The sequence below is a fragment of the Thermotalea metallivorans genome, from assembly GCF_001562415.1.
GTDB classification, from domain to species: Bacteria; Bacillota; Clostridia; order Peptostreptococcales; family Thermotaleaceae; genus Thermotalea; species Thermotalea metallivorans.
This window is the reverse complement of sequence record NZ_LOEE01000030.1, coordinates 1-57671: the sequence shown is the minus strand read 5'-3', so window position 1 is coordinate 57671 and position 57671 is coordinate 1. Positions and strand designations below refer to the sequence as shown.

At 39.8% G+C, this 57671-nt stretch carries 53 protein-coding genes, 1 other RNA gene and 1 pseudogene (1 of these 55 running past the window's edge); 4 read left to right on the top strand and 51 right to left on the bottom strand.

Annotation, left to right across the window (positions count from 1 at the left end):
• From AN619_RS06800 to AN619_RS06770, 7 genes are all read right to left on the bottom strand, one after another.
• A protein-coding gene (locus tag AN619_RS06800) for an ABC transporter ATP-binding protein (RefSeq protein WP_068555970.1) crosses the window boundary here: on the bottom strand, window positions 1-694 show its 5' portion. The gene continues 80 nt to the left of window position 1, outside the view; 694 of the gene's 774 nt are visible here — the first part of the coding sequence; its start codon is at window positions 692-694; its stop codon lies off the left edge, out of view.
• A gap of 3 nt (window positions 695-697) precedes the next feature.
• Window positions 698-1585, bottom strand: a complete 888-nt coding sequence (locus tag AN619_RS06795) for a branched-chain amino acid ABC transporter permease (RefSeq protein ID WP_068555969.1) — start codon at window positions 1583-1585, stop codon at window positions 698-700.
• A 15-nt stretch (window positions 1586-1600) separates the two neighbouring features.
• Entirely contained in the window at window positions 1601-2479 is an 879-nt protein-coding gene (locus AN619_RS06790; RefSeq protein ID WP_068555968.1) for a branched-chain amino acid ABC transporter permease, read from the bottom strand.
• Between the two features lie 63 nt (window positions 2480-2542).
• Window positions 2543-3724 carry an ABC transporter substrate-binding protein gene (locus tag AN619_RS06785; RefSeq protein WP_068555967.1) on the bottom strand — a complete coding sequence of 394 codons (1182 nt, stop codon included), beginning with the start codon at window positions 3722-3724 and terminating at the stop codon, window positions 2543-2545.
• Between the two features lie 299 nt (window positions 3725-4023).
• Window positions 4024-5610 (bottom strand): DEAD/DEAH box helicase, encoded by a 1587-nt coding sequence (locus AN619_RS06780; RefSeq protein ID WP_068555966.1) that lies wholly within the window; start codon window positions 5608-5610, stop codon window positions 4024-4026.
• Window positions 5611-5913: 303 nt separating this feature from the next.
• A complete protein-coding gene (locus AN619_RS06775; protein ID WP_068555965.1) occupies window positions 5914-7470 on the bottom strand; it encodes an ABC-F family ATP-binding cassette domain-containing protein in 1557 nt (518 codons plus the stop codon).
• A gap of 152 nt (window positions 7471-7622) precedes the next feature.
• Complete coding sequence (locus tag AN619_RS06770) at window positions 7623-8915, bottom strand: hypothetical protein (protein ID WP_068555964.1); 1293 nt, start codon at window positions 8913-8915, stop codon at window positions 7623-7625.
• Between the two features lie 241 nt (window positions 8916-9156).
• On the opposite strand from AN619_RS06770, the gene AN619_RS06765 reads away from it, so the two are divergent.
• A complete protein-coding gene (locus tag AN619_RS06765) occupies window positions 9157-10095 on the top strand; it encodes a hypothetical protein (protein WP_068555963.1) in 939 nt (312 codons plus the stop codon).
• Window positions 10096-10292: 197 nt separating this feature from the next.
• Here AN619_RS06765 and rnpB read toward each other — a convergent pair.
• The 5 genes from rnpB to AN619_RS06740 all read right to left on the bottom strand — a co-directional run bounded on the left by rnpB (window position 10293) and on the right by AN619_RS06740 (window position 13540).
• An RNA gene (gene rnpB, locus AN619_RS06760) (RNase P RNA component class A) lies at window positions 10293-10637 on the bottom strand.
• A 94-nt stretch (window positions 10638-10731) separates the two neighbouring features.
• Window positions 10732-11439 carry a zinc ribbon domain-containing protein gene (locus AN619_RS06755; protein WP_068555962.1) on the bottom strand — a complete coding sequence of 236 codons (708 nt, stop codon included), beginning with the start codon at window positions 11437-11439 and terminating at the stop codon, window positions 10732-10734.
• Window positions 11440-11551: 112 nt separating this feature from the next.
• Window positions 11552-12670 (bottom strand): Nif3-like dinuclear metal center hexameric protein, encoded by a 1119-nt coding sequence (locus AN619_RS06750; protein ID WP_068555961.1) that lies wholly within the window; start codon window positions 12668-12670, stop codon window positions 11552-11554.
• A complete protein-coding gene (locus AN619_RS06745; protein WP_157064940.1) occupies window positions 12643-13350 on the bottom strand; it encodes a tRNA (adenine(22)-N(1))-methyltransferase in 708 nt (235 codons plus the stop codon). The genes AN619_RS06750 and AN619_RS06745 overlap by 28 nt, the downstream gene beginning before the upstream one ends.
• A gap of 28 nt (window positions 13351-13378) precedes the next feature.
• Window positions 13379-13540 (bottom strand): hypothetical protein, encoded by a 162-nt coding sequence (locus AN619_RS06740; RefSeq protein ID WP_157064939.1) that lies wholly within the window; start codon window positions 13538-13540, stop codon window positions 13379-13381.
• A gap of 151 nt (window positions 13541-13691) precedes the next feature.
• Between AN619_RS06740 and AN619_RS06735 the strand changes: the two genes are divergently transcribed.
• Complete coding sequence (locus AN619_RS06735) at window positions 13692-13895, top strand: hypothetical protein (protein WP_068555959.1); 204 nt, start codon at window positions 13692-13694, stop codon at window positions 13893-13895.
• Between the two features lie 141 nt (window positions 13896-14036).
• Here the strand turns inward: AN619_RS06735 and rpoD are convergent, their stop codons facing one another.
• The 3 genes from rpoD to AN619_RS06720 all read right to left on the bottom strand — a co-directional run bounded on the left by rpoD (window position 14037) and on the right by AN619_RS06720 (window position 18280).
• Entirely contained in the window at window positions 14037-15128 is a 1092-nt protein-coding gene (rpoD, locus tag AN619_RS06730; RefSeq protein WP_068555958.1) for an RNA polymerase sigma factor RpoD, read from the bottom strand.
• Window positions 15129-15153: 25 nt separating this feature from the next.
• The gene (dnaG, locus tag AN619_RS06725) at window positions 15154-17004 is read right to left on the bottom strand and encodes a DNA primase (RefSeq protein WP_068555957.1); all 1851 of its coding nucleotides are present in this window, start codon (window positions 17002-17004) and stop codon (window positions 15154-15156) included.
• A 271-nt stretch (window positions 17005-17275) separates the two neighbouring features.
• Complete coding sequence (locus AN619_RS06720; protein ID WP_068555956.1) at window positions 17276-18280, bottom strand: deoxyguanosinetriphosphate triphosphohydrolase; 1005 nt, start codon at window positions 18278-18280, stop codon at window positions 17276-17278.
• A gap of 188 nt (window positions 18281-18468) precedes the next feature.
• Between AN619_RS06720 and AN619_RS06715 the strand changes: the two genes are divergently transcribed.
• On the top strand, window positions 18469-19518 hold the full coding sequence (locus AN619_RS06715; protein ID WP_068555955.1) for a CotS family spore coat protein: 1050 nt from the start codon (window positions 18469-18471) through the stop codon (window positions 19516-19518).
• A 173-nt stretch (window positions 19519-19691) separates the two neighbouring features.
• Here the strand turns inward: AN619_RS06715 and ppdK are convergent, their stop codons facing one another.
• The 35 genes from ppdK to AN619_RS06545 form a co-directional block, all read right to left on the bottom strand.
• Window positions 19692-22316, bottom strand: coding sequence for a pyruvate, phosphate dikinase (gene ppdK, locus AN619_RS06710; RefSeq protein ID WP_068555954.1), 2625 nt, complete (start codon window positions 22314-22316; stop codon window positions 19692-19694).
• A gap of 27 nt (window positions 22317-22343) precedes the next feature.
• The gene (locus AN619_RS06705; RefSeq protein WP_068555953.1) at window positions 22344-23168 is read right to left on the bottom strand and encodes a pyruvate, water dikinase regulatory protein; all 825 of its coding nucleotides are present in this window, start codon (window positions 23166-23168) and stop codon (window positions 22344-22346) included.
• Window positions 23169-23186: 18 nt separating this feature from the next.
• A complete protein-coding gene (locus AN619_RS06700) occupies window positions 23187-23828 on the bottom strand; it encodes a helix-turn-helix transcriptional regulator (protein WP_068555952.1) in 642 nt (213 codons plus the stop codon).
• 226 nt (window positions 23829-24054) lie between these two features.
• A complete protein-coding gene (locus AN619_RS06695) occupies window positions 24055-25446 on the bottom strand; it encodes a glycine--tRNA ligase (RefSeq protein ID WP_068555951.1) in 1392 nt (463 codons plus the stop codon).
• Between the two features lie 289 nt (window positions 25447-25735).
• Window positions 25736-26233 carry a DUF4342 domain-containing protein gene (locus tag AN619_RS06690; RefSeq protein ID WP_068555950.1) on the bottom strand — a complete coding sequence of 166 codons (498 nt, stop codon included), beginning with the start codon at window positions 26231-26233 and terminating at the stop codon, window positions 25736-25738.
• A 15-nt stretch (window positions 26234-26248) separates the two neighbouring features.
• Complete coding sequence (gene recO, locus AN619_RS06685; protein WP_068555949.1) at window positions 26249-27007, bottom strand: DNA repair protein RecO; 759 nt, start codon at window positions 27005-27007, stop codon at window positions 26249-26251.
• Window positions 27008-27011: 4 nt separating this feature from the next.
• The gene (locus AN619_RS16680) at window positions 27012-27152 is read right to left on the bottom strand and encodes a YqzL family protein (protein WP_157064938.1); all 141 of its coding nucleotides are present in this window, start codon (window positions 27150-27152) and stop codon (window positions 27012-27014) included.
• 101 nt (window positions 27153-27253) lie between these two features.
• Complete coding sequence (era, locus tag AN619_RS06680; protein ID WP_068555948.1) at window positions 27254-28141, bottom strand: GTPase Era; 888 nt, start codon at window positions 28139-28141, stop codon at window positions 27254-27256.
• A 19-nt stretch (window positions 28142-28160) separates the two neighbouring features.
• A complete protein-coding gene (locus AN619_RS06675) occupies window positions 28161-28559 on the bottom strand; it encodes a cytidine deaminase (RefSeq protein ID WP_068555947.1) in 399 nt (132 codons plus the stop codon).
• An 18-nt stretch (window positions 28560-28577) separates the two neighbouring features.
• Window positions 28578-29648, bottom strand: coding sequence for a DUF3048 domain-containing protein (locus tag AN619_RS06670; RefSeq protein WP_068555946.1), 1071 nt, complete (start codon window positions 29646-29648; stop codon window positions 28578-28580).
• A 30-nt stretch (window positions 29649-29678) separates the two neighbouring features.
• Complete coding sequence (locus AN619_RS06665) at window positions 29679-30953, bottom strand: hemolysin family protein (protein ID WP_157064937.1); 1275 nt, start codon at window positions 30951-30953, stop codon at window positions 29679-29681.
• A 63-nt stretch (window positions 30954-31016) separates the two neighbouring features.
• Window positions 31017-31715 (bottom strand): diacylglycerol kinase, encoded by a 699-nt coding sequence (locus AN619_RS06660; RefSeq protein ID WP_068555945.1) that lies wholly within the window; start codon window positions 31713-31715, stop codon window positions 31017-31019.
• A gap of 12 nt (window positions 31716-31727) precedes the next feature.
• Complete coding sequence (gene ybeY, locus AN619_RS06655; RefSeq protein ID WP_068555944.1) at window positions 31728-32183, bottom strand: rRNA maturation RNase YbeY; 456 nt, start codon at window positions 32181-32183, stop codon at window positions 31728-31730.
• On the bottom strand, window positions 32184-34280 hold the full coding sequence (locus tag AN619_RS06650; RefSeq protein WP_083525016.1) for an HD family phosphohydrolase: 2097 nt from the start codon (window positions 34278-34280) through the stop codon (window positions 32184-32186).
• A 41-nt stretch (window positions 34281-34321) separates the two neighbouring features.
• A complete protein-coding gene (locus AN619_RS06645; RefSeq protein ID WP_068556070.1) occupies window positions 34322-35314 on the bottom strand; it encodes a PhoH family protein in 993 nt (330 codons plus the stop codon).
• Between the two features lie 35 nt (window positions 35315-35349).
• Window positions 35350-36537, bottom strand: coding sequence for a sporulation protein YqfD (yqfD, locus tag AN619_RS06640; protein ID WP_068555943.1), 1188 nt, complete (start codon window positions 36535-36537; stop codon window positions 35350-35352).
• Window positions 36538-36552: 15 nt separating this feature from the next.
• A complete protein-coding gene (yqfC, locus tag AN619_RS06635; protein WP_068555942.1) occupies window positions 36553-36831 on the bottom strand; it encodes a sporulation protein YqfC in 279 nt (92 codons plus the stop codon).
• 135 nt (window positions 36832-36966) lie between these two features.
• Window positions 36967-37455, bottom strand: coding sequence for a hypothetical protein (locus AN619_RS06630; RefSeq protein WP_068555941.1), 489 nt, complete (start codon window positions 37453-37455; stop codon window positions 36967-36969).
• Between the two features lie 40 nt (window positions 37456-37495).
• Window positions 37496-38491 (bottom strand): flotillin-like protein FloA, encoded by a 996-nt coding sequence (floA, locus tag AN619_RS06625; protein ID WP_068555940.1) that lies wholly within the window; start codon window positions 38489-38491, stop codon window positions 37496-37498.
• A gap of 13 nt (window positions 38492-38504) precedes the next feature.
• Window positions 38505-39824: an NfeD family protein gene (locus AN619_RS06620; RefSeq protein WP_068555939.1), complete on the bottom strand. Its 1320-nt coding sequence runs from the start codon at window positions 39822-39824 to the stop codon at window positions 38505-38507.
• Between the two features lie 297 nt (window positions 39825-40121).
• Window positions 40122-41219 (bottom strand): endonuclease/exonuclease/phosphatase family protein, encoded by a 1098-nt coding sequence (locus AN619_RS06615; RefSeq protein ID WP_068555938.1) that lies wholly within the window; start codon window positions 41217-41219, stop codon window positions 40122-40124.
• A gap of 122 nt (window positions 41220-41341) precedes the next feature.
• Complete coding sequence (locus AN619_RS06610) at window positions 41342-41785, bottom strand: GatB/YqeY domain-containing protein (RefSeq protein ID WP_068555937.1); 444 nt, start codon at window positions 41783-41785, stop codon at window positions 41342-41344.
• A 15-nt stretch (window positions 41786-41800) separates the two neighbouring features.
• Window positions 41801-41983, bottom strand: coding sequence for a 30S ribosomal protein S21 (gene rpsU / locus AN619_RS06605; protein WP_068555936.1), 183 nt, complete (start codon window positions 41981-41983; stop codon window positions 41801-41803).
• A 130-nt stretch (window positions 41984-42113) separates the two neighbouring features.
• Entirely contained in the window at window positions 42114-42458 is a 345-nt protein-coding gene (locus AN619_RS06600; RefSeq protein ID WP_068555935.1) for a histidine triad nucleotide-binding protein, read from the bottom strand.
• Between the two features lie 95 nt (window positions 42459-42553).
• Entirely contained in the window at window positions 42554-43864 is a 1311-nt protein-coding gene (gene mtaB, locus AN619_RS06595; RefSeq protein WP_068555934.1) for a tRNA (N(6)-L-threonylcarbamoyladenosine(37)-C(2))-methylthiotransferase MtaB, read from the bottom strand.
• Window positions 43865-44623 (bottom strand): 16S rRNA (uracil(1498)-N(3))-methyltransferase, encoded by a 759-nt coding sequence (locus tag AN619_RS06590; protein WP_068555933.1) that lies wholly within the window; start codon window positions 44621-44623, stop codon window positions 43865-43867.
• Window positions 44616-45572, bottom strand: a complete 957-nt coding sequence (prmA, locus tag AN619_RS06585; protein ID WP_068555932.1) for a 50S ribosomal protein L11 methyltransferase — start codon at window positions 45570-45572, stop codon at window positions 44616-44618. The genes AN619_RS06590 and prmA overlap by 8 nt, the downstream gene beginning before the upstream one ends.
• Before the next feature lie 119 nt (window positions 45573-45691).
• On the bottom strand, window positions 45692-46825 hold the full coding sequence (dnaJ, locus tag AN619_RS06580; RefSeq protein WP_068555931.1) for a molecular chaperone DnaJ: 1134 nt from the start codon (window positions 46823-46825) through the stop codon (window positions 45692-45694).
• Between the two features lie 57 nt (window positions 46826-46882).
• Window positions 46883-48724, bottom strand: coding sequence for a molecular chaperone DnaK (dnaK, locus tag AN619_RS06575; protein WP_068555930.1), 1842 nt, complete (start codon window positions 48722-48724; stop codon window positions 46883-46885).
• Window positions 48725-48772: 48 nt separating this feature from the next.
• Window positions 48773-49354, bottom strand: coding sequence for a nucleotide exchange factor GrpE (gene grpE / locus AN619_RS06570; protein WP_068555929.1), 582 nt, complete (start codon window positions 49352-49354; stop codon window positions 48773-48775).
• A gap of 32 nt (window positions 49355-49386) precedes the next feature.
• Entirely contained in the window at window positions 49387-50943 is a 1557-nt protein-coding gene (locus AN619_RS06565) for a TCP-1/cpn60 chaperonin family protein (RefSeq protein WP_198153252.1), read from the bottom strand.
• A 108-nt stretch (window positions 50944-51051) separates the two neighbouring features.
• The gene (hrcA, locus tag AN619_RS06560) at window positions 51052-52083 is read right to left on the bottom strand and encodes a heat-inducible transcriptional repressor HrcA (protein WP_068555928.1); all 1032 of its coding nucleotides are present in this window, start codon (window positions 52081-52083) and stop codon (window positions 51052-51054) included.
• Between the two features lie 127 nt (window positions 52084-52210).
• Entirely contained in the window at window positions 52211-53350 is a 1140-nt protein-coding gene (gene hemW, locus AN619_RS06555; RefSeq protein ID WP_157064935.1) for a radical SAM family heme chaperone HemW, read from the bottom strand.
• Window positions 53351-53388: 38 nt separating this feature from the next.
• A complete protein-coding gene (gene lepA / locus AN619_RS06550) occupies window positions 53389-55200 on the bottom strand; it encodes a translation elongation factor 4 (protein ID WP_068555926.1) in 1812 nt (603 codons plus the stop codon).
• A 167-nt stretch (window positions 55201-55367) separates the two neighbouring features.
• The gene (locus AN619_RS06545) at window positions 55368-55712 is read right to left on the bottom strand and encodes a hypothetical protein (RefSeq protein ID WP_068555925.1); all 345 of its coding nucleotides are present in this window, start codon (window positions 55710-55712) and stop codon (window positions 55368-55370) included.
• Between the two features lie 983 nt (window positions 55713-56695).
• On the opposite strand from AN619_RS06545, the gene AN619_RS06540 reads away from it, so the two are divergent.
• Window positions 56696-57451, top strand: coding sequence for a hypothetical protein (locus AN619_RS06540; RefSeq protein WP_068555924.1), 756 nt, complete (start codon window positions 56696-56698; stop codon window positions 57449-57451).
• Here AN619_RS06540 and AN619_RS16125 read toward each other — a convergent pair.
• A pseudogene (locus AN619_RS16125) lies at window positions 57428-57671 on the bottom strand (hypothetical protein); the annotation flags it as partial. The gene AN619_RS06540 and the pseudogene AN619_RS16125 overlap by 24 nt on opposite strands.

Genomic DNA, 57671 nt, shown 5'->3' with positions numbered 1-57671 from the left:
CAAGTTTTTGTCCAAAGTTTAATACCATAATTTTATCGCAGACACCCATAATCAAATCCATATGATGCTCAATGACTATCATCGTCACTTTGAACTGCTTTCTGATTTCATGAATCAACGTCATTAGTTTTAAGGTTTCATCAGGGTTCATTCCTGCCGCGGGCTCATCCAAAAGAAGCAGCTTGGGATTGGAAGCCAAAGCTCTGGCGATCTCCAATCGTCTTTGCCAGCCGTAAGGCAAATTGGCCGCAATGATATCTTTTCTATCTTCAAGTCCCATAATCTCCATTAATGTCTGGGTCTTTTCGTGCATGATTCTTTCCTGTTTTTTATACTTCCCATTTCGGAGGATTGCATCAAAGATGCCATAGTTACCGTTTTCATGGCAGGCAGTAAGAATATTCTCATAGATGGTTAGTTTTTTAAACAATCTTATATTTTGGAAGGTTCTCGTTATACCCAATTGGGCAATCTGATAAGGTTGAAGACCATTGATTCTTTTTCCTTCAAAAAGAATCTCTCCCTCTGTTACATGATAAATACCTGTAATTAAATTGAAAATTGTTGTTTTTCCTGCGCCATTGGGACCAATCAATCCAAAAATGCTGTCTTTTGCAACCTGAAAATCCACATTTCCTACGGCCGTTAAACCACCGAATTGCTTTGTCACATTGTTAAACTCCAGAATATTCATCTCTTATCTCCCTCCTAATCCCCGCTGTTTCTTTCTGTAAAACATGGAAGAGATAATTTTTTTAACGGCATGGAAAGAAAATTCATGTCCTCCCATTAACCCTTGGGGTCTGGATATCATAATAAAAATTACAGCAATTCCATAAACAACCAGCCTCCATTGGGCAAATGTCCTCAGCATTTCAGGCAGAGAAGTTAGTACCAGCGCTCCCAGTACGCTTCCCGATATACTGCCTAAGCCCCCGAAGATGACAATAATGGTTAGTTCCGTTGACTTAACAATTTGAAACATTTTTGGCTGCAAAAATCCTAAATAGTGTCCCAGCATTCCGCCGGCAACCCCGGCATATATGGCACTGATCATCAATGAAATCATTTTATATCGAAATACATTGATGCCGATAATCTGGGAAGCCATTTCTTCTTCTCGAATAGCAATCATATTTCTCCCATGCTTTGATCGAATCAAATTCACAAGAATAATAATACCAATGATATCAATAATCACAACATTGAGCAAAGTAGTTTTCAGTGGAATTCCAGGCCAACCCCTGGCACCGCCAAGATATTGAACATTGTCTAAAATCAATCGTATCGCCTCTCCCAATCCCAAGGTGGCGATACAAAAGTAATCACCTTTTAAATTTAACGTAAGTTTTCCAATCAGTAAACTTACCAGGGCAGCAATAAGTCCTCCGATCATTAAAGATGGAATAAAAGGCAAATGCAACTTCACCGACATAATTGCCGTTGTATAAGCCCCAATGGCCATAAAACCCGCATGTCCAAAGGAAAATAGACCTGTAAACCCTGTTAATAATGACAATCCAAGTACGGCCAATAGATTGATGCCAGCTAGAATCAAAATCCCTTGAATATAAAACCAATCCATGGACGCGTCACCTCCTTATGCCTTGTCCTCGGTAAATTTGCCCATCAAGCCCATAGGACGAACAATAAGAACCACAATGAGCAACGCAAAGGCAATCAAATCTCTAAATTGGGAAGATAAATATCCTGAAGTTAGTGTTTCAATAATTCCAAGCAATACCGAGCCGATCACTGCACCGGGCAAACTTCCTAATCCACCAAAAACCGCAGCAATAAAAGATTTTATCGTGATAAAACCGATCTGAGGATATACCGTATACTTCATTCCAAACAACATACCGGCAATTCCTCCCAGCAATCCTCCCAGTCCAAAAACAATCATGATGACGTGATCCGTGTTTACACCCATCAAAGCACTGGCGCGGACACTGTAAGCAGTACCACGAATCGCCATTCCTATTTTTGTCTTCTCAATAACAAATATAAGAATAGCTAAGCTGATAGCAGATATAACAAACATAATCAAATCAAGCCTACCGACGGATAAACTTCCGACTGTAATGGGTTGTGTCGAAAAAACTTTCGGGTAGGTCTTAAAAGTAGGACCTATGGTAGCAATAACAATATTTTCAAGAAAAATCGATGCCCCCATGGCAGAGATAATAAAATACAAAAATGGTGCTTTTCTCTTTCTCAATGGTGAGTATGCTACTCTTTCTATGATCAGCGCCAACAGGCCGGCACCCGCACCGGCTAATGCAAAAGCCACATAAAAAGGCATTTTATATGCTGCAAGCAAGAAAAAACCAATATATGCTCCTATCATGATAACACCGCCGTGGGCAAAATTACTAAAATTCATAATACTGTAAACTAGGGAATATCCCACGGCCATTAATGCATATACACTTCCAATGGAAAGTCCGTTTATAATCTGCTGCATAAAACCAGCCATCTATTTACCTCCCCTTGTTTGTCAATGAATAATAGAGAGGGGTATACCCCCTCTGCTACAGCATTATTTTGCTGAATATTTTTGTTGGAATACATACTCCCCGTTTACCATCTTAATAATCGCGGCATCTTTTCCTTCCGGATTATGAGTTTCCTTGCTAATATTGATTTGACCAGTAATTCCCTTCACACTTGCAGTTTCCAAAGCGTCCCTTATGGCTACAGGATCAAGGCTGTTAGCCTTGTTCACAGCAGCCTCCAATAATTTTACGGCATCATAAGCCAAGTAGCCGTTTAACTCCACCGACTTATTGTATTTCGCTTTATATGCAGCTTTAAAATCTTGTACTTCTGGATCATTAAAATCCAAGTGATTTACAATATAACTTCCCTCGATGGCGTCTTTTGCCATTTCAATCAGAACATCAGAGGGCCATCCGTCTCCGCCCATGAAAACAGCATTGATGCCCAATTCCCTTGCCTGGTTTGCACTTAAGGCAACCTCTTTGAAGAAGTAAGGCATAAATATTACTTCAGGATTGGATTCCTTAATCTTGCTCAACTGTGGTCTGAAATCGACATCGCCAGATTTGAAAGCTTCCTTCGCAACAATCTGACCACCTTTTTCAATAAAATATTTTTCAAAGAATTCTGTTAAACCTTGAGAATAATCATCGGCCACGTCATACAAAATCGCAGCTTTTTTGAATCCTAAAACATCCGCTGCATATCCTGCCGCTACAGCACCTTGATATGGGTCGATAAAGCAAACTCTAAAGTTAAAAGGCTTCACTTTTCCATCAACGACTGTAACTTTCGGATTCGTTGCTACCGTTGCGATATCAGGAACTTTCATTTCTTCCAATACAGATGAGATAGCTATTGCCTGCCCACTGGCATTCGGCCCTATAATTGCAATCACTTTATCCTGTGATGTCAATCTTTTTACGGCATTGACTGCTTCGGTGGCATCCCCGCGGGTATCATAGCCGATCACTTCTACTTTTTTCCCTAAAAGCCCGCCTTTTGCATTTATTTCCTCAAACATCATTTTCACGGTATTGAGTTCACATTGTCCCCAAACTGCTTGATCCCCGGTAAGTGAACCAATCCAGCCTACCTTCACAACCTCCGGTTCCCCAGCTTTCTGTCCCGTATCCGGCGTCCCTTTGGGTGTACAACCTGCAGCAATCAAAGATACAATCATTACAACAGAAAACATGAAATACATAATTCTTTTCTTCATTCTGTTCCCTCCTTTAAAAATTTATCCCATCCACATCCAGAAGCAAGAAAATTCTCTCCTCCCCTCTCTTTCAAAATAGATTTCGTGATTTCTATAATATTAATTTTTTGTAACATTTTATTATCTAATATTATAAATGTTTTTGGACAAATATGATATGCTATGAAAGGATTGTTACATAAAAATTTATTTTTATATTGCCCTAGGTTTCCAAATGCATATCATACTTCCCATAGGAAAATCTATTCCTCCCCCATCATAAAAATTCCATAAAAAAAAGCAGAGATTTTTCTCTCTGCTTATCTACCGTTTGCCGGTTCCGCGTTTACTTTTTTCCCTTTGATGCGAATCTTATTCATTTTCTTGATAACTCTCGCGGCTTCTTCTTTTGGAATTTCTACAAAAGTATATTTATCAAACATATCAATGGCGCCCACAGAACTGCCAGGCAAACCTATTTCATTTGTAATAGCGCCCAGTATATCTCCTATTCTTACCCTGTCCCGTTTGCCGATATTCATAAAAACTCTGACCATTCCTGCTTCGCTAGCCCCTGTATCCTCAAAAGGATCAACAGCATCCTCTGCTAAATTGATTTTTTCCCTTTCCATTAGCAGTTTTGCCAAGGCAGCGGCAATATCAATGGAGCTGTATTCTTCCGTCAAACGCTCCACCATGCTGATATAATGGGTCAAATGCCCCTCTTGTATCGTTTTGATAATTCTATCAGCAAAAATTTCTCTTTGTCTTTCTGCAATATCATTTAAAGTAGGTACTTTTTTTCGTTTAATCTTTGCTTTAATAAACCGTTCAATGCTCTTTAGCAAGTTAATTTGTCTTCCGGTAACGAAGGTATAGGAAACGCCTGCCTTCCCAGCTCGCCCGGTTCTTCCAATACGATGCACATAGTATTCAATATCTTCCGGTATATCATAATTGATCACCAGAGATACATTATCCACATCAATTCCCCTAGCAGCCACATCGGTGGCAACCAGCAGTTCAATCGTACCTTCCCGAAACTTCTTCATGACGCGATCTCTTTGACTTTGTTTCAAATCGCCATGGATGCCCTCTGCAAAATATCCTCTGCTTTGCAGGCTCTCGACTAGTTCATCGACTCCTTTTTTGGTCCTGCAGAAAATCACCGATAACCCTGGCTTTTCCATATCCAGAATCCTGCATAATACCTCTAATTTGTCCTTTTCCCTTACCTCGTAATAGTATTGTTCAATGAGAGGCACGGTAAGTTCTTCATGAACCACTTTGATCTTTTTAGGTTTTTTCTGATAGTTCTTCGCCAGTTCTTCGATTTCTTTAGGCATGGTAGCAGAAAACAATACAGTCTGTCGATCTTCCGGCACTTCTTTTAATATGCTTTCCATGTCTTCCAGAAATCCCATATCCAGCATTTGATCAGCTTCATCCAATACGACGATGCGAATATCCTGTAATTTTATGGTTCTTCTACGGATATGGTCAAGGATTCTTCCTGGTGTTCCTACAACAATCTGTACCCCTGCCTTCAAAGCTTTAATTTGCCGCTCTATCGGTTGTCCGCCATAAATGGCCAATGTTTTGATGCCATGCATATATTTGGAAAACTTGCGGATTTCATCAGCCACTTGCATCGCCAACTCCCTCGTGGGTGTCATGATCAGCGCCTGAGGATTTCTTACATCAGGAGCTATACTTTGCAAAATGGGCATCCCAAAGGCAGCCGTTTTACCAGTACCTGTCTGTGCTTGCCCCACAAGATCCTTCCCCTTCAACATATCAGGAATTGCAGCTTTTTGAATGGGTGTAGGCTCTTCAAATCCCAAATCATCTATCGCCTTCAATATTTCGTTTTTTAGACCTAATTGGTCAAATGTAAAAATTTCCATTTTTTCTCATCTCTCCTAATTCATCATTTCTAGACCATTTTTTCCTCTGCATTGTCTATGCTATTTTTCCCCAGTATTAATATTCTCTTCCCCACAAATTTTTATCCGCCTCCGTACAAGCAATTATATCACAGTCCTATCGGATGGGTATATATGTATTTTCCTATTGGACAAAGATAAAAATCCACCTGTTCCTAAAAAAGAAGTTTCTTCAGCCTTCCGGCATCACCCCGTAACACCATAAGATCCATGAGAAAGCCTCGAGCTTGCGCCCGAGGTTCCTATCCATAGGGTTTCCGCAAATTATACAATTTTGTTACTCCAATCCTCCACACTCCATACATCCGTAACCCAATCCTGATAAAATTCAGGTTCATGACAAACCAGAAGAATAGTTCCCTTAAATTCTTTCAAAGCTTTTTTTAATTCTTCTTTGGCATCAACATCTAAGTGATTGGTGGGCTCATCAAGGATCAGTACATTGCATTCTCTTTGCATCAGCTTGCTTAGGCGGACTTTGGCCTGCTCGCCGCCGCTGAGCACCTTCATCTTGCTTAAGATTCGATCATTTCCTAAACCTGCCAAAGCAAGAGCTTGCCTCACCTCAAATTGGGTATAGGACGGAAACTCATGCCATAGCTCCTCAAGGGCCGTATTCTCGTTATCACTATTCAATTCTTGTTCAAAATACCCGGGAATGACATAATCACCATGTTCAATTTTCCCTTCATAACAGGGTATCAGCCCCAGCAAAGTTTTCAATAACGTAGATTTTCCCAAGCCGTTGCAACCGATGACCGCTACTTTTTGTCCCCTTTCCAGGCATATATTTAGAGGCTTTGTCAATGGTTTATCATATCCGATCACCAAATCTTGCGTTGTAAAAATGAATCTTCCGGGTGTCCTAGCTTCCTTAAAGAAAAAGGTGGGTTTAGCTTTTTCCCTTGGTTTTTCAATCAATTCCATCTTATCTAACCGTTTCTGTCTGCTGTTGGCCATTCCCCTTGTAGCTACTCTAGCCTTATTCCGTGCAATAAAATCTTCCAATTTTGCGATCTCCTGCTGTTGTCGATGATAGGCATTCAACTGCTGCTCCTTCTTAATTTCATAAAGCCGCACAAAATCATTATAATTCCCCACATAGCGAGTCAATTCTCTGTTTTCTACATGATAGATTATATTGACTACCTTATTTAAAAACTCTATATCATGGGAAATCAATATAAAACTGTTTTCATACTCCTGCAAAAACTTTGTCAGCCATTCAATATGCTCCGCATCTAGATAGTTTGTTGGTTCATCCAAAAGCAAAATCGTGGGTTTTTCCAAAAGCAACTTGGCGAGCAACACCTTTGTCCGTTGCCCTCCACTTAAGTCCTGTACTTCTCTGTCGAGCCCTATGGCCCCCAATCCCAAGCCATTGGCTACTTCTTCTATCTGGGCATCAATCATATAAAAGCCACTGGATTCTAAAATATCTTGGATATTCCCCATTTCCTCCAGTAGTTTTTCCAGTTCCTGCCCACTGACATCAGCCATCCGGTCACCAATCTTCAGCATTTTTTCTTCCAGTGCATATAAGTTTTCAAAAGCATCCCGTAGAACGTCTCTGATAGTCTTTCCGGAGGTTAAGGTCGTATGCTGATCCAAATATCCCACTTTGACGCCATTCGACCAAATCACCTTGCCCTCATCAGGTACAAGCTTCCCAGTAATAATATTGAGAAAGGTAGACTTCCCTTCTCCATTGGCCCCTATAAAACCTACATGTTCACCTTTTAAAAGCCGGAAGGATACATCCTCAAATATTGCCCGATCTCCAAAACCGTGACTTATATTTTGAACTGTCAAAACACTCATCTTTTTTCCCCTTTGCTCCTCATAGATATGCACACCATTATATTTTATAATAATTCCGTGGAAAATTCAAAACAATTTATTATAACCAATCACTTTTTACACAAAAAAGCAGATTGTAGGATTTTATACTGCCTCAATCTGCTTTTCCCGTCTTACTTTCGTGGAGAAAATAAGATGCCTCTTCTTCTTCGATGGAAATACTCCTCTATATTCTCAATTCTCTCCTCCAGCCTTTTTAAATCTTCTTTCAGTCTGGTCACTTCGTTTTCTGCCTCTTCGTTTTTTATCGGCATATTTCTTTCTGATTCTTTCATCTCTACCCCTTCCCAAAATTCACCGATTCCTTTTCTTTCTTCACCATTCATATTGGATATGATCCCCCCTTTTTCTTTTTTTTTTGATTTCAGAGGAATTTCTGTGGCCTTCTCCAAAGAACCGAATCCAATAAAAGAAAACGTTGGGAATTCTTTCCCAAAGGAATAGTTTAACAAATAATTTCTTTTGAGATTTTCATCATTGGTCAAAAATTTATAGCGGACAAAAGATTGCTCCTTTGATTCTTTCCACAAATAAGGTACACTCCAGGTAGCTCCCATGTCTGAAGTATAACAACTGACAATCTGATCATATTCCGTCCAAATGAGCCATAATTTTTGATCATTAAATACAAATGTAGGATAAGAACAATTGGCCAGATTGGACACAACCTCTTCCGTTGTTTTTGTCACCTGATTTGCTTTTCTTTTATAACGTTCATATTTTATGACCAAATTTCCTTCAACATATTCACTATAAGCCAAATGCAGATTTTCCTTACCCATCAGCAGCATATCCAGATAAATTTTATAATTGGCGTCATAGGTGAGCTGGATGCTAGGTCCCCATTTTCCGTTGGGTATGTCAAACATTTTAATGAAAATTTGCTCTTCATTTTTTACCAGATTATAATATCCTATCATCAATTGATCCTTCTCTATAAGGATTTGGAAGGGATTTAAAATATCTTTTCTTCCAATGTCTTCCATCTCAAAAGTATTCCAAGTCTGTTTTTCATAAAAATGATGATAAATTCTGTAACGTCTGCTGTTCTCCTTACCGGGAACACAATATAAGATATGAACTGACTTTTCATAAGCTGCAATATTCAGATTGTATATCTTGGCAGGATTTGCCTCTACCAGAATGCTTGTATGCCAGGTACCATTGGTATAATCCAACAATAAAATACTGCCGTCTTTTTTTTGACAGACTACATACAAGGTATCATCTTTGTCAATGGCAACATCAAATTCTAAGGAGCAATCCTCTACGAGTACAATTTTTTCCGTACTGCCCAATATTTTATCAAAATAAACCAGTACGATTTTCTCTTCGCTCCAAAGAAAGCTGTATAAATTACCAAAACTGTCATTTGCCAAAATTCCCGTCTGATTTACAAAACCCATAACCTCACCATCCCATGAAATGATTTATCTTTGAAAGCAGGCTGCCATAACCTTTACTTCGAAAGATGCATATAATATCGTACGCAGATTTCTCATGGAAAATTCCTTCATATAACCATATGTAAAAAGTATGGAAAATATGACAAATTTTATAAGTAGAGTAACATAAAATGTCTTGCAGAATATACTGGCATTAGAAATAGATATTTCTAAATATTCTTGATGATAAGGAGGTAAATTTATGGGATGTAGTCATAATAATGATGTGCTTGGTCTTTCGATTTCCGATAGATGTTGCAAAGGAAATACAGGTTGTAGCTGGGATGGTACCCTTCGAAAAGTAAAAAATGAGCCGATCTATGTGCAAAAAGTATATGATGCAGCTTTATTTAATCTGCAAGGATTAAGAACTGTTGCCAATCAGGTATTTTCTCCATCCCTGGGAGAAGGAGCAAGAATTATAAGAATTCTTGATATTCGCTGCAGAAAATTTTTTAATCCAGCCAATATCAACGATGCAAGAAATCTGAGGGCCATTCCCACGACGACCATATCCGGTGGCGAAATTGTTGAAGACGGTTGTGGGAATCCTGTACGAGTAATCGGCCCAGATGGAACAGCCTCTGAATCTATTGTTTTCGTCAATACGCAAGACTGTGATGAAGAAGGCAAAGGAACTCCTGTTTTCGGCACACAAAACATCGAAATCCGTGGCAGCGTCGTGGTAGAAATTGATGCTATCTTCGTAGATAACTGCGACAAGGAATGTGAAGTCACCCTGACCGCTACCATACCGGTAGGTACAGAACAACATCCATTACTTCTTACAAACTTCTTTGAGCTGTGTGTTCCATCTGTATTTGATACAGCTTTCCTACCAAGGTTTACTGAATTTTGCAACATCAGTTGCGAAACAAGACTGGCAACAAACAGTATCGCCAGAGACATCGTAATCGATCCTCGCACCGGGACTGTAAGAGCAAATTTATTAATTGCCTTGTGCGTAACCTGTGAGAAGAAAATTGTCGTTCCAGTGCAATTGTGCGTATTGTCCACCGGTTTCCCAGTACTTTCAGCCGAAATTTCACCCATTTGCTCCAGCTTCCCACAATTGTTCCCCAATCAGATTGACGAGCGTCGTCATTGCTCGCAAGAGGCTGAAGTGCAAGAAACACAATAAGATACAGATAAAAAAACACTCGAAAGAGTGTTTTTTATCTGTATCCGTTCATTTCATTTTTTCACTTATTTCATATTTCCCACCAATTTCCTTTTACATTTTAAAAAAGCGTCCCTTTAAAAAAAATATATTTGCCCATTATAAAAGAGACCTGAAATAGAAAAACACCAGCCTGTAAGCTAGTGTTTTCCATAATATAAACGAGCAAGTCTATAAGCCGAGTTCTGTATCTGATGGTCATCTGTCTAGATCTACTGTTGCCAGTAGATTCAAGCGACCTACCACGGGACACGACGGGCCGCCGCTTTTTTCGTCCCTACTTGGTCTTGCTCCAGGTGGGGTTTACAGAGCCAACTAGTCGCCTAGTTGCTGGTGAGCTCTTACCTCCCCTTTCCACCCTTACCAGATCTCTCTGGCGGTATATTTCTGTTGCACTTTCCTTGGAGTCACCTCCACTGGGTATTATCCAGCACCTTGCCCTATGGAGCTCGGACTTTCCTCGTTCGTGACAGGGTCACGCCCGCGACCATCTGACTTACTCGTTATTCTATTTTTTAGGTACAAATAACATCTTATCATAATCCCATAGAATTGTCAAATGTAAAATACAGGAAACCACAGCGCTATGACCTACCCCTATTCCCCTTTATATAAGATTCTACCACAATTATCACAAGTCGTAATTTCTCCCCTTTTCAGCTGCATCATCGTCATTACAGGCAAATCCATGTTGCAGCCTGCACATATATCTTGGCGAGTTTTCACAACGGCTTTGTTTTTTCTGAATTTTATATAATGATAAAGTTCCAGATCTTTTTTATGAATTTGTTTTTCTAACTCTTCCAATTCCTTGATAAGTACTGCAATCTTTTTTTCACTTTTTTCTATATTCTTTTGTCGATCTGCCAACATTTTCTTTATCTCCATTCCCAACTTTCGTTCGCCGCTGCATGCTGTCTTTGAATCCTCTTCCAGATTTTCCAATGTTTCCATGGCTCTCAACAGACTTCTCTCTATCTGTTGTGCTTCCTTTTCTGTCCTCTCCTGATCTTTTAGCAGCATACCCAGCTGTTTCAAATCATTGATTTTTCCGCCATACAGTTTACCCCTTATTTTTTCTTTTCTGTCATTTGCATCGGTCAACAGAAGCTCTAATCTTCTAACTTCCTTCTGGGTTTCTTCAATATTTGCCTTCAGATTTTCACACTGCCTTTTCAAACTTTTATGGGCATAGATTTTCTCCTGTATTTCTTTGCCATGGACAATGGCCTTTTGCAGTTTCCTTTCTTCTTCCAACTGATCTTCTACTTCTTGCATTCTCCAAAGTTGATCAACAGCACCCATATAGATCCCCCTTTTTATCATATTTTTTTAGGCTGTTTTCCTTATTTCGAAAAAACTTTCGTAAAAAACCCAAATCATGGCAATAAAAAAGAATAGGCAAAAAAACCTATTCCTATAGTACATGAAAGGGATTGATGTAAGCTGTAGATTCCATAATTTCGATGTCATATTTTTGCTGTCTGGCCATCTCTCCCAAATATTGGGCTATCATTTTGCACGCAAAATTCTCTGTTTCAAAATGGCCGGCATCAATTACCGCAATCCCCAGCTGCAGTGCATACTGGGCATCATGGTACTTTACATCACCGGTTATATAGCAATCACATCCCGCTTGATAAGCATCATAAATAAACTCTGATCCACTTCCAGTGCATAGAGCTATTTTGCGAACAAACCGATTTGCATCTCCTGCTATTCTTATGGTCTGTAATTCCAGTTTTGATTTTATTTTCTCACAGAAAATGGATAATTTTACGGGCTCCCGCAAAACCCCTATTCTTCCCATGCCGCGGGCATCTACTTCATTTTCCAAGGCAAATACATCATAGGCAACTTCCTCATAGGGATGGGCCTTCAGCATTTTTTCAATCGTAGGATGCAGCATTTTATGGCTTACAATGGTCTCCAGTTTATACTCGGAAATCCTTTCAAGGGTATTCCGGGTTCCTATAAAGGGGTTGCTGCCTTCCAAAGGTTGAAAAGTTCCTATGCCCAAGGTTTGAAAAGTACAATGGCTGTAATTGCCTATATGTCCTGCCCCGGCACTGCACATGGCTTCGCGCACTGCCTCCACATGGGATTCCGGTACAAATACCGCCAGTTTGAAAAATTTTTCCTTGTAAGTATTGGTTAAAGGTTTTATCTCCTCCATATTCAGAGCCAAAGCAATTGCATCGTTGGTGCCGCCATCAGCCACATCCAGATTTGTATGTACGCAGTAGAGAACGATATCCTGCCGGATAAGCCGTTGAATCATTCTGCCAATGGGATCATCCCATCGAATGGATTTCACAGGCTTAAAAATAAGGGGATGGTGGGTAATGATCATGTCTATATTTTTCGATACGGCCTCATCTATGACGGCATCAGTAACTTCCAGACACACCATCACTCGATGGATAGCTTTGTCCCTGTCTCCAATTTGCAGTCCCACATTATCCCAACGCTCTGCCAAAGGGGAAGGAGCAAAATTTTCTATGAAATTTATAATTTTTTGGCATTTTTCAGGCATTGTAGCACCTCTTCCAATTTCGCCACTTTTCGCTGGCACATTTCACGTTTATCATTGGCAATCTCACTATTTTGACCCGTTAAATTGCGGATAATCTCTTTATATTTTCTTAAATGTTTTTCAATAAACTCCAGCAGCAAGGGGTCTTGATTTTCTATGAGCTTCTCACCAATCTCATAATAGATTTCATCGGAAACAAATTGAAATCCTTTTTTTACAACCATAATCTCATAAATCCGATGATCCTCCTTTACCAGCTTCTCATCTACAATTTTCCATTGATTGCTCAACAACCATCGCCTTAACTCCTCTTGAGCCACCATAGGCTGCAGGATGAAAGTTTCTACTGTCGCTGCTATCTTCTGATCTGCTGTCAGAATATCCCGGATCAAAAGGCCTCCCATCCCTGCGATGATGACCGTATCAACTTCTCCAGGTTGGAAAACCGCAAGACCGTTGCCCAATCTTGTCTCAATATGATTCTCCATATAATGCATGGTGATATTTTTCTGAGCGCTACCCAAAGGACCTTTGTTTACATCAGTAGCAATGACTTTTCTAGCAATTCCGTTCTTGATCAAATATACCGGTATGTAGCCGTGATCTGTTCCTATATCTGCAACTGTTGCCCCTTGGGGAACAAGCTGTGCTATCGCTAGCAATCTGGGTGTAAGTTTCATATCATTCCCTCTCACTATATGAATTATTCTATATGTTCATGGTTGATTCCTTCTTTGAAGCTTGACAAACTTTAAAAAATTTTAACAAATCTATACAGTTTTCCCTGCCATCTGCCTTTATTTCCATATCTTCTCTGTGAATGATATTATCTTCAACGAAGAATGTTTTCATTCCTTTATGGACTGCCACCAAATCCTCTTGAACATCATTTCCCACGATTAGACATTCATGGGGTTATTTTTTAAATTTTTTCAGATAGGATTCCCCAAAAATTATCATCGTCTTTGGTATCATAATTTGCTCTTTGGTGCAAAAAATAAACTTAGGAGGTGTTGTTTCAATGAATGAGAAAAAACTTCAACACCATGATAACACAACTCCTGCTTCAAATTTTATTGGCTTTCAATGGGGCGGCACAACCATAGAATGGGAAGAAGAAGCAGATCAACTGATGAACCGCCTCCAAGATCAGTTAGATGCAAAAGAAAGCGATAGGATGAAAGAAAAGAAAATCCAATACGGCAAACAGAAGCAATATTGGTAATTCATTGAATATTTCAACCATCAGGCCTTGAAAAATATAGGATAGAAATTCTTCTAAAACTTTGTACGGCATCCAGCTTGCCCTCTCATGGGTAAGGCTGAATGCCGTATTCTTTATAAAGATTGTTTATACCACAAGTCTTTATTCCAGATAATCTTTCAACTTCTTGCTTCGGCTCGGATGTCTAAGCTTTCTTAAAGCTTTTGCCTCTATTTGTCGAATTCTCTCCCTCGTAACATCAAATTTTTTGCCTACCTCTTCCAGGGTTCTCGCCCTGCCGTCATCAAGACCAAATCTTAGTCTCAATACTTTCTGTTCCCGGGGCGTCAACGTATCCAAAACCTCAATCAGCTGTTCTTTTAACATGGAAAATGCAGCAGCTTCAGCAGGTGCTGGTGCATCATCATCAGGGATAAAATCTCCCAAATGACTGTCTTCCTCTTCTCCGATAGGCGTTTCCAAAGATACAGGTTCTTGGGAAATTTTTAAGATTTCTCTTACCTTTTCTACAGGCAGATCCATTTCTGTAGCGATTTCCTCCGGTCTCGGCTCCCTTCCAAGCTCCTGTAGGAGCTGCCTGGAAACTCTGATTAATTTATTGATAGTTTCTACCATGTGTACCGGTATTCTAATAGTTCTTGCTTGATCTGCAATCGCCCTCGTAATCGCCTGTCGAATCCACCATGTAGCATAGGTACTGAACTTATAGCCTTTTCGCCAATCAAATTTCTCAACAGCCTTGATGAGTCCCAAATTTCCTTCCTGTATCAGGTCTAAAAAAAGCATTCCCCTTCCAACGTACCGTTTTGCAATGCTTACAACAAGCCGGAGATTGGCCTCGCACAATCTTCTTTTTGCTTCTTCATCTCCCTGTTCCATTTTTTTTGCCAATTCAATTTCTTCTTCAGCAGAAAGCAGGGGTACCTTTCCAATTTCTTTTAAATACATCCGAACAGGATCATCTATATTAATCCCCTTGGGAATAGAGAGATCTAGATCTACAATTTCCTCCGTTTCCGGAAGATCATCTATTTCAATTTCAGGTTCCTGTTCCCCTACGATATCGATGCCCATGGAGGCAAGGCTATCATATACTTCTTCCACCTGTTCTTTATCCAAGTCGATTTCCTCTAATGTATCCATGATTTCATTATAGGTAAGCATTCCCCTTTTTTTGCCCTTATCTATCAAATCCTTCACGATCTCCATATTATTATCCATATTTTTGCTCATCACCCTTCCCTCCTTCCCGATGGTGCTATAATCTTTTTAATTCTTTCAGTATTTTTTCCAAATTTCCACATAACTCCCTAATCCTCACCATTTCTTCTTGAGTTTTGCTATCTTTTTTTTCCAGATTCTCCAATTCTCTTTCGATACGCTTTTTCTCTTCTTCTAATTTATGGTTATGCATTGTATGAATAAAGTCCATCAATGCCTTCTCTACATTTTCTTCGGGAACAACAATTTGGCGGATATCACCCAAAATTTTCACTTCTTCTATATCCAAATCATTCAAGAGCATTTCCATAGAAATTTTCCCATGCATCTCATAACATCCATAAATCATCTTTGCAATTTTTTGGTGTACAGAGTCTGTAAAATCACTATAAGGAATAATCGTTTTTATTTTAGAAAAAATTTCTTTATCTTGTAAAATTAGCTTAAGCAAGCTTCTTTCCGCTTCCACATACCCCTGTTTTTGTATAGGTTTCACCGATTGGACACTATACTTATTAGTATGTCTATCCGCTTTACTTCTATACTTATCCCTGTTAAAAAAAGGCTTCTGCAACTGTCTAGAAGGATCATACATATGATTTCCAAATATTTCTCTTTTTATAGCTTCTTCAGAAATTTGAGACTCCAAGGCTATTTTTTTTATATAGGCATCTACCTCCACAGGACTCTTTATTTGTTTCAACAAGGCAGCTACAGCCTTGACAAATTGTATTCTTCCTTCTGTCGTCCTTACGTCATTTTCCATTTTGGCTAATATAATTTTATAATCAAGGAAAGGTAAAGCCCTTTCCACTTCTTCCAGAAAAGCGTCTTTCCCTTTTCGCCTCACAAATTCATCGGGATCCTTTGCCTCTGTTAACCGAATCACTTTTACTTTACATCCTAATTCGTTTAAAATGTCCAAGCCCCTTAAGGTCGCCTTCTGTCCAGCGGCATCTGCGTCGTATGCAATGATAATTTCATCGCTATATCGTTTCAGCATCTCCCCTTGAGGTTTCGTCAATGCCGTTCCTAAAGAAGCTACAACATTTCTGATACCATGTTGATATAAAGAAATTACATCCATATATCCTTCTACCACAATAATTTTACGATCTTTCCCAATCTCCTTTTTCGCCAGATTTAAACCGAATAGATTATTTCCTTTATGAAATACAGACGTCTCTGGAGAATTTAAATATTTTGGCAAGCTGTCATCTAGGGCTCTTCCGCCAAAACCAACTACATTGCCGGTAGTGTTAATAATGGGAAAAATCACTCGATTTCTAAATCTATCATAAAAGCCGTCTTTTGTTTTTTTTTCTAAAACCAGCCCGGCGCTGCAGATGAATTCTTGGTCGTAACCTTTTCTTATTAGGTAAGTATTTAAAGTCTCCCAATGATTTTCAGCATATCCCAGTCCAAATCTCCTGATCACGCTTTCTTCAAGGCCTCTTTGTTTTAAATATGCCAATCCTGGACTATTTTTTTTCAATAAATTCTTATAATAAAATAGTGCTGCTTCCCTGTTAATTTCATATATCTTATTTTTTCTACTTAATTCTTCTTTTTCCTGCTTGTTAGAAGATATTTCCTCGACATGAATCCCCACCCATTGTCCCATGAGGGTTACAGCATCGATAAAGTCCAGATTTTCCATCTTCATGACAAAATGAATAACATTGCCGGCTTCTCCACAGCCAAAGCAATGATATAACTGTTTTTCATCGGATACCATAAAAGACGGTGTTTTTTCATGGTGAAATGGACACAAGCCTTTATAATTTCTTCCGCTTTTGGTCAGAGGAACATACCTGGAAACGATATCAATGATATCATTCCGCCTGCGAATCTCTTCAATAATCTCTTCGTTTACATGTATACCCATTTTTTATCACCTAATATAATCCTTATATTATTGTTTCTCCATTCTTATAAAATTTCCTTCTATCGTGAAATTTTTCATTTTCTATTTCATCACAGGGATTATATCGTGCTTCTGAAATGAGTTTGTCCAATGCCTGCATAAAATGCAAACCATCATACAGCATTCCATTCGACCTCATCGGATCCTATGGCGAATTTCATACTTCGACATATATCAGCATTATTCCTTCTAATTCTCTATCAAAAATATAAATCCATAATTTTCAGAAACCTTACTTCCATACCTCCGGTACATAAATGTCCATGTACCGATGGATCACATAACGATCTGTCATTCCTGCAATATAGTCCTTAACAACCTCACGAATATTACCCTTTTCTATCCTCCCTTGAATCTCTAGAGGCATTCTGTCCGGGTGCTCTGCAAAATAATGGTAAAGCTGTTCCATAATATACTGAGCCTTTTCTTCTTCTTTTTTGGCTTTTTTGCTTAGGTATACATTCTCAAACATAAACTGTCTCAATTTATTTGTATAGTATAACTTTTCATCGCTCATTCCAATTCTCGGTTTGTCATAGCTAAAATAAATTACATCGATAATCATATTATTAATACGTTCGCTATGACTTGCACCCAATTTTTCAATACAGTCCTTCGGCAGATCCGATGGGGTAAGTACATTGGCACGAAGGGCATCATCAATATCATGGTTGATATAAGCAATCCTATCGCTCAATTTTACAATCTGTCCCTCTAAAGTGATGGGTTCTTCCTCTCCCGTATGGTTTAATATGCCATCCCTCACCTCAAAGGTTAAATTTAACCCAAACCCAAGTTTCCCTTTTTCCAAGTGGTCCACGACCCTGAGGCTCTGTTCATTATGTCGAAAACCACCAGGATGGATATGATTTAAGACTTTTTCACCACTATGCCCGAAGGGAGTATGGCCTAAGTCATGGCCAAGGGCAATGGCCTCCGTCAAATCCTCATTCAACTGCAGTGCTCTGGCAATCGTACGGGAAATTTGAGCAACCTCCAAGGTATGGGTCAGCCTTGTCCTATAATGATCCCCCTCCGGTGAAAGAAATACTTGGGTCTTATGTTTTAATCTTCTGAAGGCCTTTGCATGGAGAATTCTGTCCCTATCTCTCTGATATTCTGTCCTTATGGAACATTTTTCTTCTTCAATTTTTCTTCCTTTGGTATTGGCAGATTTAGATGCATATTTCGAAAGTCTTTCCTGTTCAAACCTTTCTGTGATTTCTCTAAATCCCATTGCTTTACCTCACTTTTTATTAATAAATATTTCATAATGTAATATATATATACCACAGCATCAATGTTATTCCTTCATAAATTCGAACATTTTTTCGATTACTTTTTATTCCATAAAATACGAATTCTGGCACATGTCTATTCCTTTATCCGCAAGACAAATTCCAAGTTGCATAGGAAGGTGATCCCATGTCCGTTGCTTCAAATATTGATTTGACAGACCTAAATTTTATAAAGGAACATATTTTAAGTCATTATGATCTCGAAATCAATCATATCGAGATTATAAAAATTAAAAAATCCGATAAAGAAAGGGCTATCTATAAGGTAACAACACCCCATTTTGATTATTGCTTAAAAAAAGTTTATTATTCAGTCCATGACTTGGAATTTGTATTATATTTGATGGAGTATTTAAAGAATAAACACATGAACGTTCCTGAAATCATCCGAACCAAGAAGCAAACACTCTTTGTATGCCATAATCACGTGCTATTTTTCCTGATGACTTGGATAAAGGGCATAAAATGCAATTATGATCATATGCCTCATTTACAACTGATCGCCCAAAATCTGGCCCGATTTCATCAGCATGGATCAGGCTTTAACTATTTGCCCAAGGCAAAAAACCGCTATAACTATTGCAATTGGTACCATGACTTCCACAACAAAGCAGGAAAACTGTTAAAATTCAGAGATTCCATTTATAGCGATTATCGATTCAGTTTGGTACATGAACCCCTTTTCCCAGTCCTTCAATTAGAATTTCCTGCAATCATCAAATCTTTGAGTCTCTTATCTGCAATTGATTTTGACCGTATCCTGAAAAAGGCTGTTGTAGAAAATCGATATTGTCATTTGGACTATGTAAATAAAAATCTATATATAGACAATGATAAGGTTTATATGATTGATTTTGACCGTGCAAAGCTGGATATTCCCCTCCATGATTTGTCCTCCTTACTCCGGAGGATTATGTACAGAAGCAATACCAATTGGAATTTTCACGTGGCAAGATATGTCATTGACACTTATGAAGAAATAAATCCCCTTACCCTGGATGAAAAAAAAGCATTGCTGGCCTTTCTGATATTTCCTGAAAAGCTATATAAGGAAGCAAGGAGATTTATGGGAAATGAAGGGGATGAAACCTATTTTATAGAAAGATTTCTTAAATTAAAAAATTGTTCTGCCCGCAAGGAACAATTTATCCAGGAATTCGAAAACCATTATCTATAGGTGAAGCAACATCATGTTAATGAACCCTTGAGATTTAGACTTCGTCTCGAATCAGTCAGCCGCTTTTTTCCTTAATTTTTTATTCAGAAAAACGGAGCAGGTCTGAACAGGAAGCCAAATCTCAAGGGGATGTCTACAAACTCAAGGCACGGTCACAGCCGTGCCTTCAACATCTATTTCTTCAAAACCGCCGCCCTGGCCGCTGCCAATCTTGCAATCGGTACGCGATAAGGGGAGCATGAAACATAATGCAAACCAATTCTATGACAGAATTCAATGGACTCCGGATCTCCTCCGTGTTCCCCGCAGATGCCCAGCTTTAACTCTGGCCTTGCCTCCTTTCCAAGATCAATGGCTATCTTCATCAACTTTCCTACACCAATTTGATCTAGTTTTTGGAATGGATCTTTTTCAAAAATTTCTTTTTTTCTATATTCTCCGATAAACTTACCTGAATCATCCCTAGAAAAAGCATAGGTCATTTGCGTTAAATCATTGGTTCCGAAGGAGAAGAATTCTGCATGTTTTGCTATTTCATCAGCTGTCAATGCTGCCCTTGGCACTTCAATCATCGTGCCAATCATATACTCGATTTGAACATTCTGGTCCGCTAAGATTTTTTCAGCCGTTTTTATAATTAAATCCTTGATAATGGCCAGCTCTTTTTCATGGCCGATCAGAGGCACCATAATCTCCGGCTTCACATGAATATTTTTCTCATTTTTCACTTGGATTGCAGCCATAAGAATGGCTTTGACCTGCATCTCATATATTTCCGGATAGGTAATGGCCAGTCTGCATCCCCTGTGCCCCAGCATCGGATTAAATTCCTTTAAATCTTCCACCGTTTCCTTTAATACTTTTTCGTCGATACCGATTTGAGAGGACAGCATATGGATATCTTCATCAGTATGGGGCAGGAATTCATGTAGAGGGGGATCTAACAATCTTATGGTTACAGGTCTTTCTCCCATAGCTTCAAAAATTCCCACAAAATCTTCCTTCTGGAATGGTAGTAGCTTCTCCAAAGCCGCCATTCGTTCTTCCATGGTCTTGGCTACAATCATCTGTCGGACCACAGGAATTCTGTTTTCTTCAAAGAACATGTGCTCCGTTCTGCATAATCCGATCCCTTCTGCTCCAAATTTCACGGCTGTGGCAGCATCCCTCGGCGTATCGGCATTGGTTCTCACCTTTAAGACCCTTATTTCATCGGCCCACTCCATTAGTTTTCCGAAATTTCCCGTCAGCTCAGGTTCACGGGTAGGGATGCTTCCTTGATACACATTTCCTGTATTTCCGTCTAAAGAAATAAAATCTCCTTCTTTCAATATTCTATCATTTACCCGAAAAACTTTATTGACCTCATCCACCTTTATCTCGCCGCATCCGGCCACACAACATTTTCCCATTCCCCTTGCCACTACGGCCGCATGGGAAGTCATGCCTCCTCTAGCCGTTAGAATTCCTTCTGCAGCTACCATTCCTTCTATATCCTCCGGGGAAGTTTCCAGTCTGACCAGAATGGCCTTTTCCCCCTCATGAACAGCTTTTACCACATCATGGGCATTGAAATAAATTCTGCCTGTAGCTGCACCCGGTGATGCGGGCAATCCTTGGGCGATCTTTTCCGCTTCCCCTAAGGCTTTTTCTTCAAAAGTAGGATGCAAAAGCTGATCGAGCTGCATAGGATCTATCCGCAACAGAGCAGTTTCTCGATCAATAATTCCCTCTTCCACCATTTCCACTGCCACATGTATTGCTGCAACTGCCGTTCTTTTCGCATTTCTTGTTTGCAGCAGATATAATTTTCCATTCTCAATGGTGAATTCTATATCTTGCATGTCCTTATAATGATTTTCCAACAGATTCGCTACAGCAACAAACTGATCATAGACTTCAGGCATCACATTTTTTAAATGGCTGATAGACTGAGGGGTTCTGATGCCTGCCACCACATCTTCTCCTTGGGCATTCATTAAAAACTCTCCAAATAATTTTTTTTCTCCCGTAGCCGGGTTTCTTGTAAATGCAACGCCTGTTCCTGAAGTATTGCCCATATTTCCAAAAACCATGGATTGAATATTGACTGCCGTTCCCAAATGATTGGGAATATCGTGCAATTCACGATAAACAATGGCCCGGGGATTGTTCCATGAGTCAAAAACAGCCTCCACAGCCATGAGTAATTGTTCCTTTGGATCCTGCGGAAATTCTTTGCGCCATTCTTTCTTTATCAGTTCTTTATATCTTCCTATAATATTTTTGAAGTTTTGCACCGTCAAATCTGTATCTAATTCTATTCCGTGGGCTTCTTTTTCTGCATCCATAATGTGCTCAAATTTATACTTCGGTATATTTAAAACAACATCCCCAAACATCTGTATAAATCTTCGGTAGCTGTCATAGGCAAATCGCTCGTTGCCCGTAGCCGAAGCCAAGGCCATCACTGTTTCATCATTCAATCCCAGGTTTAAAATCGTATCCATCATGCCCGGCATGGAGAAAACAGCCCCGGACCGTACAGATACCAATAAAGGATTTTCTGTGGATCCAAATTTTTTCCCGATTTTTCTTTCCAGATTCTCCAAATGCTCAAATATTTCCTGAACCATTTCATCATCAATTTTTTTATTATTCTTGTAGTATCGGTTACAGGCCTCCGTTGTAACTGTAAAACCCGGCGGAACAGGTAATCCAATTTTTGTCATTTCTGCCAGATTTGCACCTTTTCCCCCAAGCAATGATTTCATTTCCTTATTTCCCTCTTCAAAGGCATACACAAACTTGGTTTTCATCAATTCATCTCCCTTCATAGATTTATCTTATAATTTCCAATTCCCATTTTGCTTCATAATCTCAAGAATAATATTGGCACTTTCCTCTACAGCTTTCGTGGATACATCGATAATCGGACATCCTATTTTTTTCATAAGTCCTTCAGCATAATCAAGTTCCTCAAGGATTCTTTCCATACTGGCATAATTTGCCTCGTTCCTTAACCCCAATGCCTTTAATCGCTCTTGACGTATCTCGTTTAATTTGATGGGATTTGTCGTCAAGCCAATAATCTTTTTCGGTGAAATCTCAAATAGTTCCTCCGGTACAGGCACCTCCGGCACAAGGGGCACATTGGCTACTTTGATGTTCTTGTGGGCAAGATACATACTCAAAGGAGTCTTGGAAGTTCTGGAAACGCCTATTAAGACAATGTCCGCCTTTTTTAACCCCCTAGGATCCTTTCCATCATCATATTTTACAGCAAATTCAATTGCTTCTACTTTCTTAAAATATTTCTCGTCCAGTTTTCTGATCAGCCCAGGCTCATTTTTTGGTTCTTCTTTTAAAATATCCTGTAAAGATTCCAGAATAGGAGACATAATATCCACTACATGAATTTGATGCTTTTTGGCAGTTTCCGTCAACATTTTTCGTAATGATGGGATGACCATCGTAAAAATAATCATACAGTTTTTCTCATGAATGGCTTCTTGAAAAATCTCCTTGATTTGTTCTTCTTCCGATATGTAAGGAAATCTTCTGATTTCACAATTGGAGCAATCAAATTGACTAATGGCAGCTTTGATTACCTGTTCAGCCGTCTCCCCAATAGAATCCGAAATCACATACACTACCAGTCTTTTGCTCATTTCTCCTGAACCTCCCGTCTATTTTTGTCTTCCCAGCTCTACAAAGAGTCGTGTAATATTGGTTTTGGATACTTTTCCAACAACTTTATAATATTCTTTCCCTTTTCCTTCTTGTTTTTCTACGACCGGGAGACTGTCTACCTCATGCTCTATAATCTTAATAGCTGCCTCCAAGGCCGTTTCATGGGGATATGTCATAATAATGTTAGGCATTCTGGTCATGATCAATCCTACGGGTACTTTATGAATATCTGTCCCCCCCATAATACTCTTCAAAAAATCCTTTCTGGAAACAACCCCTGCCAAAAATCCGTGGGAAAGGACGTAGATGGACCCCACATCCTCTAAAAACAGTGCAACCAGCGCTTCATACAAAGTCGTCTGCTCATCCACAACCACAGGCATAGATTTTATATCGCTTACTTTTGTTCTTTTAATGTGTTCAGAAATAATGCTCACCGCGTTGTTGCCAGAATAAAGATATCCCACCTTCGGCCTTGCATCCAAAATGCCCGACATAGTCAATATGGCTAAATCCGGTCGTAAGGTAGCCCTTGTTACTTTTAACAGTTGTGCAATCTGTTCACTGGTAATCGGTTCATTTTCCTTTACAATCTCAATAATTCTCTGTTGCCTTTCTGAAAGTTCTATAAGAATCACCCCTATAAATAAGAATCCGCAAAATGTGATATACTATTTGTTTTTATGCTATATTATATACCCTATTTTAACAAATGTTTACACACTTTACTATAGATTTCAATAGATTTTTTGAAGATTTTTGTTCACCATGCTCGAATAGAAAAATAGACAATAGAAATGACAGCGTCTTCTGTGATTTCTATTGTCTGCAATTTTTACCTCCATTGACCATTGGCTTTTAACATCAGAAGGCAATTCTTTCTTCAATATATTTCTCTAAATCCTCAATTTTTACTCTTTCCTGCGTCATTTTGTCTCGATCCCGAACTGTCACCGCATGATCCTCAAGGGTTTCAAAATCGTAAGTAATGCAAAAGGGTGTCCCGATTTCATCGTGCCGCCTGTATCTTTTTCCGATACTACCTGCTTCATCATAATCCACCATGAATTTTTTAGAAAGTCTATGGAACAATTCTGTAGCACCTTCACTAAGTTTTTTGGTCAGTGGGAACACAGCGGCTTTATATGGCGCCAAAGCCGGGTGTAATTTTAATACAACCCGTTCGCTGCCGTCTTCCAAGGTTTCCTCTCCATAAGCATCAATCAAAAATGCTAGGGTTACCCTGTCCGCTCCTAAAGACGGTTCAATGCAGTAAGGGATATACTTTTCATTGGTTACGGGATCCTGGTAAGTAAAGTCAGTGCCAGAATATTCACTGTGCTGCCTTAAATCAAAGTCAGTCCTGTCTGCAATGCCCCATAACTCTCCCCATCCAAAGGGAAACTTGTATTCAATGTCTGTGGTGGCATTGCTGTAATGGGACAGTTCTTCCTTTTCATGATCTCTCAGCCGTATATTGTCAGGATTCATATTCAAGCTGAGAAGCCAATTTTTGCAAAAATCCTTCCAATAATTGAACCATTCTAAATCTTCTCCCGGCTTGCAGAAGAATTCCAGTTCCATCTGTTCAAATTCACGGGTTCTGAAAGTAAAGTTGCCCGGTGTAATTTCATTGCGGAAAGACTTTCCAATTTGTCCGATACCAAAGGGAATTTTTTTTCTTGTGGTTCTTAGCACATTTTTAAAATTCACAAAAATTCCTTGGGCAGTTTCAGGTCTTAAATAAATTTCTGCCTTGGAATCCTCCGTTACCCCTTGATAAGTTTTAAACATCAAATTAAATTGCCGAATATTCGTATAATCTAAGGCCCCGCATTCAGGACATTTAATCTGCTTTTCCCGAATAAATGTCTCCATTTTTTCATGGGGCCAGCCATCTACAGAAAAGGTATTTTCTCCTTTTTCCTTGAAATAGTCTTCAATAAGCTTGTCTGCCCGAAATCTTGATTTACACTGTTTGCAATCCAACAGGGGATCATTGAATCCTCCCACGTGACCTGAGGCCACCCAAGTTTGGGGATTCATCAGTATGGCAGAATCCAATCCCACATTGTAGGGTGATTCTTGTATGAATTTCTTCCACCAAGCTCTCTTTACATTATTCTTCAGTTCTACTCCCAAAGGGCCATAATCCCATGTATTGGCCAGTCCTCCGTATATTTCCGATCCCGGGAATACAAATCCTCTTGATTTGGCCAGTGCAACAATTTTGTCCATGGTTTTTTCTGTAGCCATCCTCATACCTCCTCTATATTTTCATAAAAAAATGAAAGTCTTCCATCCCACATCAAGGGACGAAAGACTTTGCTTCCGCGGTTCCACCCTAGTTGATACATCGGTATCCACTTTTGCTGTATTCGCTCAAGAGCTCCCTTCATCAAGCAATTATATCGGATTTCCAGCCCCACCGACTCTCTGTCATAATTGACTTTGACTACTCTTCTCCATCATTGCGAGCCATATTTATTTTTAAAAAATTTTACCATATCTATGGAAGCCTGTAAAGATCAAATCACAAAGAAAATTATTCTTCTTTATCCGTTGTATTTTCCTCGCTTTTCTCGGGATTTATTTTCTGCTTCAAGCCATCTACCTTGCTTTTCACCGTATTCAATGTATCTTCTGCCATCTCATTGATATCCACAATCTCTCCATTGGTCTTCACGATTTCAATCCGACATTTCGTAACCAAGGCCGTCAGAACACCTGCCATAGCAACGGGGGGAGAAAGAATAGCACCGATGGCACCGGCAGTAACGGGAATATTCATAATAGTTTCTCCGTCTCTTTTTAACAGAATTTTCGTTACGTTGCCTTTTTTCACAATTTCCTTCAATTTTTCAAGGATTTCATTCCCCATTCCCGAAAGGTTGTCGGCCCATTTCACATTTTGCTTTTCTTCAATATGTATAATGGCATCCACTACATTTCCGCCTACAGCCTCTAAGGCTTCCTTGGCCTCCTTATAGGTTACTCCTGTCCTCTCTCTCACCAGATCAATTTTTTCCAAGCTAATTTCCATTGTAAAACCACCTTTCTAAATATTATGAGTTTCTCTAATAACATTTAAAAATTCAATGCTTTTGAATTTATTTTTTTCTAAATGGGTAGAGATATAATGCTTTAAAATTTTATTTAATTCTTCCATTACATCGGCTTTTATTTTTAAACGAGCAATTTGCTTTAGATCACTATGCATCAGATACTTCATCACATTGATCGTTGTCTGAGAAATCTTCATGGCGAACAGGTCCTGTCCAAAGCAAATTCTACATAGGATGCCCCCCTCCCTGGAGCTAAATTTGAATTCTTTCCCTTTTCTGCTGCCGCAATGGACACATCGATCCAACTCGGGTTTATATCCCGAGTAGTAAAGCAGCTTCAATTCGTAGGCCTTCACCACAGTCTCATAATCTCTCTCCAAAGTTGTCAATACTTCTAAACAATGCAATAGGGCATGAAAGAGCCGGTTATTCGTCTGGCCTTCTGTAATAATGCTTTCCGTTAATTCGAGAATATAGGCACCATAGGCCAGTTTTGTTATGTCCTCCCGCAGCCGATAGAAGGATTCCTTTAAATCTGCCTGGGAAACCTGATATAAGTCCCTCCCTTTAAAAAGAACAAACTCTCCATAGGCAAAAGGTTGCGTACTGCCTGTATACTTTCCCCTTGATTTTTTGGCTCCTTTAGCGACAGCTTGGATTTTTCCTAGTTTTTTTGCAAATAGAGTAAGAATTACATCCCCTTCTCCAAATTTGGTTTGTTTTAAGACCACTCCGTCGGTCTTGAAAAGCATTTCATCACCTCAAAATCGCTTCTTTCCTCTCATATTCTTCCTGGGTACATTTCTGATCCCCTCGGTTCCTCTGTATCCTTTTATATTGTAAGTAAAAATGAATATTCCCGGTATTCATAAACAAATTCCAAAGTATATTTTCCATCACCCTATGATCCCCTTCCTCTGACAATGTTTTATACCATATTTTTTTCACCAATAGGATGACAATATACGATGTAAATTTTGTAATTCATACCTCATCCATCATTTATATCCTAAGTAGGATAATGTGCTCTCATTGTCCCTCCAATCCTCTTTTACCTTCACCCACAGTTCCAAAAAGACCTTGGAACCCAGCAGTCTTTCAATATCTTCCCTGGCACTTTTCCCAATTCCCTTCAATTTTCTTCCGTTCTTGCCGATAATGATTCCCTTATGGGATTTTTTTTCACAATAAATTGTAGCATTGATATCTACAATATCCTGTTCTTCCCTTTTTCGCATCACAGTTACTTCTACCGCAACCCCATGAGGTACCTCCTCATGCAGATAATGCAGCAGTTTTTCCCGTATAATCTCGCCTACAATGACCCGTTCCGGTTGGTCTGTAATCATATCCGCGGGGAAATATTGTGGTCCTTCCGGCAATAAATCTACAATTTTTTCGATTAATTTATTGATATTTTTATCCTGTAGGGCCGATATTCCAATAATCTCTTTAAATATGCCCTGATCAGCAAAAATATGATACAATCTTTCAAAATCATCAGGGGAAATCTTATCAATCTTGTTAATGACAAGGATGACAGGTGTTTTTACAGTCTTCAGCATTTCGAGAATATAGGTATCCCCCGGTCCCATATTGGCTGTATCATCAATCACAAACAGGATGACATCCACCTCATTCAGCGTTTGCTGGGCAGATTTTACCATGAACTCTCCTAATTTGTTTTTCGGTTTATGAAGGCCCGGCGTATCTAGAAAAATAATTTGAAAATGATCTTTGGTGTAAATCGATTGGATCTTATTCCTTGTGGTCTGAGGTTTATCTGACATAATGGCAATTTTTTCACCGATAACTTGATTCATCAAGGTTGACTTTCCCACATTTGGTCTTCCGATAATCGTAACAAATCCTGATTTGAATTTCATTGGTAAACCCTCTTTCTACTTATTTCTTTTCTAGGTCTGCCCCAGAAAAGCAGTTGGGCAGCAGCTCCTCTATTGTGAAAACTTTTATTTCTCCATTTTTATTTCCCAAAATAATCTTGATATCCTTGCCAAATTCCAAAATCACTTGTCTGCAAATCCCGCAAGGAAAAGTATAGTTCTCATTGTCGCTCACCACAGCAATGGCTTCGATTTCCCTCTCCCCTTCTGAAATGGCCTTGAATAGGGCAGTTCTTTCAGCACAGTTGGTGCCGCCGTAAGAAGCACATTCAATATTGCAGCCGGTAAAGACCCGTCCGCTCTTTGTCAATAGGGCAGCACCTACAGGAAATCGTGAATAGGGCACATATGCCATTTCTTTTGCTGCTTCAGCTTTTTGCAATAATTCTTTTTCGTTCAAATAAGACACCTCCCCATTTTATTCAAAGACAATCTCTACATCGTCTGGAATCACTTCTATCCAAGTAATTCCGGGGTTTAGACGGATTTCATCGCCATTGGCATCATAATATTTTGTTCCCGCCCTTCGCGATTTTTTTTCCCAAGTAATTTCCACCATTTCTCCGTTAGCTAAATAATATCCTCTTCCTTTACCGGTTACTTCGATCTCCAGTCTCCCTTCGCTATCTATGATTTTTGTGCTGCACTTCTGAATTATAATATTCTTTGCATAAAGATGGGCGTTGGATACCTCATCCAAATGGGGCTGACCGTTGATAAACCGGTAATATTTTTTCACTTGAGCATTATATTGAAAGCTCGGATGATAATCTCTGTAATAGGGAATCTCCACATAGGATGCTGGACTTCCTCCTATACTTTTATCTTCCCTATGGAAAAGGAGAGGTTCAAACTCGCCTGTTTTTTTGTAATTGCTATTTTGAGCAGCCTCCCTCAATGCCCTGGCACTGGTATACATATTGTGGGGTGCTTTTTTATGGGGCTTTCTCCAGAAAGTGTTGCCGCCCCTGGACATGGCATCGATGTCTGCCACTTTTAATTTTTTTATATCTGCAAAGGCCTGGGGACTTCCGCCCACATGTACATACAAGGCGTCATATTCCAAGGCTTTGTCAATAAAATAAGGTCTAGCGCTTCTTACAGGTCCAATGGTTTCCGGCTCATGGATCAAAAAAATTGCCATATATCGGGTAATCCACCCTTCCGCCAGCATTTCGTAGACAATCTCCGCTTGATCCAAGCCTGCTTGAGGCCTTGCCTTGCTCTGATTGTCCAGCATCACAGCAATGGGCCTTCTTTGAATATTTTCCTCCCTGGTATAAATACCGCTCAAGGGTGACGGTACGCCCTCTTTTTCTATCTCTGTACTTTCTTCATCTTGTACGATTTCCAAGTCTTCTTTCTTTTCTTCTATTGATCCTATCACTTCCCCTTCGGAAACTGCCGGTTCAGGCCTTGCACATCCTGAAAATAAAGCAAAAGCAACGACAATCACCAGTAATAAGCAAAAAAAACTATTCCCTTTCATGGTCCCCCTCGTCCCTTCCTTTCCCACTGCCTATTCCCGTGGTTTTTTTATAATTTCCAGTTGTTTGATTCTTCGATTGTGCACACTCAAGACTTTAATCGTAATATCGTCAAATTCAATGGCATCATCCTTTACCGGTATCCTGCCCAAGGCGTTGAAAACAAATCCTCCTATGGAATCATATTCATCTTCCGGCAGTTCAATGTGCAATACTTCGTTGATTTCTTCGATCGATGCCTTTGCATTAACGATTAAAGAATTTTCTCCTAAATGTTCGATCAAATCAATTTCTGCATCATATTCATCCAAAATATCTCCCACGATTTCTTCAAGAATATCCTCTATAGTTACCAGCCCCAAGGTACCCCCGTATTCATCCAGTACAATGGCAATATGCACCTTTTCTTTCTGCATTTCCTTCAACAATTCATTGACTTTTTTGCTCTCCGGCACATAATATGCGGGACGGATAAATTTTTTAATGCCCGTTTCCTGATTTTGACCCTCGGCCTTTCTGGAATAAGCCAAAAGATCCTTGGCATACAGAATGCCCGTTACATTGTCAATAGTATCTTTAATCACCGGAATCCTGGAATACCCATGCTCAATAGCTACATTCAATGCTTCTTCCAGACTTGCATCCTCCTCCAGATAAATCATGTCAATCCTAGGCACCATGACTTCCGATGCTTCAATATCTCCTATCTCAAAAATACTATTGATCATTTTCCTTTCTTGACTTTCAATAATCCCTGCCTCTTCTCCCACGTCAACCAGGGTCATGATTTCTTCTTCCGATACGAGGACTTTATCTCTCGCTACGCTCCCTCCCAGCAGCCGAATGATAAAACTTGTAACGGCATTGAGCACCTTGAGTATGGGGTATAAAATATAAGATAAAAGTTCAACAGGTCTTCCCAGACGAACTGCCACTTTTTCCGGATGATTGGCGGCATAAGTTTTCGGCGTAATTTCACCGAAAATCAAAATGGCTAGGGTCATCACAAAGGTAACAATGGCCGTCACATTCTTCCCCTGAAAAAATTTATAGATCAGTTCCGTTGCAATGGCGGTAGCAGCAATGTTTACCATGTTATTTCCCACAAGAATCGTTGCCAATATCCTATGGGAATCATGAAACAATCTTTCTAATACAGCAGCCTGTTTTACCCCTTTATTCTCCAATTGCCGAATCTTAATGATATTCATAGATGTAATAGCCGTTTCCGCACCGGAAAAAAGGGCCGACAAGGTGAGCAGAACAAGCAGGATGACTGACTTCATAAACTCATCATACGCAAACAATAGGCTTCCTCCTAATACTAGTTTTGCATTGTTGATAAAAGGGAAGTAAAACATTTACTCCCCTTAATATATTGTTTGAAAAATTAGCAATGTAATACATACCCCCAATGCAGCCCCTGCAATCACCTGAAACAAACTGTGAATCTGGGATTCTATTCTGCTTTGCGCCACTAAGACAGCCAAGAATAAGCTTAAGGTAATGATCAGCGTATTCTCCGATATAAAAGCGATGGCCGTTGCCAAAGAAAAAGCAATGGCTGCATGGCCACTAGGCATCCCGCCACGAAAGGGCCTTCCTTTACCATGAAATGCCTTGATGGAAATCACAATCAAAATGACAATAAGCAAGCTAATAAAAGTTAGATGCACGGGCATTTGCCTTACCCGATGCAATACAATTTCCGTTACCAGATTCAGCTTATCAAAAAAAATGATATATGCTACCAGGATTGCATTCAACGAAGCAATGAATACAGCTCCTGCCGCCACGTTTTTGGCAATTTTGGCCAATTCGTGATACCGATCGGTAATAAGGTCAATGGCAGCTTCGATGGAAGTATTGATCATTTCTGCGATAATGACCAAAGAAATGGTAAAGAATAAAATCAGCACCTCCAGTTTTGACAGCTTAAAAAACAAACTCAATAGCAATACGCCGATGGCCGTAGCGAAATGTATGCGCATATTCCTTTGGGTTTTTAAGGTATAAATGATTCCATCAATGGCATCATTAAAACTGTCGACTAACTTTCTGTTTCCCATAGAATACCTCGCTTATTCTCTTAGTATACCCAAAGCTTGAAGAACTTCTTCTTCCTTTTGCCGCATCCTCAGGGTATTTTCTTCTGTGTCATGATCATATCCTATTAAATGAAACATGCTATGCACCGTTAAAAAAGCGATTTCCCTTTCCAAGGAATGTCCATAATCCTTCGATTGCTCCAGCGCTTTTTCAAGGGATATCACTATATCTCCCAAACAAAGAGGCGGTTTGAGATTTTTTAATGTATCATATTGAGGAAAGGAGAGAACATCGGTAGGTTTGTCTATATTCCTATATTCCCTATTCAAATCCCGGATTTCTTGATTATCCACTAAGGAAATGCTAATCTCCACATCCTTTGTTATTCCTTCTTTTTCTAAGCACATTTCCACAGCCTGTGCAATCAATGTTTCCATTTTTTTGTCCCATGGGATGATTTCCTGTCTGTTATCGATCATTAATTCCATCTATCGTGTCGCCTCCGCTGTTTTTGTATTTAAATCGGGATATTCAATTCTCTCATGAAAAATCCCCGCCAGCACCCTTCGAAAAGCATGGGAAATTTTCTCCAAATCTTTTAAAGTCAAATCACATTCATCCAATTGCCCGTCTTTCAATTTATCTTCTATAATTTTATCGATCAGTTTGCTGATTTTATCACTGCTGTGTTCTGGCATGCTTCTTACAGCTGCTTCAACGGAATCGGCCAACATCACAATGGCGGCTTCCTTGGATTGGGGTTTGATACCATCATACCGGTAGTTGGCCTCTTCAATAGGATTATTTTCATCATTATTTAAAGCCTTATGATAGAAGTATTTCACCAAGGTAGTACCATGATGCTGCTCAATAATATCCACAATTTCCTTTGGTATCTTATGGGCCCGTGCAATTTCAATTCCATCCTTCACATGACTGGTGATAATCAATGTGCTTAAGCTTGCTGTCAGTTTTTCGTGGGGGTTTTCATGGGTAAGCTGGTTTTCCTTGAAAAAATAAGGTCTCTTCAGCTTACCGATATCATGATAGTAGGCACTCACCCTGGCAAACAATCCATTGGCCCCAATGGCATCGGCAGCCGCTTCACTGAGGTTTCCCACAATTACGCTATGATGATAAGTACCCGGTGCTTCCAACAGCAGCTTTTTCAGTATAGGATGATTGGGATTGGATAATTCTAAAAGCTTGAAAGGAGTCAAAATACTAAAGGTTGTCTCCCATAAAGGCAAAGAACCTATGGTCAGTATGGCACAAAGGACTCCATTGAGGATCCCCGTAAAACTTTCCATAGCAATCTTTGATAATTCCACGTTGTCAATAAATCCCATCCCTAAAATGATAATGCTGTTGCTTAAACTGACTGCCAGGCCCGAAAAAAATATATTTGCCCGCTGATGACTGCGGGTTGCACAAAATGCTCCTACCGTCCCCCCCACCAAGGAACTGATCATAAAATCAATATTATTTCCTGTCATCACAGTAATCAAGATAGCCATCGCTACATTTACGACAATGGCCAATCGGGCATCAATTAAAATACTCAGCAGCATTGCAGCAGCAGCTACGGGCACCAAATAGGAGGAAATACCGTATAAGGTTTTAGAAATAAGATATACGGACAAAAATATCAGCAAAATCAAATACATCTTTGATATGGATTGAAGCAGCTCCCTATTGAAAACATAAATATATGCTGCCAATAATGTTTCAACGACAATGACAAATAGACCTACACCAAAATATAGGGAAAAATCCTTTTTGCCGTTTTCTTTCACCAATCCCGCATCCTTCAGAAGCTGAAGCTTGTCTTCGGTTACTGTTTCCCCGGCACTGATAATGAGATTTCCTCTTCTGACAATGACCTTTTCAACACTCTTTGCAGCCTCTTCCCGCTTTTGTTGCGTGGTCTCCACATCAAGAAAACGATTGGGCCGAATGGAAGAATTGACAATATGAATACCGAAAAGCCGCATGTCCTCAGAAAATTCTTTTAATCCCATAAAATAATTTGTGATATTGACCCTCTCTTTTTCCAGTTCTTCAGCTTTGATTCCTGTAGACATCACTTGCAGGACAATTTCATAGATATAGCTCTCCATATTTTTAAGCTCTTTATTGGAAGCATTGAGGACCAATGCAATTTCTTTATCACTTAAATTTAAGTCGTTATTCTCTACCAGTTGTTTTTCTTTTTCTACATGGGAAAGATCCTGGTTTTCCCGGATTTCATACAAATTGCTGAAAAATTTTTCTATTTTTTTCTTGATATCAATTTGAATGGTGGGATCAATCTTTTCCCTAGGTTCCACCGATTCAATGGCCTTCTTGATCAAACGTTCCGTGGCAATGCGATCCTCCAAATCCCTAGGTGCTTTAAAATCAATCGGGGACTTCTGTCCCACCTCCAATTCGTATTTTTCAGGAGAAAAGGCAGTAATGGTGCCAAAAAAAACGACACAGAAAAAAATGCTGAACAATACTAACTTACTTGCAAGGCTTTTTCCAATCAATCTAACCAGTCGGTTTTTCCCCAACCGTTCCTGAACATGCGTTAGAAAGGCCAATTTTATTTCCCCCTAATGATGCATTTTTCTTTATCCTTTGCTTACTTTTTGGTCCTGACAATCACCTTTCCGTGACTTACTTCCTTTGCTTTCTCATACCTGTCATATGCTTTGATAATTCTTTGGACAAGGGCATGCCGAACAACATCACTTTCATTTAAAAACACAAATTCTATACCTTCCACATCGTTTAGTATTTCTATTGCCTGTTTTAGTCCAGACTCTTTTCCCTTCGGCAAATCAATCTGGGTAATATCACCCGTAACAATCGCCTTGGAACCAAAACCCAATCTTGTAAGAAACATTTTCATCTGTTCTCGAGTAGTATTCTGCGCTTCATCCAATATAATAAAGGAATCATCCAATGTCCTTCCTCTCATATAGGCCAATGGAGCAACTTCGATCATGCCTCTTTCCTTATATTTCAAGAAGGTTTCTCCTCCCAAAATATCGTACAGGGCATCATATAAAGGTCTTAAATATGGGTCCACCTTTTCTTGCAAATCTCCGGGCAAAAAGCCTAAACTTTCCCCAGCCTCTACAGCCGGACGGGTTAAGATAATTCTACTTACTTCTTTATTTTTAAATGCATTGACTGCCATGGCCATAGCCAGATAAGTTTTTCCAGTCCCGGCAGGTCCAATACCGAATACAATATCATTCTCTTTTATCGCCTTTGTATATTTTTTTTGTCCCAAGGTTTTGGGTTTAATCTGTTTTCCTTTTGCCGTAATGCAAATCACATTGTCAAGCAGTTCTTTGATCTGTCCTTCCTGTCCACTTTCCAGCAATTGGATGGAATAGTTAATCTTTTGCGGATCCAGTGCCTCTCCTGTCTTCAAAATATCAATCAGCTTATAAATCAAATTTTCCGCTTTTTGGGTCTCATGCTGACTTCCAATGATTACAATTTCTCCCTGTCTTGAAACAATATGAACATGATATGTTGCCTCGATAATTTTCATATTTTCATCGAAGTTTCCAAATAATTCTTTGGAATAGTCAAATTCCTCCATACGAATTCTTCGTTCCATTGTCTGTTGTTCCAAATAATGCTCCTCCCTAGTCATTAAAATATATTGATTCTCTTTTGAATTCCAATCTGTTCCAAAGCCTCGATAGTCAATTTGGCCCTAATGATATTATTTTCTTCTTGATATTTTATATCCTGATTCAAAATGGTGATATGTGGAGGCATTTGTTTTGCCAACTCCACCGTTAATTTTTCCATCAAGGCTTTTTTCACAGTTTCTGGATCTATCCTTTCTCTTTGAACAATGACTTCATAGTATTCATCTATTATAATTTCGACAGGGATTTGAATATTCCTCCATTGGAACAGGCTTTTCTTCCTGCTCTCCACAATATAGTTGCTGAAAGGTATATCTCCAAAGCTCAGCATTAATTGTGTACTGCCGATTTTGACCGTTCTTTTTATAAACCGATTGCCTGTCTTGATTTTATTTACTTTTATTATAGACATTTCATCATTTTTTTCATAATAGGTTTTCGCAAAAACTTCTCCCAAAGCATGGACATATCTTGGATCTGACCCTTCCCTGATCACAGTACCCGATATAAGGATTTTCCCTGCCTTTACAATGTCACCCTTTTGAACCATAGCATCTCCATTTTTAGCGATTATTTTCTCAATGACTCCATTTTTTGATGCAATAATATCACAAGGAATTTCCATGGGTATTTTTTGCGGCGGATGGACTTTTTCAACAATTTCTACAATGGCCTTTGTTCCTCTAATTTCAATACCAATCCATGCCAACTCTTCCATCTCAATCATGATTTGATTTTCAATACTTGCCAAATCTAATTTATATTTAAATATTCCAGGACTCAACCCCAATTCATATAAAGTTTTAACGATTTTTTCCTCGGGTATGCTTTCCGTCCCTCTGACTTCAACATCCCATATAAAAGAAGTTGTCAGGATGACCAAGGAAATGGCAATCATAAACCCAAACATCAACATTTTTCTTGCCTTGATTTTATGCATAAAAAAAGGATATCCGATTTTCATATTGATTTTCACCTTACATCCTGCCCTTTTTACGATATGCCTCAATTCCTTATAGCCGGAAAGCCCTACTTTTGCCTCTAAGGTCGTATAATCAATTCTCACAATATCCCAAAGATATATTCCCCTGGCAATGGCATAATTAATAAATTTCTCAAGGGTCAAACCCTCTATGCGTATCACTACATACCCCCTTAAGAAATTCCACAGCTTTACAATCAGCACATGGATCACCTCTCTTTATTCTACAAACTCAATTTGATTGATGATTCCGGTAATAATGATCTCTTCTGTAATAATGGTTTTGATTTGAAGATCTTTGCCGACAATGCGCAATATCCCATTTTTTGTATTGATTCTTATCCTAAGTTTTGAATACTCTATGATCCCCTTATGATTTTCAATATATATCTGAAGATTTCCAATCATTGTTATTCTTGGAAGATCTAGCACAATGTCCTTGGGAAGCTCTAACAGTTCAGATATGCTTTCTTTGATTTCCTTTGTTTTTCTATCCATAAAGCGTTCCCTCCTTTTATATATATAAATTTTATGCACCCCTATGAAGCCATAGTACAATATTTTACAGGCTTTGAGCTCCCTTGATGAAGATAAAAGGAGGCTGTAAAGATAATTCTTTTACAGCCTCCTTTTTTATCTTTTAACAGCTTTAGGTTTCCCTAAAACTTCCGCCATAATAATTCCATGGAGAACACTTTCCTTGTTGATGGAAAGTTGATTCTTTCCTATTTCTGTCTCCTTGATAACGTCCTTGCCCTTATTCTCTTCTTTTGTTTCCGTTGTACTGATGTTCTCAATCACAGACTTCTCAGGCTTTTCATTGTACTGCTCAATGATTTTCCCTTTGTCCTCTTTCAGCTCTTCACCTCTGTTTTGCCAGTCGTCCCCCAATACCTCCTCTAAGGTCGTGTAAATTTCTCTCTTTAAGGTTTCGCCGATTCTTCCGCCGATCCGTTTGAAATCATCTATTTTCATCGCAGGATAGACAGGCACTTTTCGTCCCTGAGGACGGTGTCCTGGATCCCTGCTGCGTCCATGGGAAGACTCTGTTTTTTTCTTAGTTTTCGAAATCACTGCAAGAATAAAGATTAAAAATGGCAGCAAATCAAATATAACATCCATATGCTCACATCCTTTTGGCTGATACCATCGATCTTATCGGCTACTTCTTCATTGGCGGATTTTTCTCATCCTCTTTTCCCATCTTTGAAATAGCCTTGCGCATATCTGTGTCTGCCACAATATTTTGCATGTTATAATAGTCCATCACACCAATTTTTCCTTCTCTTAAAGCCGCTGCCATTGCCTTTGGAATCTCAGCTTCCGCTTCAACCACCTTGGCACGCATTTCTTGGACAGCTGCAATCATTTCTTGTTCTTTTGCCACCGCCATTGCACGCCTTTCCTCGGCTTTCGCTTGAGCAATTCTCTTGTCTGCCTCTGCTTGATCCGTTTGCAGTTGGGCACCAATATTTCTTCCAATATCTACATCGGCAATATCAATAGAGAGAATTTCAAAGGCCGTACCTGCATCGAGACCCTTACCTAAAACGGTTCTCGATATTTTATCCGGATTTTCCAGAACTTCCTTATGACTCTGGGATGAACCTACTGTGGTCACAATCCCTTCTCCTACCCTGGCAATGATTGTTTCCTCACCGGCGCCGCCCACCAATCTTTCAATATTAGCCCTTACTGTTACCCTTGCCTTTACGATCACTTCGATACCATCTTTGGCTACAGCAGAAACTCTTGGAGTTTCAATCACCTTGGGATTTACACTGACCTGTACGGCACTTAAAACCTCTCTGCCTGCCAAATCGATGGCGGCAGCCCTTTCGAATTCAAGGGCAATCTCAGCCCGTTGGGCTGCAATCAAAGCATCCACCACACTGTTTACATTGCCCCCCGCCAGATAATGGGCCTCCAGCTTGTTAATATCCAGATTTAATCCTGCCTTTGTTGCCTTAATCAAAGGATTCACAATTCTGGAAGGTGCAACCCTTCTGAACCTCATTCCGATCAAGGTAAAAATACCGATTTTTACTCCAGAGAAATATGCAGTAATCCATAGACCTACCGGAATAAAACTAAACAGCAATCCTAATAACATCAATACGACAATGGACATAATACCAAAGATGATAATGGTTGGCATAGTTCAAACCCTCCTAATTAATTTTCTTAACAACAATTCTTCTTCCTTCTATTTTCATAATTTTTACCCTTTCATCCTTCTCAATAAACTCCCCCTCGGAAACTACATCAATTTTTTCACCGCTTACTTCAATTGTCCCCGCGGGCCTTAAAGGAGTAACAGCCACACCTTCTAAGCCTAACCACTCTCCTTTTGATGACGTTGAGCTGAATCCCGCGTCCTTTCTCAATTCTACGCCCAAGATGATCCTGTCGAAATACTTATTCCTTGGTGCATACTTCAACAACAACGCGGCTGCAATCACCGTCATGACAAAGGCAATAGCTAAAGAAGAGAGTCCTAATATTACAGATTCGGATGCTAAAACAATGCTGATGATAATACAGAGAATCCCCCCGATTCCCGGCGCTCCGAATCCCGGTACGATTGCTTCAATTACCAGAAGTACAATACCCGTAAGAAATATCAAAACTACAGCGAAGCCTGCATTTCCTGCCAAGATGCTTCCTCCAAAGAAAATGGAAAAGGCAATCAGACTGACGGTTCCTCCAAGTCCAAAGCCGGGGGTAAAAATTTCCACCAGCAACCCGATAAAACCAATGCTTAAAATCATCGGAAGTACAACAGAGCTTGTAACCCATTGGGCAATTGTCATTTTAAAGTCCGGTTTTACAGGAATAATCGTTCCATAGGAAATATTGAAAAACTTTAAAATTTGTTCATAGTTATTGGATACATAATCGATGAAACCTAATCTTTCCGCTTCCTGCGTCGTTAAATTCAATAACTCCCCTTTTTGTACAATATATTTTCCCGCCTCGTAAGGATCTGAGATTTCAATTCGTCTATCTGCCATGGCCTCCACCAGGCGTGAATCCCTTCCCCGCTGTTCCGCCGTTGTCCGCAGCTCACCTTTCCAGTAGGAAATATTTTTTTCATTATACGGGATTGTTTCAGCCGATCCGATGGTAGCCCCTTTGGCCATAACAATATTTTCCGAAGCAATGCTGATGAGCACGCCGGCAGATTCCGCCTTGTTATTAATAAGGGAGATCGTTCGCAAGGGCGTTTTCATGATTGCATCCCTTATTCGCGTAGCCTGATCCACCCTTCCCCCTAAGGTATCAATCTCAAATATGATGGCAACGGAATCAGGATCTGCTTCTGCTTTTTCAATTCCCTTAATTACAAATTGTGTCACTGCAGGACCAATTTCGCCCTGAATAGGAATAACATATACATTTCCTCCCTTTTCCCCATGGATGGGTATTGCAGACAATATCATGACCAACAGAACAAGGGGAAACAAAATCGTCCTTATTTTTTTCTCCATCCTTTTTCACCTCCCTGATAATAGTATAATATACCGGATCTGAGAATCTTAAACATTTTGATTGAAAAAGTCATAAATATGTCTGAAAATGCAAAATCAACCCTTAAAAAGCAAAAGGTTGATCTTTGATATAAATTTACAACTTTGAGATTGAATTCATTTCAAAGGTTATATTTCTTGAACAGCTGTCAGTTGCCAGTCACCAGTACTGGTAGCTGGTAACGGGCCACCGCTGTACAAAACCTTTTCTTTATCAAAGCACAGATTCAATTTTTAGAGCCTAGCCGCCTATATATTTTAAAATTCTACGAAAGCCATCACCGGCAAATGGTCTGAAATATTGGTATCAATCACTTGGTAATCGGTAATTTTCATATCCGGGCTGACAAATATATAATCAATGCGGGTTTTCATAACGATACCGTCATAGGTATGTTGACCGTAATGTTCACTTCCAGAAGCCGCATCCAGCAGATAATATTTTAAATTTTGTATTCCCTCATGATCTGCCCTGCTGTTAAAGTCCCCTACCAGTATGGTGCTTTCCCCTAAATATTCTACATACTTGTGCAGCACGCCAAATTGTCTTTTCTTTTCTTCCCTTGTCAATCCCAAATGGGTCACCAGAAAATTAATGCTTTTATCTCCTACCCGAATCTTGCTGATCAGAAGACCTCTTTTTTCATGGAGTCCCGGAAGTCTTACATTCTGATAGCTTTCAATGGGAAACCTGCTTAGAATGGCATTCCCGTATTCCGCACCCATCCATTGCACATTGGATCCAAAGGCATAATGCATAGATGTTTCACTGGCAATTTTTTTTACCTGATCCTCAAATTTCGAACGAACTACATATTTGTCCACTTCCTGCAACCCTACGATATCCACCCGATGATCCATAATCAATTTTCCGATCTTATCTAAGGTGTAAAATCCAAATTTATCTTTTCCATGATGAATATTAAAGCTCATTACCTTGAATCCATTCACACTTTCCATCGTATCCTGCGGCCCATCTCCTTCGTAAATTTCTTCCAGATCCCCTAACCGAAAAATTTCTTCCCTGGAAGTTCCCGGAAATATTTTAAAAGTAATATTCTTTTTGTTTTCGAAGTACTTGGAATGAATCAAAAATACATTTTTTTCACTGCCCTTTACTTTTTCCAGTGCATACTCGTCGGCATGGACTCCTGCCAGCAGCCTGCTTTCCATGTGGTATATTTCTATATATATTCTTTGAAGATTAGAAGGGGTAAGCACCTTAACCATAGTATGCCCATTCCTTCCCCGAATTATCTTCATTTCCACTTCTTCCTCTGAAAATACTTTAGATGCAAAGGAGAACCCCATGATAAAAAAAGAAACCAGCACCAAGATATAGGCAATTTTTTTCATATCGTGTCCCCTCATGTGTCAAAATTTTCTGGCTATATTATTTATTATATCATATCCTTGATGGGTTGGTTAATTGGAAATTTATTGCATTCCATTAAAAAAAGACCTATCGCTAGGTCTTTTTATTGCAAGAACTGCTTTACAATTTGATTTACCAATTTTCCGTCTGCTCTGCCCTTCACCTTTGGCATTAACGCAGACATCACTTTGCCCATGTCTTTGGCACTGCTCGCTCCAACTTCTTTTACCACTTCACTGACAATTTGCGCAATCTCTTCTGCTGTCAATTGTCGTGGCAGATATTCCATTAAAACATCTATTTCAGCCTTCGCTTCATCCACTAGGTCCTGTCTGTTTCCCTTCGCAAACTCTTCTATGGCATCCCTTTTCTGTTTTACCTGTTTCATCATAATCTCAAGAATGCCTTCATCGTCAAGTTCTACCCTATGGTCAACTTCATATTGCTTGATAGAAGCTCTTACCATTGTAATAACGGACTTACGAAGTTGGTCTTTCTCTTTCATGGCTGTTTTGAGATCTTCCATTAATCTCTCTTTGAGGGCCATGCGCTTCACCTCTTATTAATATTTCTTGGCGTTTTTTCTTCTTGCAGCCTCTGATTTTTTCTTACGTCTTACACTAGGCTTTTCGTAATGCTCTCTTTTCTTCACTTCAGATAATACACCAGCTCTAGCACATGAACGCTTAAATCTACGAAGAGCACTCTCTAGAGATTCGTTTTCTCCGACTTTAACTTGTGACATATAATTTCCCTCCCTCCGCTCGCAACGTTGTGCTGTGTCTATAGCAAAGCTCAATGCTATATACCCCTTTAGAAAATGTGTACAATACTATGTTATTATACATGAATTTTAGACTTTACGCAAGTTTTTTTTAGCCCGGAGGCCACTGCATCTGTCGTCCTCCAAGCAAATGAAAATGAAGGTGATAAACCGTTTGTCCCCCCTGCTCACCGCAATTATTTACGATGCGATAGCCGTCCTCATGAATTCCCAGCTGTTCTGCGATATTTCTGATGGAGAGGTGAATGTGTCCTATCAGTTCCTTGTGATGTTCCGTTGCTTGCTCCATGGAAGGAATATGTTCCTTTGGAATAACTAGAACGTGCGTAGGTGCTACGGGTTGGATGTCATGAAATGCAACAATGCAATCATCTTCATAAACAATTTTCGCAGGTATTTCTTTTGCAGCAATCTTGCAGAAAATGCAATCTGACACGTATTTCACCTCCTTCAGCAGACCATATATATGTAATAATTACAGATATTTATTCAACGGAAATTGAGAATCTCCTTCTTTTTCCTCAAATCTTCCTATATTTTCTCTACGATAGTTCCCAAAATTCCTTCTCCATAGATTTTTTCAAGCCTTACAGGAATCAGTTTCCCCTCTGCTTCTGGATTTGCCTTGCTGAATACACGAATATAATTATCCGTCAAGCCCTCATAGTACCCTTCCATCTCCGTGCTGGCTGTTTCAAAAAGCACCTTCTTGATTATTCCAATAAACCTTTCATTATATTTTATTGCACTTTCCCGTGCAAGTTCTATTAATTTTTCACTTCTTATATTTTTTATTTCAGCAGGAACTTGATTTTTATATTTTGCGGCCGGTGTACCCTTCCTTGGAGAATATTTAAATACGTGGATTTGGCTGAATTGAATCTCCTTTACAAAATTCAGCGTTGCTTCGAATTCTTCCTCCGTCTCCCCCGGAAAACCAACCATAATATCTGTGGTGATGGACAGATCCGGCATATATTCCCTTAAACGTTCTACAATTGTCCTGTATTCCCCAGTAGTATACTTTCTGTTCATTCTCTTCAAGGTTGCATCACAGCCGCTTTGGAGCGAAAGATGAAAATGGGGGCACACTTTTTCCATTTTTGATATTTCTCGAACAAATTCTTCTGTAGCAATGGTAGGCTCTATGGAGCTTAGCCTGATCCTCTCAATTCCATCTACTTCATGGACTGCTCGAATTACGTCCAACAAAGATGTACCTTCCAAATCCTTGCCGTAAGACGCCACATGGATGCCGGTCAGCACCACTTCTTTAAATCCATGCTCCGCCAGCCTTTTTACTTCTTTGATAATATCTTCTAATTTTCTGCTTCGAACAGGCCCTCTGGCATAAGGAATAATGCAATAAGTGCAATATTGATTGCAGCCTTCTTGAATTTTGAGAAATGCCCTTGTTTTTCCTTTGATTTCCCCAATGGTCATTTCTTCAAATTCTTTAATCTGCATAATATCTTCCACAGCATTGATCTTTTCGTTTTCTTTTTGAATTTTTTCCACATAGGCTACAATTTTATTTCGATCCTTGGTCCCTAAAATAATATTGACGCCCTCAATAGAAAGCACTTCATCAGGTGAAGTTTGGGCATAACACCCGACCACGGCCACAATGGCCTCGGGATTTATTTTTTTTGCCCTTCGGATGAATTGCCTGGATTTCCTATCACCTAAATTTGTAACCGTGCAGGTATTGATGACATATACATCTGCCTTTTGTTCACTATCCACAATTTCATATCCTGCCCGCTGAAACAACTGGCCCATTGCCTCTGTTTCGTATTGGTTCACCTTGCATCCAAGGGTATAAAACGCCACCGTTTTCACCTATATACCTCCTAAATCGCCTAGCGCATACATCAATATGCTCAGTGCCACAAAACCTGCCGTTTCCGTTCTCAAAATCCTGGGCCCTAAAGTAACAGGTATGATCCCTGCCTTACTGGCTCGGACAATCTCCTGCTCTTCAAATCCCCCTTCCGGTCCAATAAAGATTGCGATTTTTTTGAGGCTTTGTTTTGTTTCTGTCACATGTTTTAGTCCAAAGGCCCCTTCTTTTTCATAGGGAATCACCGATAAATCAAATTCCCGTGCATCCCCCACCGCCTCTTCAAAGGCTTTTGGCAGGCCTATTTGTGGGATAACTCCTCTTTTGCACTGTTTGGCCGCCTCGTCAGCAATCTTTTGCCACCGCTCAACTTTCTTTTCTTCAGCTTTTTGATCCTTTAATTGCACAACGGTACGTTCCGTCATCATGGGTACAATATTCCTGATGCCTAATTCTGTACATTTTTGGATAATCACATCCATCTTTCCGGCCTTGGGAATGCCCTGAAAAAGTGTCACTTGGATCGGCGGTTCCGTTTTTGCTGTTCCTTTCTCCAATATTTTCAATTCAATACGCTTCTTGGTTAAAACTATAATCTGGGCAATATATTCCATATTCTGCCCGTCGCAGATTTCAATGCAGTCCCCCTTTTTCAGCCTGAGAACTTTTTCAATATGCTTTATGTCATCCTGATCGTCGATAAAAATCTGATGTCTGTCTTCAACAATATTCTGCTTATCTACAAAAAATCTATTCATTCTTTATGTCACCCTTTAGACTGGAAACAACGGCTGCCCATTCACCCATCTTTGCAATCTCTACAATATCTAGTCCATTTTCTTTTAGGGCTGTCGATACTTCATCCACTTTATCTAAAATAATTCCTGAAGCAATAAAAATTCCATCGTACTTTATAAATTGATTGATCTCCAATGCCAAAGCTATGATTACATCTGCGATAATATTGGCCACGACTACATCGGCTTTTCCTTCAATCACTTCCATTAAATTGCCTTTTCTAATATCTACAATATGTTCCACACCATTGTCCAAAACGTTTTTTCGTGAAACCTGAACAGCCACCTCATCCAAATCTACGCCAATCACCTTTTTGGCACCCAATTTGGCTGCTGCAATGGATAAGATGCCACTGCCGCATCCGATATCAAATACGGTACTTTCCGGGCGAACATATTTTTCTAGATTTTGTACACACATCATGGTAGTCTCATGGGTACCCGTTCCAAAGGCCATTCCTGGGTCCAATTCCAATACAATTTCCCCCTCCGCTGCCTCATAGGACTCCCAAGAAGGCTTCACCACAATTTTTTCTCCTATCTTTTTCGGTTTATAGTATTTTTTCCATGCATTGGCCCAATCTTCTTCATACACCTCTGTTGTGGTCACTTCTCCCAGTCCCTTGTCCAGGTTATATTGAGGAATTTTTTCCACATTTTGTTTAATTAATTCGATAATGTCGATTAAGTCCTCACTTTCCGGAAGATAGCCTTTGACAATGGCTCCTTCGTAACTGTTGTCCAAAAGAGATTCATCCAGATAGTCCCAATCCCCTGCGTCCTTTTCTTTAAAAATAGGATCATTTGGATCTTCAATGACGACCCCGCCAACGCCAACTTCATATAAAATGTTGGCCACTGCTTCCACAGCCTCCGTAGTCGTTTTAATTTTTACTTCAATCCACTTCATCGCACAAACCTCCATAGCTTCGACCTTTTTTCATGCATCTTATTATACCCTATTCATTTATGATTTAGCAATATTTTCTGGGATGAAATAATAACACCCAGTTGCACTGGGTGCTATGGTTAAATGCCAAAAACATCCTTCACCTTATCAAAAAAAGTCTTTCTCTGTTCATGGACATCTTCGCCCATCTCATCGGCAAATTTTCTTAACAGCTCTTTTTGCTTTTCGTTTAACTTTTTCGGAACTTCTACCACTACCTTCACATAGTGATCGCCCCTGCCATATCCTCGAATATTTGGAATTCCTTTGCCTTTGAGTCTGAAAATCGTTCCGCTTTGTGTCCCCTCAGGAATTTTATATTTTACTTTTCCATCTAATGTCGGCACAATCAACTCATCTCCCAAAGCTGCCTGCACAAAGGTGATGGGAATTTCACACAGTACATCATTCCCATCTCTTTGGAAAATTTCATGGGGACGTACCCGAATAACGATATAAAGATCCCCCGCCGGCCCTCCTTTGATACCCGGTTCCCCTTCTCCTCTCAAAGGAATAACAGACCCGTTATCTACACCAGCCGGAATTTTTATATGAATCTTTCGATCCCTTTTGATTTTTCCAGATCCCTTGCATTTTTCACAAGATTGTTCAATAATTGTACCTTCTCCATGACAAACATCACATGTCTTTACATTCACAAATTGTCCTAACGGTGTTCTTTGTGCATACCGTATTTCTCCCGTACCATTGCACTGTGGGCAAGTCTTTTTGGCCGTTCCCGCCTTTGCTCCCGTTCCATGACATTTATCACAGTTTTCATGGCGAGTAATATTAATCTCCTTGTCAGCACCAAAGGCAGCTTCTTCAAAGGTAATGGTAAATTCATACTTTAAATCGGCCCCCTTCTGAGGACCGCTCCTCCTTCTGCTGCTGCCGAATCCCCCACCAAACATATCAAAAATATCTCCAAATATATCATCAAAACCTCCAAAGCCTGAAAAACCTTCAAATCCCCCTTGACCGTTACCGCCAACACCGGCATGACCAAACTGGTCGTATCTGGCCCTTTTATTGGCATCGCTTAATACTTCATAAGCTTCGTTGATTTCCTTAAATTTTTCCTCTGCTTCCTTATCTCCGGGGTTTCTATCGGGATGATATTTCATGGCCAACTTTCTGTAGGCTTTCTTTATAGCTGCTTCATCGGCACCTTTGTCTAATCCGAGGACCTCATAATAGTCCCTTTTCGCCATTTTCTCACCGCCTTTCCTTTACAATTGCAAGGCACCCACTTGGGTGCCTCACCTATCCTATTTATCATCATCCATTACTTCATAATCTGCATCTACCACGTTTTCATCCTTCGGTCCGCCGGCTCCCGGCTGTTCGGTTCCCTGAGTCCCGCTTTGCTGTGCTGCAGCCTGCTCATACATCTTTTGCGCCAGTACATGGAAAGCACTTGTAAGGGCTTCATTTGCTTTCTTGATTTCTTCAACATTATCCCCTTCAAGGGCCTTCTTAAGTTTCTCCAACTCCTCTTCTACCTTCTTCTTGTCTTGTGGGCTGATCTTATCTCCCACTTCTTTTAAAGCCTTCTCTGTTTCATATACCATATTATCCGCCTTATTTCTGATTTCAATGGCTTCTTTCTTCTTCCTATCCTGTTCCGCATACTGCTCTGCTTCTTTAATCTTCCTTTGGATTTCCTCTTCCGATAAGTTTGTAGAAGCCGTTATGGTAATCTTCTGTTCCTTACCTGTTCCCAAGTCCTTCGCACTGACGTGTACAATACCATTGGCATCGATATCGAAGGTTACCTCAATTTGTGGAATGCCCCTCGGGGCCGGTGGAATTCCTGTCAGCTGGAATCTACCCAGGGTGATATTATCGGCAGCCATTTGTCTTTCTCCCTGCAGCACATGGATATCCACAGCTGTTTGGTTATCGGCTGCTGTAGAGAAAATTTGACTCTTTCTCGTCGGGATTGTCGTATTTCTTTCTATCAACTTCGTAAACACGCCCCCCAGGGTCTCAATACCTAAAGAAAGTGGTGTTACATCTAATAACAGTACATCTTTGACTTCACCCGTTAATACACCAGCCTGAATGGCTGCACCGATTGCAACACACTCGTCGGGATTAATCCCCTTATGAGGCTCTTTGCCAATAAGTTTTCTTACTGCCTCTTGCACGGCAGGAATTCTTGTGGATCCACCTACGAGGATCACTTTATCAATATCTGCAGGGGTTAATTTTGCATCTTCTAAAGCTTTTCTGGTCGGTCCCATGGTGGCCTCCACCAAGTGGGCTGTCAATTGCTCAAATTTTGCCCTTGTCAAATCCATGTTTAAATGCAAGGGACCGGCAGCCGTAGCCGTAATAAAAGGTAAGTTAATGTTTGTCGTCTGGGTACTGGATAACTCTTTCTTGGCTTTTTCAGCCGCTTCCTTCAATCTCTGTAAGGACATCTTATCTTGCCTTAAATCAACACCATGTTCCTTTTTAAAGGATTCAGCCAAGTAGTCGATAATCACTTGATCAAAATCATCGCCACCCAAATGATTGTTTCCATTGGTTGCCAATACTTCAAACACGCCATCCCCTAATTCTAGGATGGATACGTCAAAAGTACCGCCCCCTAAATCAAAGACCATAATCTTATGGTGTTCTGTTTCTTTATCCAAACCGTAAGCCAAAGAGGCTGCCGTAGGCTCATTGATAATTCTTTTTACTTCTAAACCGGCAATCTTACCGGCATCCTTTGTAGCTTGCCTTTGGCTGTCTGTGAAATAGGCAGGAACTGTAATAACAGCTTCTGTAACTTTTTCCCCTAAATACGCCTCCGCATCAGCTTTCAGCTTCATGAGAATCATGGCAGATATATCTTGGGGTGTATAGGTTTTGCCGTCAATTTCAATTTTATGGTCTGAACCCATATATCTCTTGATAGAGATAATGGTTCTGTCAGGATTTGTAACGGCCTGTCTTTTTGCAGTTTCTCCCACAAGTCTCTCTCCGTTTTTCGTAAAAGCAACAATGGAAGGTGTGGTTCTATTCCCCTCTGCATTTGGAATAACAACAGGCTCACCGCCTTCTAAAACTGCAACACATGAGTTGGTTGTACCTAAGTCAATACCTATTACCTTACCCATATTACAATTTTCCTCCTTTATTTCCTCAAATTAATTTATCTGAATCATTTAATTGGCCACTTTTACCATGCTTGGCCTGATGACCTTGCCATGGAGTGTATATCCTTTTTGGAATACATCAATAATCCTATTGGACTCATAACCATCATGATCTTCTTGCATAACAGCATGGTGCATATTAGGATCAAACGTTGCATCTTGCGCTTGGATTTCTTCCACACCATGTTTCTTTAATATATCTTTGAATTGTTGCAGCACCATTGCAATTCCTTCCACGATTCCGTCTTCTTTGTTTCCTTCTTCTTTTGACGAATGAAGGGCCCTCTCCAAATTATCGAGGATAGGCAATAAATCTATAATCATCTTTTCATTGGCAAACTGATAAAGATCGGCCTTTTCTTTTTCTACCCTTTTCCTATGGTTTTGAAAATCAGCACTTAGCCGCATCAGCCTGTTATTCAGCTCATGCAGTTCTTCTTCCTTTTGGGACAGTTTTTCCATCAATTCCTCTACCTTTACCTCGTGGGCCTGCCCTTCCATTTCTTCCTTCGTGGCCTCTAAATTGCTTTCTGTAGTCCCATCCATTGCAACCGCTTCCATTTCTTCACCTTTTGTATTCTTTTCTTCCAAAATAATCACCTACCCTAATCTCTATTTTTCATTTACATATTTTTGCCTTTGATAATAAGATGAATCTTCAGAATGGCTTCTGAAATTTCACAAGCTGTTTTTAGGGCTGCAATCTTTACCAGCGCAGGATCTACAATACCTAAAGCAAACAAATCCTTCACCTCTCCATCCTCGCAATCAACCCCCAGATGGATGTTTCCACTGCTTTTGCCTGCCTCAATTACCCTCTCCAGCTTTTCTAAGGGATTATAGCCTGCATTTTGCACAATATGGTATATGGGTTTCTTTAGCCCATCGATAACACAATCTACACCATATTTGGCCAAACCATCCATGGCATTTCTTATTTTTTCCAAGTGAATGGCGCAGGCCAACTCTATGGCTCCGCCCCCCGCCACAATTCCTGATTTTATGGCAGCCTGCAATGCGGAAGCCGCATCCTTTGCAACTCTCTCTTTCTCCTTTGCCACGGCTCCCGTGGAAGCACTGACGATTACGGTCGTCATGGGTTCCCCCATCCCTTCCATAATTCTTATATGCTCCAACTCCGAATCGTAACAAATCTTGCCGGCATATCCGCAATAACCTTCCAATTCTTCGGGAGGCTTATTTAAAACACCTCTTTTGACGGGCCTAGCCCCCGTATAAGCTGCCAGCCGGATCAACTGCTCCTTGAGTACACTGCCCACAACCAAGATGCCTGCATCCGTTAAAGCCTGCTCCCCATCCTCATCAATGCTTCGATCTGTAAAAACAGCGCCAATTTTCATATGAATCATTTTTTTAATCCAGTTTTCGAAGACTCTACGATTTTCTATGTATTGGCTAAAACCATTTTCCGTATTCAACAATTCATCTCTTAAAGCTTCGGGCTGCAATGCATCATCCACAATCAAAATTTTAACATCCTGGAGAAGATCAACAGGCTTCATATTCAAAGGCTTTCTGTCAATAATGATGCCTTTGAGAACCTCATTCTCTGTACCCTCAATAGCCGTAATGCTGTCGGAAAAGCGAAATCCTTTTTCTTTCATTTTCTCTTCCCCTACATGGGATGAAGCTTGACAGATTAAATCTACCAAATCCATCTGAGCCCTGCCTGCTACGCGGGCAACAGCCCTGGCTAATTCCTGATCTTCCTTGCCTATGCATATGCGTTTTTCTTTAATAAACTTTATCGCCTCTTCCGTACCCAGTCGAAGACCCTCTATAATTTTATGCACGGAAACCCCTCGCTGACTCTGAAACAATGCGGATTGCAGCATAGCTCCCGCAATCACTGACATGGTAGTGGTTCCATCTCCCACTTGGCATTGCTGGGCATAGGCTGCATTGACCATCATCACTGCAGCGGGATGGGTAACATCCATTTCCATCAATATGGTTACGCCATCATTGGTGATAATAAATTGCCCCTCTTCATCCACGATCATACAATCCATTCCCTTAGGTCCGATGGTTCCTTCCACCGCTGAAACAACCGCTTTCACGGCCTGAACATTATTTTCTAACGCAGTATTTATTTCTCTCCTGTTTTCTTGATCAGGCTTTTCCATATGCAAACCGCTTACCCCTTTCACTTCATCCATAGTTGGACAATAAACCTTCATCATTTTTGGCACAGAGAACACAAATCATCAGGAACACATAATAGTGCAAAATACACGATGATGTATTTTGCACTATGGGCATGCACATTATTCTGCCATATTGTCCTTTAATATCTTCGTCAAATTTTGGGTCACAAAATCCACAATAGAGATGATGTTTTCGTAATCTATTCTGGTTGGCCCGATGACGCCGATCTTCCCTACAACTCTGCCATTTAATTGATAAGTAGCCGTAATCAAGCTGCATTCCTTCATTTCCTGGTATTTATTTTCCCGGCCTATTACGATACTCACATCGTCTTTGGTATTCAGCAGCATATCCGTCAAAACTTCCTTATGTTCCAACATAGCCATGAACTCCCGTGCTTTATCGATATTATGATATTCAGGAAGCTGCAGAATATTGGTCAAGCCGTCCAGATAAATCTTGACATCTTCCATATTCTCTAGGGTTGAAATGAGTACAGGCATCACACAATCAATCATAGAGTGAAACATATGCATCTCATTCTTGATGTCGCCGATCACGGTTCCGTCAATCTCACCTATGGCAAGTCCTCGCAGCCTATGGTTTAATAATTTGGATATTTGCATCAGTTCATCACTTGTAAAACTTTCATTTACCCTAAGAACGGCATTTTTCGCTGTTCCCGATTCCGTTACCAGTACAAGGAGTATACTGTTCAAATCTATGGGTACTAACTGCACATGCTTCAGCTTGCTGTTTTTCAGCTGAGGTGATAGCACAACGGAGGTTAGCTTTGTCATCTGGGATAAAATCTTTGAAGTTTGAGAAATGAGCTGTTCAATTTCACCGATTTTTTGCAAAAATGCCCTCCGAATAGCATCCTTTTGCATCTGGGCCAATTTACTGATAATCATCAAATGATCCACATATAAGCGATATCCTTTATCCGATGGAATTCTTCCCGCCGATGTATGGGGCTGTTCCAAATATCCCATCTCTTCTAGGTCAGCCATCTCGTTTCTTATGGTGGCGGAACTGATTCCCAAATCATACTTTTTTGCAATGGTCCTTGAGCCTACAGGTTCAGCTGTAGATATAAAGTCTCTGATAATGGCCTGCAGCACTTTTAACTTTCTATCTCCCAGCTCCATGATATCACTCCCGCTTGTTAGCACTCTCATGCGTTGAGTGCTAATCTATTCTGATTTTAACTTATCACTAATGAAATATTTTGTCAATACCAATTTTCTTACTTTTTCTTAGGGCAATCCATTGGTTTCAGTTGGGCAAAAATTCCGTAAAAACTTGATTGGATACATCAATTCCCCTTCGAGTCAATCGAATATGATTTTGATCTACTTCTAATAAGCCTTGTTCTACAAATTTTTCTATGGTTTTTTGATATATATCCGTGGGACTTACACCAAACCTTCTGATAAAAGCTGGGATGCTGATTCCCTCCATCATCCTCAAGCCCAAAAACATAGTTTCCGCTATTTCTTCCTCTATGGTAATATATCCCACGTGCGCCGTGGGATTTTGATTCGATTTTACTTTTTCAATATATTCCTCAAATTCTGTGGTATTGGCAAAGCGCCGCCGATTCCAATAGGAATGGGCGCCTAGTCCTATGCCGATATATTCCCCGTTGTTCCAGTAAATTTTATTATGCACACATTCTTTCCCAGCCCGAGCAAAGTTTGATATTTCATAATGCCGGTAACCATACCCTTGAAGAAATTCAATGGCATCTTCATACATTTTTCTATCTTCTTCCTCAGAAGGTAAGTACAATTTTCCCTTTTCATAAAGCACATCAAATAAAGTCCCTTCTTCAATTTTTAGGCTGTAGGCGGAAATATGATCCGGTTTCAGCGCTGCAACGGCACCCAAGGTTTCTTTCCACTGACTTATATTTTGTCCAGGAAGGCCAAACATCAGATCTACATTGATATTTTGAAATCCCATTTCCCTGGCCAAACCATAATTCTGTACAAACTGTGCACGGTCATGGATTCTTCCCAAGGACTTCAGCAGGGTATCTTGCCAGGCTTGGAGGCCCATGCTGATACGATTGATATGGCTTGCCAGATAATATTGAAGTTTTTCTTTGTCTATAGTTCCTGGATTACTCTCGATAGAAAACTCAATTCCTTCCTCTATAGAAAAGCATTGATACAGACTTTCCATCACCCGATCCATTTCCTTGACCGGTACAATGGTCGGAGTACCGCCGCCAATAAAAATTGACCGGACCTTATAATCTGCAAGCTGGTCTTTCCAACTTGTTATTTCTTTCACCAATGCATCCGCATACACTGGGATTTTCTCCTCAGCATCCCCAAAAGAAGTAAAATCGCAATAGGAGCATTTTTTTGCACAAAACGGGATATGAATGTATATTCCTAACTCTTTCATTTGGATCCACTCCTGCAAAAATAGCCACCTAGAGGTGACTATTTATCATCATATTTCAATACAGCCATGAAAGCCTCTTGTGGTACTTCCACAGTTCCTAGCTGCCGCATCCGCTTCTTTCCTTCTTTTTGTTTTTCCAGCAGCTTCTTCTTTCGGGTGATATCGCCGCCATAACATTTGGCCAATACATCTTTCCTCAAGGCACTGATGGTTTCTCTGGCAATTACCTTAGAGCCAATGGCCGCCTGAATAGGGATGGCAAACATATGTCTGGGAATTACTTCCTTTAGTTTTTCGCAAATTGCCCTGCCCCTTGATTCCGCTTTACTTTCATGGACAATCATGGAGAAGGCGTCCACCACTTCTTTATTCAGCAAGATATCCAGCTTTACAAGTTTGGAACGCTGATAATCCTTAAATTCATAGTCTAAAGAACCATAGCCCCTGGTTCTAGATTTCAAAGCATCAAAGAAATCATAGATTACTTCATTTAAAGGAAGTTCATAATGAAGAATCACTCTTTTTTCATCCAGATACTCCATATTCTTCATCGTTCCCCTGCGGTCTTGGCACAGCTCCATGACACTGCCCACATACTCATTGGGCAGCATAATTTTTGCCTCTACGATAGGTTCTTCCATATAGGCAATTTCCTGCACAGGAGGCAGATTTGTTGGATTTTGAATCATCAATACTTCTCCATTGGTTTTTGTAACCCGATAAATAACGCTTGGCGACGTGGTAATCAGATCTAAGTCGAATTCCCTCTCCAGCCTTTGTTGAATAATTTCCATATGAAGAAGCCCTAAAAATCCGCATCGGAAACCAAATCCCAAAGCAGCAGAAGTTTCCGGCTCAAACTCCAGCGCCGCATCATTTACCTGGAGCTTTTCCAAAGCATCCCTTACATTTTCATACTTTTCTCCCTCTGCCGGATATATACCGCAGTACACCATAGGAACCACCTTTTTATAACCAGGCAGGGGCTCCTTTGCAGGATTTACAGCACTAGTGATGGTATCACCCACTCTAGTATCCTGTACATTTTTTATGCTGGCCGTAATATAGCCCACATCGCCTGCCCGCAGTTCATCTACTGGAAATGGCCCCGGAATAAATATGCCCACCTCATTGACTTCAAACTTCTTCCCCGTAGCCATCATCAGAATTTTATCCCCTGCTTTCACAGTTCCCTCCTTGACCCGGATATAGGCAACAACGCCGCGATAACTATCATAATAGGAGTCAAAAATGAGGGCCCTTAAGGGACTTTCTTCATCTCCCCCAGGAGGCGGCACCTGTTTTACAATAGCCTCCAATACATCTTCGATATTTTTTCCTTCCTTGGCAGAAATCAGTGGCGCATCACTGGCATCAATGCCGATGATGTCTTCGATTTCTGCCTTTACTTCCTCAGGTCTAGCACTAGGCAAATCGATCTTATTGATGACAGGTACAATCTCTAGGTTTTGTTCAATGGCTAGATATACATTGGCCAAGGTTTGTGCTTCTACACCCTGAGCAGCATCTACTACCAGTATGGCCCCTTCACAGGCCGCCAAGCTTCTGGAAACTTCATAAGTAAAATCTACATGACCCGGTGTATCAATTAAATTTAAAATATATTCCTCGCCATCCTTCCCCTTATAGATCAATCTGGTAGTTTGGAGCTTAATCGTAATTCCCCGTTCCCTCTCCAACTCCATGCTGTCTAATATTTGATCCTTCATCTCTCTTTGGGTCAGTAATCCTGTTTTTTCTATCAATCTATCAGCAAGGGTAGATTTGCCGTGGTCAATATGGGCAATGATACAAAAATTCCGTATCTTTTTCTGTCGATTACTGCTCATACACTACTCCTCCTCTTTACACGTTCCGATAATCTTTACTATTATAACATAATTCGATTTTCTCGTATATATCCTGCCCAATAACCACAGCATAAAACAAAATCTTTTGAAAATCCTCCCAAAGGTGATTTTGTTGCAATACATAAGCCGAGCGATATGCTCGGCTCCTACTCGTCAGTTTTTACAAATTGATCCTTTTTATCCTTTAATACTTTCAAAAAAACCTCTACCTCGCTCTTTACTTGTTCATAGCCGCTTCTGATTTCCTTTTCGTCTATCAATACTTTTTCTCCGCATATATAAAACTCATGGATGCTTTCATCGATTTTCTTATGTCCAAAGGCCCTAGGTTCTTCAAACATCATCATGGTCCTTGTAGACTCATCCACAATGACAATACCGCCAACCAGAAAAAAGACAAGGGCAATGACCCATAAAAGTTTTTTTCGTGCTTTTCTTTCATTCAATTTCTCCTGAAGCCTTTCCTGTTTTTTTCTTTCCACCCTGCTCATGTGCATCACCATTATTAGTGTGGACCTTCGGTATTTTTTTTATTCAGGAACACGGCTTTTTTATATATTGCCAAATTATTGGTAGAGAATTTTTATTTTTCGGTGGTACTGTTGTACTGTTTGATTGTCTCCTCATTGATAAAATAGACAAGTAGTGAAAATTTTTCTCACAGCCATATTTTCTCTACTTGTTTTACCCTTGGTTAGTTTCATTTCCATGGTTCTCCTACCTTAAGGTGTAATCTATATTTTTCTTTTAAGGTCGATGTTCTGTTACCGCCTTCCCCCTGCAGGAATTACCCTGTCTCATTGGTACTATGCAGTAATCTGACTCACCAAGACATTTTTATGGATAAATTCTTGAATTTCATTAATCGAAGATAAAATAATTTTGAATTTTCCCATCGTTACTTCCTTCCAAAAATATATGTGATTATTTAGGTATTATCCTATCATTAAAAACTTGACAATCCCAATGCTTCCCAGTTGGTTCAGGATATCTTAAATCAGAGTGTAGCGACTCTTATATTTGGAGATTGGACTCGCTCCCTTGATCTCTATTTAGATCACCTTTCCGTCCATTCCTAATCTTTACCCAAGGCTTAAGCAAAGTTGTAGGTTTCTTAGATAAAGTATGATTGGTTTATCCGTTACTAATACAGACGTTGAGGAAAGAAACAAACTGCGTATATTAAAAAGGATGCTTAAAACAAGTAATTGGCTATGTTATTGCAATTATAAAAAATTTTCTTTCAAAATTTTAAAATAGAAGGTTTACATGTTTGATACAAAATTCGTCTTTATATAGTGGAAAGCAATTAGCCGGCGAAAGCTTTCAAAATAAAAACAAAGCATATACAAACTAAAAGTTATAGAAACAAATTTAGCGGTAAAGATCTGTTTCAAAATGAATCATGCTCCCACAGTCATGGTACTTGTATACAATTTTAAAAACGTGAACTAAAGAAAGGAGAAGTGTACATATGCCAAACTCAGCAACTGTAGCATATAATTCTAACTATGGAATTTATGAAGTCAAAGTAAATGGAAAGGTAGTATACGGAACTGAAAATTCAACACAAGCCAATACAATTAAAGATCGTCTAAACCGTATTTTTACCGATTCAAACAGAGATTTAGACTTTATTACCCCCTCTTATGCTAATGGCAGCTATGTCGTTTGCTGTCCTAAAGTCAGGAGTAACGTAAACGAAATAACATATCTTTATGATACTAGCGATGGGTCTAACGGTTGGAGACATTATAAAGAAAAATTATATGAACCTACCCATTGGGCAGATTCTACATCAGCATCTGGTCAAACTGCTATATTAACCATCAGTAATTCAACCACAGCACCTTGGTATAATGCATTATATACAGCTAATTTAATTCGTTCAGCCATAACCCTTAATTTTAATGATGCAGGAGGAAATATAACTTGTAGACAATTAAAGGTACCAAGTAATACGAAAGGAACCGTAGTTAGTGTAATTTCAAATAGTGCAAGGTGTGATGTCTATGGAGTTCCATGTCAGGGTACTGAGCCTGGTACTACGTCCGCTTGCCCTGAGCTTGGTTATCGTGCCCAAAATATTCTAAACACTACTACATTATCAGGTGAGGTATTCCATCCTCAGGATTTGACCGCTGCTATAACTTCATCCGATAATTGGTATACCCTTTATAATAATAAATTTGTTAAAGTAACGAAATCAACTTTCGCAGGAAGCAACTGATAGCTTTAGCTTGATATAATCAGGCAAAGTCGAGACAAAGTAGTCCAAAAATTCATTAATCGTCTCTTTTGTCAGGAACAGTTTTTCCTGTAAAGCAGTTTTTAAAGCCTCTATTATAAGCTGCAGAGCTTCAAGGAATTTAATATCTTCGAGCTCATCAAAGCAGTAGTAGAATAAAGCACCAATGGTGCGTAAATCAGTGTTATTGCGGTTTTCAACC

Excerpts from the sequence above, each read along its gene's own strand:
- hrcA (WP_068555928.1), bottom strand. The coding sequence starts at position 52,083 with ATGGAGCTGGGAGATAGAAAGTTAAAAGTGCTGCAGGCCATTATCAGA.
- AN619_RS06540 (WP_068555924.1), top strand. The coding sequence starts at position 56,696 with ATGCCAAACTCAGCAACTGTAGCATATAATTCTAACTATGGAATTTAT.
- AN619_RS06615 (WP_068555938.1), bottom strand. The coding sequence starts at position 41,219 with ATGAAAAAAATTGCCTATATCTTGGTGCTGGTTTCTTTTTTTATCATG.
- AN619_RS06790 (WP_068555968.1), bottom strand. The coding sequence starts at position 2,479 with ATGGCTGGTTTTATGCAGCAGATTATAAACGGACTTTCCATTGGAAGT.
- AN619_RS06630 (WP_068555941.1), bottom strand. The coding sequence starts at position 37,455 with ATGGATGTTATATTTGATTTGCTGCCATTTTTAATCTTTATTCTTGCA.
- AN619_RS06750 (WP_068555961.1), bottom strand. The coding sequence starts at position 12,670 with ATGCCTGAAAAATGCCAAAAAATTATAAATTTCATAGAAAATTTTGCT.
- ppdK (WP_068555954.1), bottom strand. The coding sequence starts at position 22,316 with ATGAAAACCAAGTTTGTGTATGCCTTTGAAGAGGGAAATAAGGAAATG.
- floA (WP_068555940.1), bottom strand. The coding sequence starts at position 38,491 with ATGCCAACCATTATCATCTTTGGTATTATGTCCATTGTCGTATTGATG.
- AN619_RS06795 (WP_068555969.1), bottom strand. The coding sequence starts at position 1,585 with ATGGATTGGTTTTATATTCAAGGGATTTTGATTCTAGCTGGCATCAAT.
- AN619_RS06735 (WP_068555959.1), top strand. The coding sequence starts at position 13,692 with ATGAATGAGAAAAAACTTCAACACCATGATAACACAACTCCTGCTTCA.
- AN619_RS06620 (WP_068555939.1), bottom strand. The coding sequence starts at position 39,824 with ATGGAGAAAAAAATAAGGACGATTTTGTTTCCCCTTGTTCTGTTGGTC.
- AN619_RS06715 (WP_068555955.1), top strand. The coding sequence starts at position 18,469 with ATGTCCGTTGCTTCAAATATTGATTTGACAGACCTAAATTTTATAAAG.
- AN619_RS16680 (WP_157064938.1), bottom strand. The coding sequence starts at position 27,152 with ATGGAAAATATACTTTGGAATTTGTTTATGAATACCGGGAATATTCAT.
- AN619_RS06780 (WP_068555966.1), bottom strand. The coding sequence starts at position 5,610 with ATGGAAATTTTTACATTTGACCAATTAGGTCTAAAAAACGAAATATTG.
- AN619_RS06670 (WP_068555946.1), bottom strand. The coding sequence starts at position 29,648 with ATGAAAGGGAATAGTTTTTTTTGCTTATTACTGGTGATTGTCGTTGCT.
- era (WP_068555948.1), bottom strand. The coding sequence starts at position 28,141 with ATGAAATTCAAATCAGGATTTGTTACGATTATCGGAAGACCAAATGTG.
- recO (WP_068555949.1), bottom strand. The coding sequence starts at position 27,007 with ATGCTTTTCAAGACCGACGGAGTGGTCTTAAAACAAACCAAATTTGGA.
- lepA (WP_068555926.1), bottom strand. The coding sequence starts at position 55,200 with ATGAGCAGTAATCGACAGAAAAAGATACGGAATTTTTGTATCATTGCC.
- prmA (WP_068555932.1), bottom strand. The coding sequence starts at position 45,572 with ATGAAGTGGATTGAAGTAAAAATTAAAACGACTACGGAGGCTGTGGAA.
- AN619_RS06755 (WP_068555962.1), bottom strand. The coding sequence starts at position 11,439 with ATGGGTGCTGTTGATCAACTTTGGAGAATGCAAGAAGTAGAAGATCAG.
- AN619_RS06610 (WP_068555937.1), bottom strand. The coding sequence starts at position 41,785 with ATGGCCCTCAAAGAGAGATTAATGGAAGATCTCAAAACAGCCATGAAA.
- AN619_RS06695 (WP_068555951.1), bottom strand. The coding sequence starts at position 25,446 with ATGGCTACAGAAAAAACCATGGACAAAATTGTTGCACTGGCCAAATCA.
- dnaK (WP_068555930.1), bottom strand. The coding sequence starts at position 48,724 with ATGGGTAAGGTAATAGGTATTGACTTAGGTACAACCAACTCATGTGTT.
- AN619_RS06645 (WP_068556070.1), bottom strand. The coding sequence starts at position 35,314 with ATGGAACGAAGAATTCGTATGGAGGAATTTGACTATTCCAAAGAATTA.
- AN619_RS06545 (WP_068555925.1), bottom strand. The coding sequence starts at position 55,712 with ATGAGCAGGGTGGAAAGAAAAAAACAGGAAAGGCTTCAGGAGAAATTG.
- rpsU (WP_068555936.1), bottom strand. The coding sequence starts at position 41,983 with ATGTCACAAGTTAAAGTCGGAGAAAACGAATCTCTAGAGAGTGCTCTT.
- AN619_RS06590 (WP_068555933.1), bottom strand. The coding sequence starts at position 44,623 with ATGAATAGATTTTTTGTAGATAAGCAGAATATTGTTGAAGACAGACAT.
- AN619_RS06660 (WP_068555945.1), bottom strand. The coding sequence starts at position 31,715 with ATGGGAAACAGAAAGTTAGTCGACAGTTTTAATGATGCCATTGATGGA.
- AN619_RS06765 (WP_068555963.1), top strand. The coding sequence starts at position 9,157 with ATGGGATGTAGTCATAATAATGATGTGCTTGGTCTTTCGATTTCCGAT.
- ybeY (WP_068555944.1), bottom strand. The coding sequence starts at position 32,183 with ATGGAATTAATGATCGATAACAGACAGGAAATCATCCCATGGGACAAA.
- AN619_RS06745 (WP_157064940.1), bottom strand. The coding sequence starts at position 13,350 with ATGAAACTTACACCCAGATTGCTAGCGATAGCACAGCTTGTTCCCCAA.
- AN619_RS06705 (WP_068555953.1), bottom strand. The coding sequence starts at position 23,168 with ATGAGCAAAAGACTGGTAGTGTATGTGATTTCGGATTCTATTGGGGAG.
- yqfC (WP_068555942.1), bottom strand. The coding sequence starts at position 36,831 with ATGGATAGAAAAACAAAGGAAATCAAAGAAAGCATATCTGAACTGTTA.
- AN619_RS06565 (WP_198153252.1), bottom strand. The coding sequence starts at position 50,943 with ATGGATGAAGTGAAAGGGGTAAGCGGTTTGCATATGGAAAAGCCTGAT.
- rpoD (WP_068555958.1), bottom strand. The coding sequence starts at position 15,128 with ATGAGCAAAAATATGGATAATAATATGGAGATCGTGAAGGATTTGATA.
- AN619_RS06690 (WP_068555950.1), bottom strand. The coding sequence starts at position 26,233 with ATGGAAATTAGCTTGGAAAAAATTGATCTGGTGAGAGAGAGGACAGGA.
- AN619_RS06770 (WP_068555964.1), bottom strand. The coding sequence starts at position 8,915 with ATGGGTTTTGTAAATCAGACGGGAATTTTGGCAAATGACAGTTTTGGT.
- dnaG (WP_068555957.1), bottom strand. The coding sequence starts at position 17,004 with ATGGGTATACATGTAAACGAAGAGATTATTGAAGAGATTCGCAGGCGG.
- dnaJ (WP_068555931.1), bottom strand. The coding sequence starts at position 46,825 with ATGGCGAAAAGGGACTATTATGAGGTCCTCGGATTAGACAAAGGTGCC.
- AN619_RS06775 (WP_068555965.1), bottom strand. The coding sequence starts at position 7,470 with ATGAGTGTTTTGACAGTTCAAAATATAAGTCACGGTTTTGGAGATCGG.
- AN619_RS06720 (WP_068555956.1), bottom strand. The coding sequence starts at position 18,280 with ATGGGATTTAGAGAAATCACAGAAAGGTTTGAACAGGAAAGACTTTCG.
- hemW (WP_157064935.1), bottom strand. The coding sequence starts at position 53,350 with ATGAAAGAGTTAGGAATATACATTCATATCCCGTTTTGTGCAAAAAAA.
- AN619_RS06785 (WP_068555967.1), bottom strand. The coding sequence starts at position 3,724 with ATGAAGAAAAGAATTATGTATTTCATGTTTTCTGTTGTAATGATTGTA.